Origin of the sequence: Glaciihabitans sp. GrIS 2.15 (genome assembly GCF_035984695.1) — a bacterium.
GTDB lineage: Bacteria > Actinomycetota > Actinomycetes > Actinomycetales > Microbacteriaceae > Lacisediminihabitans.
Window position 1 is genome coordinate 1 of record NZ_JAXCHU010000005.1, and the last position, 56,940, is coordinate 56,940.

Consider the following 56,940-nt stretch of genomic DNA (forward strand, 5'->3'; position numbering starts at 1 on the left):
CACAATCCAGCCATTCTGGAACGCCTGATAACACGCACCGTCCTTCAACGTGCACGACTTCGCCTGCGTCGACGCACCCAACCACCCAGAACTAACCATCGTGCCGAGCCACGGATCAGTGGACGACGTCAACGCCGCCGCCCCACCCGTAACCGTGATCACCCCACCCTGGAAAGCCTGCGTGTAATTCCCGGTCGTCGGATCCGCCGACGGCTTAGCGCTCGGGAACCCGAGGATGTTGTACTCCCGACCGTACGCACCCCACGTCTGGAGAACAGAGGTCGGAACCGCGAACACCCCCACCGGAGACTGCACAATCCAGCCATTCTGGAACGCCTGATAACACGCACCGTCCTTCAACGTGCACGACTTCGCCTGCGTCGACGCACCCAACCACCCAGAACTAAGCATCGTGCCGAGCCACGGATCAGTGGACGACGTCAACGCCGCCGCCCCACCCGTAACCGTGATCACCCCACCCTGGAAAGCCTGCGTGTAATTGCCTGCGGTCGGATCTGCGGACGGCGAGCCGGAGGGAAGGCCGAGGATATTGAATTCGCGGCCCCACGCTTTCCAAACGTTGAGTACGGCTGTAGGAACGAAGTTGGTTGCCGCCGGGGACTGGACGATCCACCCCCCCTGAAACTCCTGCCGACAAGCGTTCCCGCCCATGTCGTTGCACAGCAAACCGGACGTCGTTGGCTGTCCGATCGGACCAAACTCGCGCCCCCATTGCGACCAAGTCTCTCGAACGGTCTTCGTTACAACATACGAGCCCGAGCCCGTAACAGTGACGATCCAGCCGCCTTGAAACTCCTGTCGGCAGCCATTCGCCATGTTGTCGCAGCGGTATTCGCCGATCGGGTAGCCTAAGGTGCCGAGTTCGCGTCCATACCATCCCCAGATCTGGAGATAGTCGGAATGCACGCCGGCCGCAGCGGTGCTGTAGCTTCCCGCAACCAGGCCTCCCTGGTATGACTGGACGCATCCGCTGTCCGGGCTGTTGCAGATCATCGGCCCAGTGACGTATCCCAGCCACGAACTGTTAGCGGCGTAATAGTCCCGAAAATAGACTCCCACAGGGAATCCTCGCACCGACCCGAACCAGTCGACGTAGTAGTTGTAGAAGTTTCGGTTGCCGTATGTGGAACAGGCGTTGCCGAGACCGTACCCCGCGTTGAGGGCTACCTGGTTCGGTGTGTACGGGGTGTAGATATACAGCGCGTGGGTTGCCTGGTTGCTGATGTACACGGGAAGGGTTCCGCAGCCGGCGTCGGGGTTGAAAAGCACGTCCGTCGTTTGGCCCACCGGATAGCGGAGGTCGAGCCTCGAGGTGTATGCGGTGCCCGCCCCCGTGCCCGGCGGCTGGGTGTAGCGCTTGAGTAGGTAGGCGGCATAGTGCACTTGGTTGAAGAAACCGTAGTAATTGCTGTCGCAGGCGGCGGTGTCCGGACATGCGGCTCCCATCGCCGAGCGATACGCCGCAGCGCTCGGCGCGGTCTTAGTGACCAGCCCCTGCTCCTTCTGCAGCATGACCAGAAGCACCTTTGGACTCACTCCGCACAGCTGCCCGACCCGCGCGAGGATCGTCGCAGCAGACTCGTCGGTACGGCCGTCGTACTGCCCACACATCGGCGTTCCAGCGATCGTGTAGGTCGTCTCGCGATAGTCCTTCAGGCAGGTGTATCCCGAAGCGCAGCCCGAGACCTTGGAATTCAGGAAGTCCTGAATCTGGCTGTCGCTCATCGCGGTACCGTCCCAGAACAACGCATCGTCGATGATGTTGCCCGCGGCGAACTGGCTAACATCAGCCGCCTGCGCCGGGGCGCTCTCGTGGAGCGTCACGCCCTGGAGGACCCCGACCCCCAGGAGCGTTCCGCAAACAATGGCGACACATCGCCGCCACCCCAATGCTCGGCGGGCGCTCATCCGCTCATAGTAGCGCGAGAGGGGATGATTGCAAGCGCCCAAGGCCGTTCGGGGGGTGTCAGGCGAAGAATCGGTCAGGTTCTCGGATCGCCGATTCAAGTGTGACACGAGGCTCGAAACCCCACAGTGAGCGGATGTGGGAGATATCCGAAATGCTGAAAGACACGAGTTCCGGCTCGCCGGAGGCTTCGTAGACGGCTTGCGGACAGAGCTTGAGAAGCGCGTGATTGGTTGTCCCGAGCCCCGTGCCAACGTTGAGAATGCCTGAGTGCGCACCGGGCGCCCCAAGCCCTAGCGCGAACGCGCGAGCGACGTCAGAGGCGTGAATGTAGTCGCGCACAAAGTCCGCGGTGTCGTGAACCAGCGGCGGTGTCCCCTGGCCCCACACCAGTCGGTTCACCAGCGAGCTCGAAAACCCGGCTCCGTAGACGTTGAAGATGCGGAGTGAGATCGCCGAAAAGCCACCAGGTACCGCTGCCTCGGCGAGCACTGCTTCCGACCGGAGCTTCAGCGCCGCGTACGGCGAATCGCCGACCACGGCATCGGTCTCGCTCCGCGGGCTAGGCGACGAGGTACCGTAAACCGCTGCGCTCGAGGCGAAGATGACCCGCTGGACTCCGTATCGTGCGCACTCCGCGGCGAAAGCACGCAGCGAGTCGACGTCGCAGTCGACCCGAGCCGCGACGTCGCCCGCGCCATCGAGCCCCGGTCGGGCGAGGTAGACGACAGCCGAGGGACGCACCCGGTCCAGAACCTGCCGCACCTGAGGGGTATCGGTCGCATCGAGGCGGGCAGAGCCGTCGGCGGCAGCATCGGAACGGGAGGTACGTGTCACTTCCTGCCCCCGCGCCGTCAACTCACCCGCCACCGCCCGCCCGAGCGGACCGGAGGCACCGACGAGTAGAACTCTCGACGTCATTGGATCGCAGAGAACCCGAAGCGACGCATCTCTGCGGTGAGGTCCTCGTCACTGATGGAGTAGTCGCGACTGCGGGTGAGCAGCCCCTCAACCCATTCGAGAGTCTCGCCGGGATCGCGCATCCGCGCCTCATTCACGATAAATATCTTTGGATGCGTCGTCGAATCGACGGTATTTGTGGCGTAACTGAGTTCTTCGAACATTTTCTCCCCCGGACGCAGGCCCACGATATCTATCCCCAAGCTCGGGTTCACCGCATCGATGAGACCCTGAGCAAGGTCGTAAACGCGAATCGGTTCGCCCATGTCCAGTACGAAGAGATCACCCTGCGTTCCCCGCGTCGCCGTCTGGATTACCAACTGGCTCGCCTCGTCGATTGTCATGAAGTATCGGGTCACCTCGGGATCGGTGACGGTGAGGTTCCTCCGCTGGAGCAGCTGGCGACGGAAGGTCTGCATCACGCTGCCCTCGCTCTCCAGCACGTTCCCGAACCGGACGGCAGTGAATAGGGTGGAGGTGTCCGGCCCAGAGAGATCCTGCAAGAGCAGTTCGCCGATCCGCTTCGTGGCGCCCATCACGTTGGTCGGATTGACGGCCTTGTCGGTGGAGACGTAGACGACCCGGTCGACGCCGGACTCCTTCGCCTGCTTCACCATGTTCAACGTGCCCCACACATTGTTGTTGAACGCCTCGACGGGGTTGTCCTGCATCAGCGGGACATGCTTGTACGCGGCCACGTGGAACAGTATCTCCGGGCGATGCTTCTCCATCAGCTGGGCGATCCGCTGCTCGGACTGGACGTCGCCGATCTCCAGCCGGAAGTTGGGGATGTCCGCCAGAGACTGCCCCAGCCGGAACATCCCGCTTTCCGACCGGTCGACGCACACCACGATCTCCGGCTCGAGCATGTGCAGCTGGGCGACGAGCCTCGAACCGATCGAACCGGCGGCCCCGGTCACCATGATCCGCCGCCCCGCGATCGCGGATCGCGCGTCGAGCATGTCATGTTTAACCGGCGCTCGGCCGACCATGTCGAGAACGTCAATGTCCGTCAAGTCGCCCACAGACACTCGCTCCCGCGAGACCATCCGATAGGTCCGAGGGATGATTGCCAGCTCAACCTTCGGACGGGGCACGTCTGTGACGAACTTGCGCAACACATCTGCGGGCGCTGACGGGATCGCGAAGTACACGACGTCGATCGAGTCCCGTTCGCACACAGTTGCAACGTCGGCGAGTGGTCCCAGAATGCGTGGTCCGATAATGGCGTCGTCAAGGAATCCGACGACCAAATCTCCTGCTGCTTCGACCTCGGTTGCGAGGCTGATGCCGGCCGTCCCACTCCCGGCAATGAGCACCCGCTTTAGCGGGTCACGCGTGGGCTGGTCTTCAGACATATTGTTCCGTTTCGCGTCAGTCGCGGTTGAGAAAACACAAGGTGCTCTGGAAAATGCACCATGCAACACTATTTTCTGTCGGATGCATGTTGCGCACCAGGTTGAAATCGCAACCACAGGTCGGCGCCCCAATCGCATCATGCGATCAGAGGGAGCCCCCTACTCCCGGCAAAGCTGAAAAAGGGAGTCAGGATGCTCTTGCGGCCGAGTTCGAAGCGGTCGAAGTGCTCCTCGCCGCCAAGATAGTCTAGATCGCGCGAAGTCCGCGGCGGAAGGAATCACTCGATCGTGACCGATCCAACCCACGCCGTGAGCGACCACGAAGTCACATTATCGGTCGCGGTCAATTCGCACGCAGAAGGCCGACTTCTGCGTCCGACTCTGCGAAGCGTCGCGGCAGCCCTGACTAAACTCGCGTCAACTGGCGTGTCCTGCGAACTGATCATTGTCCTCGACAACGCGACTTCGGAGACCAGAGCTGAGGCCCACCATTGGCGCGACGGCCCTCGGCTAGCGTTGCCCATACGAGTCGTGGAGGCCGTTAACGGCGACGCCGGCGAAAGCCGCAACAGCGCAACAAGGGAGGCGAGGGGTCGCTATCTCGCGTTCTGCGACGGCGATGATATCGTCACGAGTAACTACTTCGCTGCAAGCCTGAAGATGCTCGCCGAGGCGGGCGGACCAATGATTGTCCATCCAGAGACAGTCGTGAGTTTCGGTGAGCGGGCGCTCATCTGGCACGTCGAATCGGGCGATTCCGTTGACTATCGCCACCTGCTCAGGGGCAATGTCTGGCCATCGTCTTCGGTTTCACAGCGCGAAACCTATCTAAATTACCCCTATGCGCCGCTGCCTCGTGAGGACGGGTTCGGGCCAGAAGACTGGCTGTGGAACATCGAGACTGCGATTGCGGGTATCCCGCATCGCACTGCTCCCGGGACCATCTTCTTTTATCGCGTGCGGGCCAGTGGGGGAGTGAACAACGGGCACAAGCACTCGATCCTCCCCCGTTTTGATCTCGACGGTCTGATACTTGCGATGCCTAGGCGTTCCGCGCCAGTAGCGCAGCCCCAGAGCGCCCCCGGCCGATCTAGCGCTTACCTCATGTTTCGTCGAGTTGTACGCACGATCGCCTGGCCGCTCAGCGTCGGCCTGAAGCAGAGAATTCGCAATGTGATCGACTTTGCCCTACCGCGTACCCTGCCCAGTTTGCAACCCTCGGCGGTGAAAGCGCCACCGTTTGATTTACTCAAAGAAGCAGCTTGGTTTGAGCCCGCCATCTCATGGCCTGTGTCACAGTTTGGAGCACTGGACAAGTGGGAGACCGTCGAAGACGGGTATGGCGACCTGCTTGTCGGCATCGTGAACGAATTGAAAGGGTCATCACGCGCGATAGTGACAGTGCCGTGGGTCGGAATTGGTGGTGCAGACCTCGTGTCGCTCAACTACGCACGGGCGCTCTCAGTTGACGCACGGTTCAATGGGGAGGTTTCGATGCTCGCCACGTACTTGGAGAAACGGACACACCGCGACCTTGTGCCAGAAGGCGTGAATTTTGTCCAAGTGCCGGCCGAATTTCTTCAAATATCGCCAGCCCTGGAGCGGAGATTGCTCGCACAAGCCCTAATTCTTGCGGCCCCAGAGCTCGTGATTTCTGTCAACTGCTTCCACGTCACCAATTCGATGCAGCTGTATGGCAGGCAAATGGCGTCAACCACTCGCATTTATTTGACGCTGTTCGCTTGGGACAGCATCGATGGCTTCCCCACAAACCCCATCACTGATGATGGCCAGCGGGGCTTTCTCGACAGCATCGGTGGAGTGCTTGCCGACAACACTGTGACGGCGGCAACGGTGCAGGAAGTGCTCGCTCTCACCGACGACGAAGTGCGCGTGCATCACCAACCCGCAGTCGATCGGGTCCATCCTCTGCCAAGCCCAACTGCTGCGGACACCGACGCTTTATTCAGTGTTGACAAGCCGTTCAGGGTGCTCTGGCCGCACCGTCTAGATAGAGAAAAGAGGCCAGATGCGCTGGTGGCCATCGCAAACCTTCTTGACGCCGAAGGGCTCCCAGTTCAGATAGATGTGTTTGGACAGCAAGTGCTGTCCAACGGTGGGACCTTACTCGTTCGGAGACTCGAAGCTGCAGGCGTCCGCTACAAAGGCCCCTACTCCGATGGTCTTGCATCCCTTCCCACACACGAGTACCACGCCTTAATTTTGACTTCGGAGTCGGAAGGGTTGCCTCTGGTGCTCGTCCAGTCGATGCTTCTCGGTCTTCCGGTCATAGCGACGGCAGTTGGCGGAGTAACCGATCTCGTCAAGGAGGGCGCCACGGGGTTGCTTGTTGGGCATCCTGATGATGCCGAGGCATTTGTAAAAGCAATTCGTGTGCTGATGGGGTCACTCAGTAATCGCCGTCGGATTATTTCTGCCGCGTACAGCACCGCGGCTGAGCAGCATGACTGGCACTCCTTTACTCGGCTGGTCGACGCGCTCTGATCCTGCTATGCACTGCCGAACCGCAGTCTCCGCCCTCGACGTGACAGAATTCTGGTCACAACGCTCTGACGCCACCTGGCGCCCCTTTTGAACATTTCAGGACGGCCATGACCCATCAAACAAGTTATGTCGAGTTATCTGTCGTCGTTATCGCAAAGGGAATGGGCCGCACGCTTCGACCGACGATCCGCTCAGTTCTGCTGGCCGCTGAAAGCCTTCCCGATATCAACGCAGTCGAAATTGTTCTTGTCCATGATGCCGCCGATTCGCTCTCAAATTCTGAGGCGCTCCACTGGGTGAAGTCCACCCCGAGCATCAGTATCCGAATCGTGTCAGGCCGCTACGACAGCGACGGCCAAGCACGCAACGCTGGATTTTCATCAGCGCGCGGACTATTTGCCGCAATGGTCGACGGCGGCCATGTCATCTCGCCAAACTGGCTGGCCGCGGCGACTACTGCCGCACAGCGTGACACGACCAAAATTGTCCACCCCGCGATCGCAGTGTCGTTCGGGGACGCCAATTACGTGCGGACCTCACATTCGTCTTCTGCAGATGTTTCGATAGAAAATTTGCTGGATTACAGCCCGTGGCCGTCTACAGCTTTGGCCTTGCGCGACACCTTCCTTTCGACCCCGTACCGTTCATTGCCGCACTCCGCCGGATTTGGTCCAGACGATTGGATGTGGAATATAGACACAATTATCGTCGGCGCCCAGCACGTGAGTGTCCCGGAAACGGTGGTATTTGAGCGAATACGGCGGACTAACGGCATGGATCACCCGCACGATCGCAGCGTCTTACCTTTCTTCGACGTGGCAGGACTACGTCGCGCGTTGTCGGGTGACAGATCAGCGCAGATCTCCAACTCCGCAACGTCGGCAGCGCCGGCAACTCCGGACGCGGTGAGAGTGCCCCTGATCAAGCGTGTCGTTAGGCGTCTGATTCGATTGCTCCCGGCGACGACACAGGCGCGCATTTCCGTTACGCCGCAGTACGCTCCCGAAGTGATTCCATTACGAGCTACCCCAGCAATCGCCGAGACTTTGAAGGCCGTCACCAAACTGGACCCAGCTATCTCGTGGATTGCCACCCACTTTGAGGAGGTTCCTGAGTGGAAGCATACCGAGGACAATCTAGGCCAGATAGTGAACCAAGCTCTTCTGATACTCGGTAATGGTGCTGACGCGATAGTTGCAGTCCCGTGGCTCGGGGTCGGAGGCGGCGACCTTGTCGCTCGGAACTATGCAAAGGCTCTTCAGGAGGGCGATCTGTATCGCAATCGGGTGACAATCCTTGCCACAGCGGACTTCGAGAAGACACTGCCGTCGATGATCCCCGATTCCGTTCCTCTGGTACACATGCCTGAGACGTTTCGTGTTACCCCTCCGCAATGGCGACAGCGGATTATGACCCAATTGCTCGTACTGGCAAGTCCGGAGATAGTCATCTCCGTGAACTGCTTCCATGTGAGTGATGCCCTCCACGCTTTCCCAAGCCAGATCACGGCACGAACTCGCGTCTATCTGGCACTCTTCGCTTTTTGGGAGGTGGGGGACGGCTACCCCTCACACTCCGTCGCCGAGGAGGGGTTGCGGGTAGGACTCGACAGCACCGCTGGAATCATCACCGACAACTCGGTGACTGCACGGCTCGTTACTGACATCATGGCCATCGAACCGGCGCGATTGTTCGTTCACCATCAGCCGGCGATCGACAAAACACCCGACCTCGATCGATCGGGCCATGCCTTCACTGATGAAGACTTTTCTGTCGAGCACCCTTTCCGATTAGTTTGGCCGCATCGCTTAGATATCGAGAAACGACCGCGAACACTGGTCCTGATTGCCCGCGAGGCAATGCTGCGGGGGCTGCCGGTCGTGTTCGACGTGTGGGGGCAAGAGGTGGTAGCTAGTTCTCGCTCAACCCTCATGGACGACCTGAGCGAGGCAGGCGTGCGCTATCGCGGGCCGTATACGGGAGGACTAGCGGTGTTGCCAACGAATGAGTACCACGCGCTTCTGCTCACCTCGGAGACAGAGGGACTTCCGCTCGTCCTAGTCCAATCGCTGCTCCTGGGGCTACCGGTTATCGCGTCGAACGTCGGCGGCGTCTCCGATCTTGTCTCAGACAATCTGACGGGGCTCCTTGTAGCCGGACCAGACGATATCGCAGGTTTTGTTGACGCCATTGAAAAGCTTCTGCAAAGCAGACCAGTGCGGCGCCGGCTTATCGAGCAGGGATACCAGAGGGCATGTGAGCGTCATTCATGGGAACGCTTTCGTCAATCGGTGGAGGATATCTCCGGCTAATTTAGCGTCAGCCGACATTCACCAATTGGGCTAGGTATTCGCCGTAGCCGCTCTTGAATAGTGGTTTTGCGAGGGTGCGTACCTGGGCGTCGTCGATCCATCCCGCGCGCCAGGCGATCTCCTCAATACAACCAATTTTGAAGCCCTGGCGGTCTTCGATCACACGCACGTACTCCGATGCTTTCATCATCGACTCGAACGTGCCCGTGTCGAGCCACGCCGTACCGCGATCAAGGACATTCACTTTGAGGGCCCTCAGCTTGAGGTATTCGTCGTTGACGGTGGAGATCTCAAGTTCGCCGCGTGCGCTCGGCTCGATGGACTTGGCAATCTCAATCACACGGTTGTCGTAGAAGTAGAGACCCGGAATCGCGTAGTTGCTCTTCGGGTTCTCCGGTTTCTCTTCGATGGAGATGGCCTGTAGGTTGTCATCGAACTCCACCACACCATAGGACCGCGGGTTGGATACATGGTAAGCGAAGATGAGAGCGCCATCGACTTCGGTGTTCGTGCGCAGATTCGAGCCGAGGCCAGCGCCGTGGAAGATGTTATCCCCGAGAACCAGGGCCACAGAGTCTGTGCCGATAAAGTTTTCGCCGATCAAAAATGCCTGGGCGAGACCATCCGGGGACTCCTGAACCGCGTATTCCAAGCGGATACCGAGGTCGCTGCCATCCCCCAGGAGGGCGCGAAACTGCTCGTTGTACTCTGGTGTCGTGATGATGAGGATCTCGCGTATACCTGCCATCATCAACGTCGAAAGCGGGTAGTAGATCATGGGCTTGTCGTAGATCGGCATGAGCTGCTTCGAGATGCCGCGGGTAATCGGCCAGAGGCGCGTTCCGCTGCCGCCGGCGAGGATGATTCCACGCATGTCTCAGGCGCCCTTCTGGTTGAGCGAGTCGTAGAAGGCCCGCGCATCTGTCCAGCTGGGGAGCAGCCCCTGCTGCACGGCCTGCGAGAGGGATGGCGCGGCGGTGTCCTTCGGCGAGAGAAGCAGGTCCGTGATCTCGGCGGGGAAGACCAGGCCGATAGCAGGATCGATCGGGTCGATGCTGTGCTCGCGGCTCGCATCGTAGGTGTCACTCACCAGATAGCTCACCGTCGCGTCCTCGGTCAGAGCGACGAAGGCATGGCCTAGGCCCTCCCCGAGATAGATGGCACGGCGGTCGATACAGTCCAGCAATACGGAGTCCCATTGTCCGAATGTCGGCGAACCGATGCGAACGTCAACGACGAAGTCGAGAACGGCGCCATGTGCGACCGTCACGTACTTCGCCTGCCCTGGCGGGATGTCGGCGAAATGGATGCCGCGAACCACTCCTTTTTTTGACACAGAAGTGTTCGCTTGGCGTAGGTCGAGTGAGTGGCCGATCGCCTCTTCGAGAAGGTCGTGCCGATACCACTCCAGGAACACACCACGGTCATCTCCCCGTTGAAGAGGGGTGATTTCGTAGGAGTTAGGAATCGACAGTTCGCGGATTTGCACGTGCTAGATCCTATCGGAGGAGATGCGTTAGCCCGCCGGGCCCGAGCCTATTCGCCGGCGTGGAGCGAATCGATATACGCCTTGATCGTCGGCTCGGCGGCGCCCACCACGTTCAACTCTCCGTGATTGAGCCAGGCGACGTGATCGCACATTGTCTGGACGGTCTGCATCGAGTGGCTCACCAAGATCACGGTCTTTCCCTGCTCCTTGAAGTCGACAAATTTCTGGAAGCATTTGTCCTGGAAGTCCTGGTCACCAACCGCTAGCACTTCATCCACCACAAGGATGTCCGGATCGACATTGATTGCGATCGCGAACCCGAGCCGCACGTACATACCCGACGAGTAGTTCTTTACGGGCTGATCAATGAACTGTTCGACTCCCGAGAAATCGACGATCTCGTCGAATTTGCGGGTGACATCCTTCTTCGACATCCCGAGGATCGACCCATTCAGGAAGATATTCTCACGACCGGAGAGCTCGGCGTGGAAACCACTGCCCACCTCGAGCATTGCGGCGATTCTACCGAAATGCGATATCGATCCCTCATTCGGATAATAAATGTTTGCGAGGCACTTGAGCAGGGTGGACTTGCCGGATCCGTTGCTGCCGATCAACCCAAACGTGGAGCCGACTGGCACATCGAAAGTAACGTCCCGGAGAGCAAGAAAATCCTCATGCACAGAAGTACGACCGCGCATGATCGCGGACTTGAGGCTCTGGTTGCGCTCGTGATACATCCGGAAGCTCTTGGTGACGTGATCCACTTTCACCGCGACGTCGCTCACAGCGCCTCTGCCAGATTTCGTTCATTTCTGCGGAAGACCAACAGTCCTACGCCAAGGGCGGCCAGCGCCCAACACACACACACCAGCCACTCGACGCCAGAGGGAAAACGGTTGTCGTAGATCAGCTCGCGGAAGAGGGTCACAAAATGTTCCATCGGATTCAAGGTATAGATGTCAAGCACGGTCACCTGAGTTCCCGCAAGCCCCCCCGTCTTTTTTGATGCGGATTCAACGAGAGAAATGGGATAGATGATCGGAGTTAAGTACATCCAGAACTGGAGGACGATGCTGAGAAGGTATTGAGTATCGCGGAAATAAACATTGGAAATCGCCAAGATAAGGCCGACCCCGGCCGCGAAAATTGCCAGTAGCACCATAGCCACCATGACAAGAGGAATCCAGGGCAACACGAACCCACCCGCAATGGAAATTGCAATGATCAGCACGATCATCTCGAAACCCCAGTTGTAGGCAGACGAGCCAACGGTCGACAGCGGAAGCACCACGCGGCTGAACGAGACCTTCTGAATAAGGTTTGAATTCTCAACTAGAGAGCCAGCCCCTGAGCTGGCAACGCTCGCGAAGAAGGTCCAGGGCAACAGGCCGCAGAGCAGCCAGAGCGCGAACACATCGAGGCCACTCGGATCCCCGGGCGAGGGCTTTATGCGAAAGAGAAGTCCGAACACCAGCGTGTACACGAGCATGAGCGCCAGGGGATTGGCGAGCGACCAGAGCTGGCCAAAAACAGTGCGCTTGTACTTGCCGCGCACCTCACGCGAGGTGAGATTGAAGAGAAGCTCTCTCGAGCCCCACACTTCCTGCAGGTATTTCATTCATCCTCGTTGGGTTCACTTGGCTCACGAATCGAGCCGTGAATCTCAAAACAATCTAGCCTAGAACTAGGATTACCTTCCGATGGCACTCTCTCCGCAGCTCCCGCGCACGCCCGTGGTGGCCGTCGCGACGGTGAGCTTCGGATCTGGTGACGTGTTGGAGGGATTCCTCGCTTCGGTGTCGGCTTCGAGCGGGAATCCGGTGTGTGTCGTGGTTGCTGACAACGGCGCACGCGACACCGTTGTCGCACGGATGACCAGCGCGTCCTCAGCAGACTACCTACCTCTCGATCGCAATCGGGGTTACGGCGGCGCGATGAACGCGGCGATCCGCTCCCTGCCCTCCGACGTGGAATGGGTGTTGGTGAGCAACCCGGATGTGGTGCTCTCGGCAGGCGCGCTCGATGCTCTCGTCGCTGCCGGCAATTCGGATCCCCGTATCGGCGCGGTAGGGCCGGCAATCATGACCGATGGCGAGGTCTATCCGTCAGCACGCGCAGTTCCATCGCTTCGCACCGGGATCGGGCACGCGCTGTTCGCGAACATCTGGCTTGGCAATCCCTGGACGCGCGCGTATCGCCGCGATTCCAGCCGCGAGCCAGTGCGGCGGGACGCAGGCTGGCTCTCCGGGGCCTGCGTACTCGTGCGCAAGAGCGCGTTCGACCAACTCGGCGGTTTCGATGACGGCTACTTCATGTACTTCGAAGACGTCGACCTTGGATACCGGCTCGGCAAAGCCGGTTATCGCAACGTCTACGAGCCGACCGCCGTAGTTGTGCACACCGGTGCCCATTCCACGAGCGATCACTCCGCGCGGATGATTGCCGTCCACCACCAGAGCGCTCGCCGATTCCTCACCCGGAGGTACTCGGGCTGGTACCTCTGGCCTGTGAGAGTCGTACTAATCATCGGACTTGACCTGAGATCGGCCATCCTGAGCCGCCGTGCAACCCATCACTAGACCCATCACGACTGTGCCTAGGAGGCAGCAACTCCCATGAAAATACTCGTCACCGGCGGCGCCGGTTTCATCGGCTCGAACTTCGTTCGCCGCACCCTTCAGGACGCCTATGCGGGCCTCGAGGGTTCCGAGGTGGTGGTACTCGATGCCCTTACCTACTCCGGCAATCTCGAGAATCTCGCTCCGGTCGCCGACTCTCCCCGCTATCAGTTCGTGCACGGGGATATCCGCGATTTGGGCCTGCTCGACACGCTGCTGCCGCGCGTGGATGCGGTGGTGCACTTCGCCGCAGAATCGCACGTCGATCGCTCGGTGCGCGACTCTGGCATCTTCGTAGAGACCAACGTGGTCGGCACCCAGCGGCTGCTCGACGCCGCCCTGCGCGCCGACCTCAAACGCTTCGTGCACGTCTCGACCGATGAGGTCTACGGATCCATCGCGGAGGGGTCCTGGGACGAGTCGCGGCCGCTCGAGCCCAACTCGCCGTATTCGGCGTCGAAGGCCGGCAGTGACCTGCTCGCGCGCAGCTACTTCCGCACCCACGGCCTCAACCTGTCGATCACCCGCTGCTCGAACAACTACGGCCCGTACCACTTCCCCGAAAAAGTCATCCCGCTCTTTGTCACGAACCTCATCGACGACAAGCATGTTCCGCTCTATGGCGAGGGCAACAACATCCGGGACTGGCTGCACGTGGATGACCACTGCCGCGGCATCGCGATGGTGCTCGTGGGCGGCCGTGCTGGCGAGATCTACAACATCGGCGGCGGCACCGAGCTCACCAACACAGAGCTCACGCAACTGCTGCTGGATGCCACGGGCAAGGACTGGTCGTACGTCGACCGGGTCACCGACCGCCTCGGCCATGACCTGCGCTACAGCGTCGACATCGGCAAGATCCAGGCCGAGCTCGGGTACGAACCGCAGGTGCCGTTCGAGCAGGGACTCGCGGATGTCGTGCAGTGGTACCGCGATAACCGTGCCTGGTGGGAGCCGCTGAAGGAGCGTGCGGCGCTGTGATTTCGCCGCTGTAGCCATTGTGCTACGACCGGCTACACTGGCTCCATGAGCTCGATCGCTGCGCGAGAACTCCGCAACCACACCGCGGATGTGATCGAGCGTGCTCGCAAGGGTGAGGAGATCACAATTACGGTGAACGGGGTTCCCTCGGCACGATTGACCGCTCTTCCTGCAGCCAAGAAGGCCTACCTGACCAAGGCCGAATTCCTTGCCCTTCGGCCCAAGACGTCCGACTTGACGCTTGCGCGCGATATCGCCGCCCTCACGGGACACACCACCGACGATCTCGGCCCGATTCTGTGACTACGGTCGAGGGGCTTCTTGACACCAGCGTCATCGTTGCCATGGAGATGCTTCGACCCCTCGACGAAGCGCTCCTTCCCGAACGGCACTTCATCAGCGTCATCACGCTCGCAGAATTGCGGGCCGGGGTGCTTGCGGCATCGGATACCGAGACGCTGTCGAGGCGCCGCCGCTCTCTTGACGCCTACTCGACAACCGACGCTCTGGTTGCAGGCGACGTGGCAGCTGAGGAATGGGCGCGCCTTCTCTATCGGCTAGTCCAGGCGGGTCGCCGCGTAAATGTCAACGATCTCTGGATTGCCTCGATCGCCCTAGCGAATGATTTGCCGGTCGTGACTCACGATCAGGATTTCGACCCGCTGGTGGACCTCGGCGGCCCTGTCGTCATCTACGTGTAGGAGAAGAAACCGATGACCAGTTACCTCATCACCGGAGCCGCCGGCATGCTCGGCCAGGACCTCCAGCACGCCCTGTCCGGGCGTGACTTCACCGCGCTCAGCCGCGCCGACCTCGACGTCACCAACCTCGACGCGGTGCGCGCGGCGGTCTCCGGTCACGACGTGGTGATCAATGCATCCGCTTATACAAAGGTGGATGACGCCGAGAGTAACGAGGCGGATGCTTTCGCCGTCAATGCCACGGGTGCGCAGAATCTCGCCATTGCGGCATCCGAGTCCGGAGCCAAGCTCGTGCAGGTGTCCACCGACTACGTGTTCGACGGGTTGGCGACCTCGCCTTACGACGAGGCGACTCCGTTGAATCCGATCTCCGCCTATGGACGCAGTAAGGCCGAGGGCGAACGGCTCACCCTCGAAGCGAACCCCGATGGCACGTACATCGTGCGTACCGCCTGGCTCTACGGCGCAGGAGGCCCCAACTTCGTCAAGACCATGCTGCGGCTCGCGCAGAGCCACGACACCGTGAGCGTCGTGACTGACCAGCTCGGGCAGCCGACGTGGACCGGGGATCTCGCTCGCCAGATCGTCGAACTGCTCGATGCGGATGCCGCCCCCGGCATCTATCACGCCACCAACTCCGGCGAAGCCAGCTGGTTCGACTTCACCCGGGAGATCTTCCAAGTCGTTGGCCTCGATCCTTCGCACGTCAAGGAGACGACGAGCGCTCAGTTCGTTCGCCCCGCGCCGCGCCCGGACTACTCGGTTCTCGGACACGAGGCCTGGGGCCGTGCGGGTATCTCGCCCATGCGAAACTGGCGAGCGGCCCTTTCGGCGGCGTATTCGGCGGGCGCACTGCAGGTCGATCCGCCCGCCTTGACCTGACCCCCATTCGCGGGGTCTCCGGCGCGCTGGTAATGTCGTTTCTGGGGAATCGGCAATTCCCGACAACTTCATTGGAGCGACATGACGACCCTGCGCGTGATCGTGGACCAGATCGTCGCGCCGATCCCGGGCGGCATCGGTCGCTACACCGAAGAGCTCACCCGCGAGCTGATTCGCACGGCGCCGAGGGGGTGCGACGTCGCCGGTATCGTCTCATCATCGCCCGAAGCGGACTATGAGTTGATCGAAATGGTCCTCCCCGGTCTCGACGGCCTCTTCAAGAGCGCACTGGCACGTCGCGAGCTCGAGCTCGCCTGGCAGCACGGCTTCACCCGCCTTCCCGGAAGCGGCATGGTGCACGCCACCGGGCTGTTCGCGCCGCTGTTCAAACATGATCGAGTCAATACTGTTGGCGAACAGATCGCGGTGACGATCCACGACGTCATCCCGTGGACCAATCCGGATGCACTGTCCACCCGTCGACTCGGCTGGTATAAGGCCATGGCGAAGCGAGCATACAAATATGCGGATGCCGTGGTCGCGCCGACGCACGCTGTCGCCTCCCAGCTCTCTGAAATCCACGACTTCGGAGACCGGGTTCGGGTGATCGGCGGAGCCGTGAGTTCCAAGCTCACCCTGCCGGTGGATCCGGATGCCCGTGCGGAGCGGCTCGACCTCCCGGAGCGATTCATCCTGAGCGTTGGTACCCTCCAGCCCCACAAGGGGATAGCCCCGCTCATCCAGGCGATGGCGCGTCCGCAGCTCAACGGCTACACCCTGCTCATCGCCGGTCCTGAGGGATCGCAGGGCCTCGATGTCGTCGGAATAGCGGCTGCCGCCGGACTCACCGAGGGCCGGGTGTGCGCGCTCGGTTACCTTGCCGACGCGGATCTGGCCGTCGCGCTGGACCGCGCTTCGGTCTTCGTCTTCCCGAGCCTCGCGGAGGGCTTCGGGTTGCCCGTGATCGAGGCCTTCAACTTCGGCACCCCCGTAGTGCACTCCGACGACCCTGCCGTACTCGAAGTGTCGGCCGGGGCCGGCCTAGCTGTCGCCCGCAATCCAGCGGAATCCTATGCCGAGCGGCTGGCCGAGGCGATCGGCACAGTGCTCGTCGATCCCGCGCTCGCCGAGCGCATGGGATTCGCCGGCCGGGACCGCGCGCGCACGTTCAGCTGGACGGACTCCGCCGAGAAGGTCTGGCAGTTGCATGCTGACCTGTAGGTTTCGCTCTCGACCGGCAGCGTTACGGGGCGGGGGTCGCCGCCAGCGGGGTCGTCGCGGCCTTCACCGCGGCGTGGAGCTTCTCGTAGTCCGGCTTGTTCTGATTGAAGGTCGACGGCACCAATTCCAGATGCGTGACCGAAAGTTTCCGCGCCTTATTGCCGAGGTCGACGAATCCAGGCAGTGCTGCTGATGGCATGTCGGTCTTCACCACCTGCGCCCCAGCCTTGGCGATGTCCTGGAACTTCGTCAAAACGATCGAGGGCTGGAACTGCTTGAGCATCGCCTCCTGCACGACTCGTTGCCGCGCCATCCGCTCATAGTCACTGCCCTTGTAGCGCGACCGCCCGTACCAGAGCGCGAGATAGCCGTCCATGTGCTGGGGACCGGCCTCGAAAGTGCCATAGGGCTCCGTGGCGGTGACCGGCCCGTAGGCAAGCTTCGCCGGTACGTCGATCGTCACTCCACCGAGCGCGTCGATCAACTCGGAGAAGCCCTGCATATCGATGAGTCCGTAGTACTGGATTGAGAGGCCGGTGACGCCCTCGGCCGCATCCTTCAGCGCCTCGATACCGGGCGAGCTCCCCTTTGATGCCGCAGTGGGGTAAAGCGACTTGTGCTCCTCCCCGTAGGTGTAGAGGTAGTCGAGGAGGCACTGGTCGCCGCAGTTGTAGCCCTGAGGGAACGGACCGTAGAGCGGCGATCCCTTCGCGAACTGGATATGCTCCATGTTGCGCGGGATGCCGATGATTGTCGTGGCGCCGGTCGTCGCGTCAATACTCGCGACCGAGGTGCTGTCGGGGCGCAATCCGGTGCGATCCGGGCCTGCGTCACCGCCGACCAGCAGGAAATTGTATCGCCCGTTCACCGGAGCGGCCACCTCGCTTCCGGCGAAGATCGAGGTCACCGCGTTCCGGGCACTGCCCGCGCTAACGGCTCCGTAGCCGGCGGCACCCGCCGTGACGGCGAGCGCGAGGATCGACAGGGCCGCGATCGCGGGGCGCATCGCGGGGGCCGTGGCGATGAGCCGAGTGAGGCGCAGGGTGTCGAGGGTGAGCAGGATCCAGAGCACCGTGTATGCCGCCAACACGACCTGGATCACCGTCAGCCCGATCGGGTTGGTCACGATGCTGAGGATCACGGTGTGTGCGAAGAACCAGACGAGAATACCCACGAGACCGAGGCCCCAGAGCAGGAAGGTCGCTCCGACTCCGAAGCGCCCGAGCCGCCGATTGCCCGCAAGGATCTGGGCGGATCCGGGGATGAGCAGGTTGAGACCCACGAGCCACCACGCCCGCTTGGTCATGGTGGGGGTCGACCTCAGATCCGGAGTGCGGATCGGGCTGGTCGCGGTCATCACGCTCACAGGCTCGACCTCAGCGCGACATTCTTCGCTGCGACGGTGTCTTCGAGGGCGCGCGCGAACTCCGCGAGCGCAGTGTCGAGTACGGGATCGGAGATTGCGAGCATCCGGATCGCGAGGAGTCCGGCGTTGCGTGCGCCCCCGATCGACACGGTGGCGACCGGAACCCCGGCTGGCATCTGCACGATAGACAGCAGGGAGTCCAGCCCGTCGAGCTGTGCGAGCGCCACCGGCACGCCGATCACCGGGAGGGTTGTGACGGCGGCGAGCATTCCGGGCAGGTGGGCTGCCCCACCGGCCCCGGCGATGATGACGCGGATGCCCCGGCCCGCGGCATCCCGGCCGAAGGAAATCATCTTCTCCGGGGTGCGATGCGCGGACACGACCTCGACCTCGTGCAGCACGCCGAATTCCGCGAGTACGGCAGCGGCCTCTTTCATGACAGTCCAGTCTGAGTCCGAGCCCATGACGACGGCCACGCTGGGCAGCACAGAAGCAGGGGACTCGGGCATAGCGACCAGCCTAAAGGTCAGTTCTGGTAATGCTCCGCAGCGGCACGCGCCTGAAACACCACCTCGTCGAGGTCGTCGCCGCCGGCCGTGACATGGCCGACCTTGCGCCCCGGGCGAGGCGACTTTCCGTAGTTGTGCAGCTTCACGGAGGGCTCATCCGAAAAGGCGTTCGGGTAGCGCTCGTCGAGGTCGCCGACCGCCGGCCCACCGAGGATGTTGACCATCACCGACCACTGGTCCCGGCATCCGGTCGCCCCGAGAGGCAGGTCGAGCACGGCACGAAGGTGCTGCTCGAACTGGCTGGTGGTGGAGCCATCGATGGTCCAGTGCCCCGTGTTGTGCGGACGCATGGCGAGTTCATTCACGAGCAGTCGCTCATCCGTTGTCTCGAAAAGCTCCACGGCGAGCACACCGGTGACCCCGAGATTCTCGGCGATCGAGCGCGCGATCTCCTCCGCGACATCCGCGAGCCGCCCGCGGGAGGATGGCGCAGGCGCAATCACTTCGGAACACACTCCATCACTCTGGATGCTCTCGACCACCGGCCAGCAGGCGATCTCCCCGGAGGGGCGGCGGGCAACCGACTGGGCGAGCTCACGGCGGAAGTCCACCAGCTCTTCGGCGAGCAGCGGATGCCCGAGCGCGAGCCAATCCGAGGCCTCGGCCGCAGCGCGCACCACCCGCACCCCCTTGCCGTCGTAGCCGCCAGTGGCGGTCTTCACCACGGCCCGGCCGCCGTGGTCGGCGAGAAAAAGGGCGAGTTGCTGCTCGGTCTCGATGCGGGCCCAGTCGGGAACCGGAAGCCCGAGCGCTGAGAGCCGCTCCCGCATCAGGAGCTTGTTCTGCGCGTAGAGCAGGGCGTCGGGGCCGGGTCGAACGGCGACGCCGGCCCGGACGAGGCCCGCGAGCACCTCCTGCGGCACGTGTTCGTGATCGAAGGTCACGACATCAACCGACTGCGCGAACGGAAGCACATCGGAGACATCGCGGAAGTCGCCGAGTGTCGTCACCGCCAGCGATGCTGATTCGCCCGCGGTCTCGGCGAAGACGCTCAGCTCGATGCCGAGGTTCACCGCCGCGGGGATCATCATGCGCGCAAGCTGTCCGCCACCGATCACACCTACCCGAAGAGTCACGCTGCCAGCCTACTTTCGGAAAAGGACGAGGGCATCCGGTTATGCTTCACGAGGCCAATATCCGAACCGTAAGGGAGTGCCGTGCTCTCCCGCCTCATTGCCCTCGCTCGGCTGCTGTACGAGAAGCTGCTGCGGTACGTTCTCAAGTTCGGCGTCGTTGGCCTCGCCGGCTATTTCGTGGATGTCGGTCTATTCAATGCGCTTCGCCTCGGCGCCTTCGGAGGCGGTCACTTCTTCCAGGGGCCGATCGGTGCCAAGATCGTCTCTGCCGGCATTGCGACGGGCGTGACCTGGTTCGGGAACAGGTACTGGACTTTCCGCGAACACCGCCGCAAAAACTATTTGCTCGAGCTCGCCGAATTCAGCGCGGTCTCGGTGGGTGGCATCCTCATCGGACTTGCCTGCCTCTGGGTGTCGCATTACCTACTCGGCTTCACCTCACTTCTCGCCGACAACATCTCCTCGAATCTTGTTGGGCTCGTTCTCGGCACGTCCTTCCGCTTCCTGCTCTACCGATTCTGGGTCTACGGACACCACCGGGCCGACGGCCTCACGGCACGCGAGCACAGGGCCGAGGCGGCGCGGATGACGATCTTTGAAGACGAGCAGAGCGCGAACGAAGCCGCCTCGAACTGAGGTTAGCGCTGCCCCCAGGCAGTCGTCTCGTCGCTGTTCGCCGGGGATCGTCCTGTGCGGGATGCCTCGGCCTGGCGCCGCGCGGCGATCGGGTTGAGGCTCTTCTCCATGAGGTCGTGAAGCGCCGCCTGAACGAGATCTGCGCCGGGGACATCCCGCAGGAGGACCGGATGGTCGAGGCCGGTGTTGATCAGGATATTGCCGCTCTGGAAGATGCTCTGTAGCCCGTTCTGACGCACCGTCACGTCATACCCTCGGCTGTGCAGAAGTTCCTGCCGAATGCGCACGAAGAACCCGGTGCGCAGGATGATGCGCCGCGTCGTGATCACGTAGCGCTTGCCGAGCCACGCCACCAGGGGCAACAGACAGAGCAACACGATCAGGAGCGCGGCGCCCGCGAGCAGGGCGATGTTCTGCCACGGCTCCGAAAAACTGCCTTCGAAATAGCCCACTGTGCCGGCGACCGCCATGAGTGCGACGCTCGGCCAGAACAGCGCACGGCCGTGTGGCCGCAGTCGGGCTACCACCTGCTCCGTGTCCGGTGTGTCGCTCATCACCTATTCATACCGCAGATGGGTCACGTCCCCGGCGGCGACAGCCACAACCCGGCCATCCGACGATTTCTTCACCGATAGCCGCCCGCTGCCGTCGATACCGATCGCCGCACCCAGAAGCTCATCCCCACCGGGGAGTAACACCCGCACCTGGCTGCCGAGCGTGCTGCAGAGAGCACGCAGCTGCCCACCGATTCCGCTCGACTCCGGATCGGCGCCGAACCGCAGGAAGTCGGCAGAGAGCCGGCCGAGCTCGATGAGATAGCCGGCGAGCGCGCGGTCGGCGAGGTCGGCATCCAGCCCGATCGGATCGTTCAGGGCCAAGGATGTTGACGTCAGCGTCGGCAGCTCGGCGAGAGGGATCGTGAGGTTGAGCCCGGCCCCCAGCACGACAGCGCGGCCGCTCGGCAGGAGTTCAGCGAGAAGACCCGACACCTTTCGCCCATCGATCTGCACGTCATTCGGCCACTTGAGTCGCACGGAGTGGCTCGGCACAAGCGGGGCGATCGCCTGTGTCATGGCGATCCCGGCGATGAGCGGCAACCACCCGTAGTGGTCGATTTCGAGCGGCTCTCCGGCAGGAAGGCACGGCCGCAGGAGCACCGAGATCGCGAGCGTCTGGCCCGGAGGCGCCATCCAGACCCGGCCGAGGCGACCGCGCCCCTCCGTCTGGCTGCCGGTCACGACCACAGAGAAGTCCGGCCAATTTCCGGCATCAGCACCGGATGCCCGAGCCACGAGCTCGGTGTTGGTCGAGCCGCACTCCTCGAGGATCTCGAGACGGGCGGCCACTGCGGCGCTCAGGGGAAGCTGCATTCCCCAAGGGTACGGGCACCGGCCCAGCATCCTGTCGGGATACCCCGCACCGCATGAAGCCCGTTCGCGGAGGCACGCCGCGGGGCGGGCACCCGGGTTCGCTTACCGAACCGCTCGAGCTTTGTAGGTATTCGCCACCGGAGCGCGCTGAACCTCGACGGTAAAGTGAAGGCGTGACTGCTGATACGAACGCCACGAATGACATGCACACGACCGCGGGAAAGCTCGCCGATCTGAAAGCCCGTTACCACGAGGCGGTCACCGCAAGCGGTGAGGCCGCGATCGAGAAGCAGCACTCCAAGGGTAAGAAGACCGCCCGCGAGCGTATCGAACAGCTGCTCGATCACGGGTCTTTCGTCGAACTCGATGAATTCGTTCGCCACCGAACGCATGCCTTCGGAATGGAAAAGAAGCGACCCTACGGTGACGCTGTCGTCACCGGTACCGGAACCATCCACGGTCGCCAGGTCGCGGTCTACAGCCAGGACTTCACGATCTTCGGGGGCTCGCTTGGCGAGGTCGCGGGGGAGAAGATCATCAAAGTCATGGATCTCGCCCTGAAGACCGGTGTTCCGATCATCGGCATGCTCGACTCCGGCGGGGCTCGTATCCAGGAGGGCGTCGTGGCGCTCGGCAAGTACGGCGAGATCTTCCGCCGCAACACTGCAGCCTCCGGCGTCATCCCGCAGATCTCGATCATCATGGGACCGGCAGCGGGCGGTGCCGTCTACTCTCCTGCCCTCACGGACTTCGTGATCATGGTCGATAAGACCAGCCAGATGTTCGTGACCGGCCCCGACGTGATCAAGACCGTGACCGGCGAAGACGTTGGCATGGAAGAACTCGGCGGGGCATTCACCCACAACAGCCGTTCCGGCGTCGCGCACTGGCTCGCCGCCGATGAGGATGACGCTCTCGACTATGCGCGCACCCTGCTCAGCTTTCTTCCCGACAACAATCTGGCCGAGCATCCGGTCTATGAAAGTCACGTCGAACTCGAAACGACGGATGCCGACCGCAAGCTCAACACGGTGATTCCGGACAGCCCGAACCAGCCCTACGACATGAAAACGATCATCGAACACATCGTGGACAACGGTGATTTTCTCGAGACTCAGCCACTTTTCGCGCCGAACATCGTGGTGGGTTTCGGCCGGGTCGAGGGCAGGGCCGTTGGCGTCGTGGCGAACCAGCCGAATGCGATGGCCGGGACGCTCAACATCGAGGCCGGAGAGAAAGCCAGTCGGTTCGTGCGCTTCTGCGACGCGTTCTCGATCCCGATCCTGACCCTTGTGGATGTGCCGGGCTACCTGCCCGGAACCGACCAGGAGTGGACCGGCGTCATCCGGCGGGGGGCAAAGCTGCTCTACGCCTACGCCGAGGCGACAGTGCCACTGGTCACCGTCATCACTCGCAAGGCCTACGGCGGCGCCTACATCGTGATGGGCTCAAAGCAGCTCGGCGCCGACCTGAACTACGCCTGGCCAACGGCGGAGATCGCAGTCATGGGCGGGCAGGGCGCCGTCAACATCCTGTATCGCAACGAGATCAAAGCGGCGGAAGCTGCAGGGGAGGATGTCGCGGCAGTACGTAGCCGCCTCGCCAATGAATACACCTACAACGTCGCATCCCCGTTTCTCGCGGCAGAACGCGGGGAACTCGACGGCGTGATTGAGCCCGCCGCGACCCGGGTCGTGGTCGTGAAGGCCCTGAGAGCCCTCCGGACGAAGCGGGCAAGCCTTCCGCCAAAGAAGCATGGGAACATCCCGCTGTGACACTTCAGCGCCCCGCGGGCGATCCCATGGAGCACTCCTCCTCCTCTGCGGGGACCGAGTTCGAGGTCGTCGCAGGGTGTCCAACACCGGCGGAGCTTGCAGCGATCACCGCGGTCATCACCTCAATGATCGAGGATCTCGAAGACGACCAGCGCGCCGAGGGACCGATCGTGAGCGCCTGGCAGCGAAGCCAGCGCAGCATCCGAACGCCGATGCATCCGGGCGCGGGAGCCTGGCGTTCGTTCTCCGGGTAGCCTGCTACCGAAAATCACCCCCGAATGGGTGTGATGCTTCGATTTCGTGCGAACCCGCTTCCGATCGCTGCGGAATCAGTGCTGGGGGCTCCAGTGACAGAGCAATTGCTTAGGATTATGCGAAATGTACCCCAGAATCCGCAGGTGGTTTGGACAATATATCGCAGCTAGGGGGTATCCGATTGGTCGAACGGTGCAAAACTGTCCCCCGAATGTCCTCCGAAGTGTCGACTTTGCTCGCATACCCTCCCGAGGCATCATTATCTTGCTAGGTGTCGCTCTTTGAGTTACACCGCCAGCCATGGACCGACTAGGGTAAGCGGGTTCATGGCATGGGGGCGGGTCAGGGCAGTATTCGGGTTATTGCCCTGACCCGGAGCTTTAAACGGGATCGGCCTTCGGGGGCCGGTCCCGTTTTCCATGCCGGGGCATTTTCGTGACGCGCGTGCTAGCGGAACGGTCTTAGGGCAACCGTCCCGGCGAAAGGACCTCTTCCGCACGGGGAATTTCGAGCCAGAGGTCGACCCGATCCTCCTCATCATCGATGCCGTGGCTCCCGAGCGCGCTGGAATGGCCGTCATCGAACGAGGACAGCCCGACAACGGTCACGGCGATCTCGGATCCCTCAGGAACCGTGCGCGCGATGAGCTTGCCCGTCTGGGTATCGCGGATCGCGTCGGCGAGGCGGTTGAGAACCCGGTCGAGGTCGTCCTCCCCGAGATCATCGATTCCGCCCTCGTCGAGCAGGGTGACGGTCGTGCCGTGGCGACGCGCGATCATGATCTGCTCCCGAACGCGATCGTTCAGAAGCTTGCGCCCTCGGATTTCATCTCGGATCGCGCCTTCAAGGTAGAGGCACTCCAGCCGCTGGGCGTCGGTGAGCTCTCCCTTTACCGCAACGATTTGCCGGAGCATGGGAAGAGACATGCGGCTGGTCTGCCCGAGTCGGAACTGCCGCTCAGAGACATGCGCCTCTTGGGCGGCACGCCATTCCACGGCTTCACGCTCGGCGAGCGCATACTGCCGCGTGTCCCGCCCCGCTTTCGCGAGCGAGAGCGACAGCGCGTGCGAAACTGCCACCCAACCGACGCTGCCGATCACTCCATAGGCCACGAGACCTCCGGGGCCGGCCCAGGCAACGGTCTGCACGACGAGCGCTGCCGTGCCGATCCAGGCGAAGGTATGGCGGCGGCGGGTAGAGGTGATGACCATCAGCGTGCCGATCGCCGCCGTGTGCCAGGCAGCGTAGGTGCCCTGTGCCTCAGTCTGGTCGAACTGGCTGGTCACGAGCAGGGGCACGACCACTGCGACGGCCATGTTGAAGGCGGCGATCCAGGTAGGCATCCTCTGGGTGCGCGATTGCAGGAGGCTGAGCACGGTTGCCAGCGCAAACAGAACCATTGCCGCGATATATGGCTCCTTGTGGCGCGGCACATCGATCGACACGACAGCGAGAACGAGGTGGTAGGCCGAGAAGACGGCGGCGAGCGCGACTATGAGCACACGCGGCACGGAGACGATCACAGCGGCTGACCTTCCCTGGTGGGTGCGGTGCTCGACGACACCGTGTCGACGGCCGTCGGATCGGGATCCGGAGCCAGCGCCCGGGGCCAGGTGATCCAGATGACGGCTCCGCGATCGATGCCGGCATCCACCTCCACCGAGCCTCCAGCGTTGGCGACGCGCTCGATGATCGAGACCCGAAGACCGAGGCGTTCGCTCGGCACGGTATCGAACGCGAATCCTGCGCCGTCATCACCGATACCGATGCGGATGCCTCCGCCCTCTGCACCCTCAACAACGAGCCAGCGGTGCACATCGTCGCCAGTGCCCGCGTGCTGCAGGCTGTTGATCATCGCCTGCATCGTGGCCGAATACACCGCTTCGGAGCACTGGAGGGGGATGCTGCCCGAGCCAACGCGTCGGGTGCGCAGCTCGAACGGGCCGGAGAGGGTCGTCGTGGCATCCGCGATTCGGCGGGCGAGCTGTGTGAGGGCGACGGTGGCATCATCGTCGGGAGACGCGGCCGCGGCATCTTTTAGATGGCCCATCGCGTTGAGTGACATGCGAGTTGCCAGGTCTTTTGCCTCAGGGGTGAACGACCGGGCGGCCGACAGTAGCGTGGTGAGTACGCTGTCGTGAACGATCGAGTCCACATGCACGCGCTCGACCTCCGTGGCATGCTGTCGAACAGCGTGGGCGTAGCGGTCGAGGGCTGTACCCTGCGCAGAGTCGACCGAGGCCGCTGCCTGCCGAAGCAGCGTGATGAGAATCAGCACAGCACCGCCGAGGATAACGGCGTAGGCGATATCGAAGGATGCTGACTGCCAGGTCGCGCCGCCGCCGCCCGGGGTTATGCGAACCAGCCCGTAAACCACCGGTGCGACGATGAGATAGGCGGTGGCCTGCCAAGTGGAGAATGCGATCGCAGCGGTCGACGTCGCCACGGTGCAGAGCAACCACAACCAGGGACGCTCAGTTGCGACCGCAAGCGGCTCGAGCACGACAAGTGGCCAGCCGATGAGAGCAGCGAGATACGCGAACGAAACGTAGGCGTTCACCACCCGCACCCAGCGCTTCGCGAAGGAGGCCACGAGAGTTGCAAGGATGCCGCCGTAGATGCCCGCGCCGAAAACGATTGCCCAGACGGTCTGGGCAGCTGGTATTTGCTGGAGCATGGCTGGCACGGCCTGAAGGCCGAACAGCGAGCCGAAGATGGCCACCGAACGAGACACTACCGTCTCGATCTGCGGTCGACTGATCGGATTATGGGGTTGCCGGGCCAGCGATCCGGGCGAGGGCAAACCTCCCTTAGCGGCCATCACCAACATCTGGGTCGAGACCCGGCAAGATTCCATCTTCGACGGCCCGTCGAAGCAGGTCGACCTTGGTCGGCGCTGGGCGCCCCACTTCCACGTACTTGACGCGGATGCGATCCAGGTACTCCCGGGCGGTGGAATAGCCGATCCCCAACTGCTGGGCGGCCAGCTTCAGAGGGAGGCCGGAGGCGTAAAGGTGAAGGATCTCGCGCTCGCGACGACCGAGCTGGGCCTTCGCGAAATCGCGGTCCGCGTCGATAGCGGTCGCCCACTCGAGGTTGTTGAGCACCTCGCCGCGTGCGACAGTCTCGACGGCAGACATCACGGTCTTGGTCGCGGACGACTTGGGGATAACTCCGGCCGCTCCGGCGGCGAGCGCCTCACGAACGGAGGCCACCCGGTCGGCGATGGAGTGGATCAGTACGGCCGAGCCGGTGGCCTGCACTCGCTTGACATTTTCAGTGACGGTTGAGCCATCTCCGAGGGAGAGGTCGAGCACCACCACGTCGTTCTCGCGCCCGTCAAGGTTGTCGACAAACTCCTGCACCGATGCTGCGGCGAGGATGAAAGTGAAGCCAGCGTCGATACACGCAGCCTTCAACCCGAGTCGCACTGATTCGTGGTCGTCTACAACCGACACCCGCACCGTTCGCTGGTGCATTGCGGGTGTGGATTCCTCTGCTGTGGTCTGCGCCATCGTCGATCCTGTCTGCCCCCGTGGTGCTGAAAATCATTATTTCCCCCGGAGCCCATGGTACTGGCAGCTCGCCTTCCCCTGCGCTTGAGCCGCGCAGGAAAGCGCGTGTGCCGAAAATTTAGCCGAGTGGTACGTTGCACTCCACCGCTGCAAACGTATGCGGCGGAAGCGGGAAGCTACACCTTCGTGAGGGTCGCGACCGCTTCGACATGATGGGTGTTCGGGAAGAGATCGAAGGCCCGGAGCCTCGTGAGCACGTAGCCCCCCTCGGCAAACAGTGCGACATCCCTGGCCAGGGCAACCGGGTCGCACGCAACGTAGACGACCTGGACCGGATCGAGGGTAAGCAACTCGCTGACGACGCCCTTGCCCGCTCCCGCTCGTGGAGGATCGAGAATCACCGTTCCCGCTCCGAGGCGGGCGCGCTCGCTCGGGCTCGCAGTGGATCGCAACTGGCGCAGGAAGTTGTCGACGCGGGCGGTGACGGCGGCGGCCCCCACCCATTCCGAGAGATTGCCGGCCGCGTGATCGGTCGCGAGCGGGTCGCTCTCCACCGTGGTGATTCGGAGGTGGTTGCCGAAGCGGTCCCCGACGGCGGCGGCGAGGAGCCCGACCCCGCCGTAGAGGTCAAGGTTCGCGGCTCGCGGATCGAACAGGCTCGCGTCAATCGCCTCCTGCACGGCGAGAGTGAGGATCTCCGCGGCATGTCGGTGCACCTGCCAGAAACCGCGCGCATCCAGGCGGAACTCACGGTCACCGACCCGCTCGACGATGCGCTGCGCCTTCGGTCGCTCGGCTTTCTCCCCCTTACCCCGTTCACGGCTGGGCTTCGGGGTGTTGCCGGTGAGCACAAAGGCATTCCCCACGCTCGGCACCACCACGTCCACATGATCGAATCCGGGGAACTTCTCGTCGAGAGGAGTGATCGCGGCGACCTCCGGAGCCACCAGCGGCAGGTCAGTGACCGCCACGACGTGGTGCGAACGGGCGGCATACGGGCCAGGCATACCATCGGCCGCGACATGCAGTCTGAGGCGGGTGCGCCATCCGGTGCCGTCGGCGTTGCCACGGATCGCATCGACGGTGACGTCAGTTTCGATTCCGGCCATGCGGCCGAGCGAATCAGCGAGCACCTGGCGTTTGAGCTCACGCTGGTGGGCGATCTCAATATGGCCGAACTCGGCACCGCCCGCACGCTCCTCCGGGGTGCGATCGAGGGATGCTGCGGACCAGATGTGGGGCTGGCGGTGCTCGGACGGCGTCAACACGCTCAGCGTCTCGGCCCGCCAGAACGACTTCTTCGAGTCATCCGTGATTCTCACCAGCACGCGCTCACCGGGAATCGCATCGCTCACGAAGATCACGCGACCGTCGTGCCTGGCCACTGAGACACCCCCGTGGGCTACGTTGGTTACGTCTACCTCAACCTCTGTGCCCAGCAATTCACCCATCCCTCGAGCTTGCCACAGGAGGCGCTGTGCCCCACTCACCCCTGCCCGACTCACCCCGGCCCGACTCACCAGTGCGCCTGTACCTCGCCTCCACCTCGCCCGCCCGACTTGCCACCCTGCGGGCCGCGGGAATCGAGCCTGTTGTGCTGCCGTCTTTTGTCGACGAGGATGCCGCGGTCGAGGCCGCAGGCCCACTCACCCCGATCGAGATGGTGCTTCTGCTTGCCCGGCTCAAGGCATCCGCGGTGCTCGGTCCGCACATTGACGGAATCGTGCTTGGCGGAGACTCCGTCTTCGAGCTCGATGGAATCGTCTACGGCAAGCCGCACCTTCCCGAGGTAGCTCGTGAGCGCTGGATTTTGCAGCGCGGCCGCACCGGACATCTCCACTCCGGCCACTGGCTCATCGACCACCGCGGTGGGACCGCTCGAGGAGCCGTCGGGGATGTCGCGACAGCCGGCGTCACCTTCGCCTCCGACATCTCAGACCACGAGATCGACTCCTACATCGCCACCGGCGAGCCGCTGGAGGTGGCCGGAGCCTTCACGATCGACAGTCTCGGGGCCCCGTTCATTACTGCGGTCGACGGTGATCCGCACGCCGTCGTCGGCCTGTCACTCTCGACCCTGCGGTCACTGCTGCTGAAGTTCGAGGTGCGGTGGCCGTCGCTGTGGAACCGATGAACTTACCCTCGACGTTGTGGAACCCATCACCGACTCGCTGGTGATTTTTGTAGCCCAGCACCAAAGAGTGCCCGCCGCGGCCCCATATGCTAAAGGACTATGCCCCGCATCACGAAGGTCCTGGTCGCCAATCGCGGCGAAATCGCCGTCCGAGTCATCCGGGCCGCAAAGGACTCGGGAATCACCTCCGTGGCCGTCTACGCCGACCAGGATCGCGATGCCCGTCACGTGAAGCTTGCGGATGAGGCCTACGCCCTCGACGGGGCCACGAGCGCCGATACTTATCTGCGCATCGACAAGGTGCTGTCGATCGCCCGGCGGTCCGGAGCGGATGCCGTACATCCAGGCTACGGATTCCTAGCCGAGAACGCGGAGTTCGCCCGCGCGATCATCGGTGCCGGACTCACCTGGATCGGCCCATCACCCGACGCGATCGAGAAACTCGGCGACAAGGTCTCCGCACGGCACATCGCCGAGAAGGTGGGGGCACCCCTCGCGCCCGGAACTCTCAACCCGGTATCCGGCGCTAAGGAAGTACTCGACTTCGTGGACATCCACGGTCTTCCGGTCGCGATCAAAGCCGCGTTCGGTGGTGGCGGCCGCGGCCTCAAGGTCGCACGCACTCGCGAGGAGATCCCCGAGCTGTTCGAGTCAGCGACCCGGGAGGCCATCGCCGCCTTCGGTCGAGGAGAATGCTTCGTCGAGAAGTATCTCGACCAGCCCCGACACGTGGAGACGCAGTGTCTCGCCGATTCATTCGGCAAGGTCGTGGTGATCTCCACTCGGGACTGCTCCCTCCAGCGCCGGCACCAGAAACTGGTAGAGGAGGCGCCCGCACCCTTCCTCACCGACGAGCAGAACGCGCTGCTCTATTCGGCATCGAAGGCCATCCTCCAGGAGGTCGGCTATCTCGGTGCCGGTACCTGCGAGTTTCTGGTCGCGAAGGACGGATCTATCTCGTTCCTCGAGGTGAATACGCGCCTGCAGGTGGAGCATCCCGTATCGGAGGAAGTGACCGGAATCGACCTCGTGCGCGAACAGTTCCGGCTCGCCGAAGGCGGTGCGCTCGATTACGACGATCCTTCTCCCGAGGGGCATTCGTTCGAGTTCCGCATCAATGGTGAAGACCCGGGGCGCAACTTCTTCCCGGCTCCCGGACCCGTGCACGCGCTGCGTTTTCCCGGAGGGCCTGGCGTGCGTGTGGACAGCGGCGTCACCACCGGGGACGTGATCAGCGGTGCCTTCGACTCCCTGCTCGCGAAGCTGATTGTCACCGGATCCAGCCGCGAGGATGCCCTCGAACGCTCCCGCCGCGCCCTCGACGAATTCGAGATCGCCGGCCTGCCGACCGTGCTGCCGTTCCACCGCAAGATCGTGCGCGACCCGGCCTTCACCTCGTCGCCGTTCTCGATCTACACCCGCTGGATCGAGACCGACTTCGTCAACGACATCGAGCCCTGGAGCGGGTCCCTCGCCGACACTGCTTCAGCTCCCGCGCGACAGACCATCGTGGTGGAGGTCGACGGCAAGCGCATCGAGGTGTCGCTTCCGGCGCGCCTTGCCGCGGCATCCGGGGGCTCATCCGCAACACTCGGCGCTGCTCCCCAGCGCCGCGGGGGTGCCGGGGCCGTCGTCACTGCCACCGGCGACTCGGTGAAGGCGCCGATGCAGGCCACCATCGTGAAGCTCGCCGTCACCGAGGGTGACTCTGTGGTCAAGGGCGACCTCATCCTGGTGCTCGAGGCGATGAAGATGGAGCAGCCCATCGCCGCCCATAAAGACGGCATGATCGCCAATGTGAATGTCGGCGTGGGCGAGACCGTCTCCTCGGGCTACCTGTTGCTCGACATCACGAGCTGACGCTCCCTCCGCCCTTCCCGCCAACCATCTCCCGTTTTTACGATCATCCCCCTGTTTCGACCGGTAGGTGGTCGTAAAAATGGGAGGGGATGCAGCATCAGCGAACTCCGGCCGCATTCAGCAGCTGCCGAAGGCGCTTCGGGGATAGTGCCACCTCCCACGTCCAGCGACTCATCCCGCGGCCTGCTGCGCGGAGGTCATCCTCCCGCGCTTTCTCGTCGAGCAACGCTCGCTCAGGACTTCGGCCACGAAGGAACTCGGGATCGGTGTACTTGAAGCGACCGTCGAACTCGCCGATGTGCGCGAACTGCGGCCACCAGAAGTCGACGACGTACCAGCGACCGCTCGCCCCCTGCAGTTCGACCTGCAACTGCGGGGCCGGCACCCCGGCGATGGACATCGAGACTCGACTGATCGACTCGCCCGGTCGGTCAGCACGACCGTCGGCAAATTCGGCAGCCCTCCGCGCTTTCGCCTGACCGTGCGTCAGCGGGATGCGTGGAACCTCCAGCAAGAGGTGTTCACGCGTGAGGAGCGTTCGCGGTACCCCTGGAATCGGGTGGAAGGTGCGCCTCAACGCAGCATCGAGCGTGGTGACGCCTTCCATAAAAGGGTTCGTCGCTGCGACATCCATCGCGGTACGCGCCAGATCCGTAACCCGGATACCGTCGAGTCGCAGCAGGTGTCGCGGCACGCCGACTGGATGCCTGACGAGCTTGGAATTGACCCGTCCTGCGCCCCCTTCCCTCTCCAAAATGTGAACCCGAGTAGGCCAGGCATCAACGCGCGGGAGTCGCCAGAGACATGCCGCCGATTCGTGGGATACGACGATGTCGCGGTCGATCGCGAGGCCTACCGCCTCGATTCGCAGTCGGTATTGGGCATCTTGATCGAGCGACATCCACAGGTTGGATTCGGTATAGATTCCCGGAAATAGTCGAACGAGCTCGCCCCGCCGTGTTCGGGCGAGAAGCACCGCCTTGTCGGTTGCGGCGATCTGCTCGCGCGAGAAGAGAAGAGGGCTACGCCACTCGGCTTCGATGAAAATGGTCATCCCGCGAGCCTGGCTGCGGTGTCGGCCTCCCGTGGGGTGCGCACCCATTTCGTGCACAACATCCTCGGTGCGGTGGTGGTGAAGGAGTAGACGCGCCGACCACCTCCCGTTTTTGCGACCACCGCCGACCGCGCACAGGGCGGTGGTCGCAAAAACGGGAGGTGGTAGCGGGTCAGGAGGGCCGGGGTTAGTTGACGATGTGCATCGCCCGGGCGGCATCCGTGATGCTGTCGGAGAGCGAGGGATAGACAGCGAAGGCGCGGGCGACCTGGTCGACGGTCAGGCGGTGCTCGACGGCGATCGCGATCGGCAGGATGAGTTCGGATGCCCGAGGCGCGACGATCACGCCACCGATGACCGTTCCCGACCCGGTACGGGCGAACAGTTTGACGAAGCCGTCCTTGATACCCATCATCTTCGCGCGCGGGTTCGACGCCAAGGGGAGCTTGTAGATCACTCCCTGCGTGATGCCATCTTCGATCTGCTTTTGCGACCAGCCGACCGTCGCGATCTCCGGCTGCGTGAAGATGTTCGAGGTGACGTTTCGCAACTCGGTGGGATTCACGGCATCGCCCATCGCGTGGAAGACGGCCGTGCGGCCCTGCATGGACGCGACGGATGCCAGGGGCAGGAAGTCCGAGCAGTCACCGGCGGCATAGATGGAGGGCATCGAGGTGCGTGCCACCCTGTTTACCCGGATATGGCCGGAGTCGGTGAGCTGCACGCCCGCTTCCTCGAGCCCGATGCCAGCGGTATTCGGAACCGAGCCGACCGCCATCAGGCAATGGCTTCCTCCGACGGTGCGACCGTCCGAGAGCGTCGCGATCACACCATCCGCGGTGCGCACGACCGAATCGGCGCGGGACTTGGAGAGCACGGTCATGCCATTGCGCTTGAAGACGTCTTCGATCACTCGCGCAGCGTCGGCATCCTCCCCCGGCAGCACCTGGTCGCGGGAGGAGATCAGGGTGACCTTGGAGCCAAGCGCGGTGAAGGCCGAGGCGAATTCGGCGCCGGTCACACCGGATCCGACGACGATGAGGTGCTCTGGCGTCTCTTTGAGCGTATACAGCTGCGTCCAGGTGAAGATACGTTCGCCGTCGGGCACCGCCGAGGGGAGGATGCGCGGACTCGCGCCGACCGACACGACGATGGTGTCGGCGTTGATCTCGTCGAAGTCCGTGCTGGTCCTGCCCTTACTGGTTGACACGACGACACGGTTGGGTCCGTCCAGTCGGCCATCGCCCTGGATGACGGTTACCCCGGCCTTGATGAGCTGGGACTTCATATCTTCGGACTGCTGGCGGGCCAGGCGCATCAGTCGCTGATTGACCGCCGCAAGGTTGACCGCGACCTCTGGGCGCACCGGTCGGCCAGAATCACCGCGGAGGAAAAACTGCACCCCGAGGTCGGCAGCCTCGCCGATGGCGTTCGCGGCTTCGGCTGTGGCGATGAGGGTCTTGGAGGGAACCACGTCGGTGAGCACAGCCGAGCCGCCAACCCCGACGCGCTCGACCACGGTGACCTCGGCTCCCATCTGGGCTCCGGTGAGCGCCGCTTCGTAGCCACCGGGGCCGCCCCCGACGACAGCGATACGTTGCTTGCGCTCAAATTCATAGGACATACCTCTATTCTCCCGCAGGGAACAGTGGCACCACGACTCAAAGGCGCGGGGAATGGCCTCAACGGGGGTGGCTTTCCCGGTGTGACGCTCGACACACACAGCAGTGCGGAGGCGGCGCGGTGCAGCATCCCCGCGCGATGCGGAGAACCCTGTTCCCATCCATCACAGGGTAGGCGAAGTGGCCGGCTGAGGTCGGCTCTCCCATAGGCTGGGCGGATGCCGAATCCTCTCGACGACAACGCTGCCGACCCATTCGAAATCGCTGCCATCGCGGCGGCTGAGATCGCCGAGCGCACCGGTGTCACCCATCACGACATCGCCCTGACACTCGGCAGCGGTTGGGGTAAGGCGGCCGATCTCATCGGGGAGACCACCGCCACTATTCCGGCGGCGGAAGTCACGGGTTTCAGCACACCCGCGCTCGAAGGGCACGTCGGTACTCTGCGCTCGATTCGGCTCGCCGATGGCAGGAATGCGCTCGTCATCGGAGCTCGAACCCACTACTACGAGAACCACGGGGTGCGGCGTGTCGTGCACAGCGTGCGCACGGCGGCCGCCACTGGTGCGACGACCATGATCCTCACAAACGGGGCGGGCGGCATCCGGGAGACCTGGAAGCCAGGCACACCGGTGCTCATCAGCGACCACATCAACCTCACGGCGGACTCTCCGCTCGAGGGTGCGACCTTTATCGACCTCACGGACCTCTACAGTGCCCGCCTGCGGGCGATAGCGAAGCGCGTCGATCCGACTCTCGACGAGGGCGTTTACACCCAGTTTCGCGGACCGCATTACGAGACCCCGGCGGAGGTGCAGATGGCCAAGGCCATCGGCGGCCATATCGTGGGTATGTCCACCGCCCTTGAAGCAATCGCCGCGCGACAGGCCGGCATGGAGATCCTCGGACTCTCATTGATCACCAATCTCGCTGCGGGCATCCAGAAGACCCCATTGAGCCACGCCGAAGTGCTCGAGGCGGGTCGGGATGCCGAACCGGTGATTTCGGCTCTGTTGGCGCGGATTGTGCAGGAGTTGTCGTGAACGTCATCGACGTCGCTCGGGCCTGGCGCGACCAGGATCCGGATGACGAGACCCGCGCCGAACTCGACCACCTGATTGCGGATGCCGAGGCCGACTCCACGCAAGCCCTCAACGAACTTCACGATCGCTTCGATACCCGCCTCGAATTCGGCACGGCCGGCCTCCGCGGGCGCACCGAGGCGGGCTCCAATCGGATGAATCGGGTGCTCGTGGCGCAGGCGGCGGCAGGGTTCGCGGCCTTTCTCCTCTCCCGAACGTCCCTCAACGGCGCGCCGAGCGTCGTCATCGGCTACGACGGCCGCAAGAACTCGCGGGTTTTCGCCGTCGATACCGCCGAACTGATGGCCGGAGCCGGTGTGCGTGCGGTGCTCCTGCCGCGATTGTTGCCGACTCCCGTGCTGGCATTCGCCGTGCGAGAGCTGAAGCTGAGCGCCGGAGTCATGGTGACGGCGAGTCACAACCCTGCCAAGGACAACGGGTACAAGGTCTACCTCGGCGATGCGGACGAGGGGTCCCAGATCGTTCCCCCGCTCGACCACGAGATCGCGGCCCACATCCTCGCCGTGGCCACCAACCAGAGCGTGCTGCAGCTGCGCCGATCGATGGACTACGAGATCGCGGGCGAGCACGTAATCGATGAGTACGTTCGCCGCACTGCCGCGCTCGCGACACATCCGAAGTCTGCACTTCGCTATGTCTATACCGCCATGCATGGCGTGGGTTGGGAGACCGCACACCGGGTGTTTGTCGAGGCGGGGTTCGGCGAGCCGACCGTCGTCGCCCTCCAGATCGAGCCGGACGCAGCATTCCCCACCGTGGCCTTCCCCAACCCGGAAGAGCCGGGGGCACTTGACCTCGCCTTCGACACGGCCATCACCGCCGACGCGGAACTCGTGATCGCGAACGATCCGGATGCGGACCGCCTTGCCATCGGCATCCCCGATGTCGACGGCGACTGGCACCGTCTCAGCGGCAACCAGGTTGGCGCGCTACTCGGCTGGCGAGCGGCCGAGCGGCTCGCCGCTGCCGGCACTCCCGGCACTCTCGCGGCCTCCATCGTCTCCTCCCCCGCTCTCGCGGAGGTCGCCCGCCACTACGGTCTGGCTTACGTCGACACGCTCACCGGGTTCAAATGGGTTTCCCGCGTGCCTGGCCTGTCCTACGGCTACGAGGAAGCGCTCGGGTACCTTGTCGATCCGGCGAAGGTTCGCGATAAGGACGGCATCTCCGCGGCCGTCGAATTCCTGGGCCTCGTCGCCGACCTGAAGGCCGCGGGCCGAACAGTCACCGACCATCTTGCCGACTTCGCGGGAAGGTTCGGTGCATTCGCCTCCGCCCAGATATCGATCCGGGTGACGGATCTCAGCGAAATTCCGCGTCTAATGGACACTCTGAGACAGTCGCCACCCGAGAGGATCGGCGCTGCGGCAGTGCGCCGGATAGACGATTTTGCCGAGGGCTTCGGGGGACTTCCCGCCAGCGACATCCTGCGCCTCTGGCTTGAGGATGGATCACGGGTGATCGTGCGCCCCAGCGGAACCGAGCCGAAGATAAAGGTCTACATCGACGCCTCGAGTGTCGAGGGAACCCCGGCCCGTCGCCAGGCAGTCGCCCAGGCGACCGTCGATCGCCTGGAAGCGGGTATGCGCGCGATCTTCGCCTGATGGCGCTCTAGCCGAGCGCCGCTTCGAGCTTTCGCGCAAGTTCCTCGGTGTCGAAGTAGTTCTCGATCACGATCACGTCGGCGTTTGTCGGTCCGATCGCGTCGACGAATTCGGCAGAGGTGAGGATGACCTGGGCATCTGCCGCGTCGGAGCTGAGGCTCGAGAGGTGAGCGGCCGTGACATCCGCTTCAAGTTCGAGTCGCTTGAGCACTCGCTCCGCATTGACCTTCAGGATGCCCGAACTGCCGATGCCGGAACCGCAGATGGCGACGATCTTCATGAAGCGTTTCCCAGGATTTCCTGTATCTCTGCCACACTCGCCGCTGTCGTGAGACGCGAGATCGCACTCGAGTCGTTGAAGACATTCGCGAGTTCGGCGACGGTCTCGAGGTGGGTTTCAGCCGACTTGATGGCGAGGCCGAGCACCACACTCACCGGGTCATTATGCGGATGACCGAACACCACGGGCGTCGCAAGGGTCACGACCGCGAGACCGTCAGCGAGCACATCCGGACCGGGTCGCGCGTGCGCCAGAGCAAGCCCAGGGGCGATCACGACGTAGGGTCCGTGCTCATCGATCATACGGATCATCTCGTCGGAATAGCCCGGAAGGGTTGCACCGGATTCGAAGAGGGCACGCCCCGCCAGTCGCACGGCGGCACGCCAATCATCGGCCTCGGCACCGACGATGATCGCCGACTCGGCGAGGGTGGGTAGTGGCATCAGGCTCGCTCGAATCCAGCGCTGATCTGATCAGCCAGCCCCTCACGCTCTTCGAAGGGGAGGAAGCTCGATCCGGCAGCGTTCAGCTGAAACACTTCGAGGTCGGTCAGGTCGTAGTCGAAGGTCTCGGCAAGCAGGGCGAGTTCACGACTGAGAGAGGTGCGGCTCATGAGGCGGTTGTCGGTGTTTACCGTTACGCGGAAGCCGAGCTGATAGAGCAGGTCAAAGGGGTGATCGATCAGTTCGTCACCCCACTGCGCGATGGCCCCGGTCTGCAGGTTCGAGGAGGGACTCAGCTCAAGCGCGATCTCCCGATCCTTGACCCATTGCGACAGGCGGCCGAGTTCCACGTAGGTGTTTTCATCATCTGAGCGGTCAACGGTGATGTCCTCGGCGAGTCGCACACCGTGACCGAGACGCAGCGCGCGACCGTCGAACAGGGCTCCGCGGATGCTCTCGAGCCCGTCGGCCTCCCCGGCGTGCACCGTCGTGGGGAGGTAGTGCCTGGCGAGGTAGTCGAATGCCTCACGGTGACTGCCCGCGGGGAATCCGGCCTCGGCCCCCGCGATGTCGAAGCCGACGACGCCATTGTTGCGGTGACGGACGGCCAGTTCGGCGATTTCGAGCCCGCGCTCGGCGTGCCGCATGGCCGTTACGAGTTGGCCGATCCGGATGCTTCGACCCGCCTGCTTCACGGATTCGATGCCCTCTTCGATACCTTCCTGCACAGCCTCGACGGTCTCATCGAGTGAGAGCCCGCGCGAGACGTGCTGTTCCGGAGCCCAGCGGATCTCGCCGTAGATCACGCCGTCGGCATCGAGGTCCTCAACGAACTCGCGCGCGACGCGGGTGAGCCCTTCCGTGGTCTGCATCACCGAAGTGGTGATGTCGAAGGTCTTCAGGTACTCGACGAGCGAGCCGGAGTCCGACTTCTCAGCGAACCAGTCGCCGAGGGCTGCGGCATCCGTCTTCGCTCCATTCGTTTGGGGAAGCGCGAAACCGATCTCGTCAGCGAGTTCGATGATCGTCTGCGGTCGAAGTCCGCCGTCGAGGTGGTCGTGGAGGGAGACCTTGGGAAGGGCGGTGATGTTCGCCCCACCGCCGGGCATGAAGAAGTCTGAGGGGGTCATGCCCCAAATCTATCGGGTGACACCGGCCACTAACCTGACGGAATGGCGAACAAGATCATTCTGGATTGCGACCCCGGCCACGACGATGCGATTGCACTGATCCTGGCTCACGGCAATCCCGAGATCGAGCTCGTTGCGGTGACGACCGTGCACGGCAACCAGACCATCGAAAAGGTGACCCGCAACGCGCTGGCAGTCGCGCGAATCGCCGGAATCGCTGGCGTACCGTTCGCCGCCGGTGCCCATCGGCCGCTCGTGCGCACTGCCGAGGTGGCCGATTCGATCCATGGTGAATCGGGGCTCGATGGGCCGGTTCTGCCGTCACCGTCGTTCGACGCCGATCCCCGACACGCCGTCGATCTCATCATCGACACAATCCTGTCTTCTCCTCCCGGGACGATCACGCTGGTGCCAACCGGCGCGCTCACCAACATCGCCCTCGCCGTGCGCAAAGAACCACGTATCGCATCGCTCGTGAAGGAGGTCGTGCTCATGGGCGGCGGCTATCACGGCGGCAACTGGAGTGCGGCGGCCGAGTTCAATATCGTGATCGATCCAGAGGCGGCCCACATCGTCTTCAACGAGAACTGGAAGCTCACAATGGTGGGGCTGGATGTCACCCACCAGGCACTCGCGACTCCCGATGTCGTCGCCGCCATCGCCGCCGTCGGCACGGGTCCGGCGCGATTCGTGGTCGAACTCCTGGACTTCTTCGGGCACACCTATCGGGATGTCCAGGGCTTCGAACATCCGCCTGTGCACGATCCCTGCGCGGTTGCCCTCGTGATCGACCCGAGCGTGATGACCGTCGTCAAGGTACCCCTGAACATCGAGCTCACCGGCACGTTGACGCTCGGCATGACCGTGGCCGACTTCCGATCCGCGCCCCCCGACGACTGCACCACCCACGCCGCCACAAACCTCGACCATGCAAAGTTCTGGGCGCTGATAGTGGATGCGCTCACCCGGATCGGCGAGCCGCCGCAGTAACCGCGCCCGTCGCCCCCGTCCCCCGTCACCCCCGTCGCCCGTCCCCCCGCGTCACCATCTCCCGTTTTTACTACCACCCCCCTGTGTCGACAGGTGGGTGGTCGTAAAAACGGGAGATGGTTGGGTTTAGCGGGGTGGGGAGCGGCGAAAGGCGAGCACGACGAGCCCGCCAAGCGCAACTGCGCCAAGGATGCGGCGGAAGGGGTTCACTCCCCGAGCGATCTCATCGGCGCCCCAGACGAGGAGGGCGAGCACCGCCACGACGCCGACACCGGTGCGCACCTTCGATGGGGGCAGCAACACTCCGACGAGAGTCGCCCCGGAGAAGATCTTCTGCTCGAGATTGGCGGACTGGCCGATGGTGATCCTTCCGGTCTCCCGGCTGCGGAACATCCAGTTCATTCGATCCTTATTGCGTGACATCAGGCCCCAATCCGTTCGGCGATGAGCGGACCACCGGTGACGATCTCATCGCCCGCATCACCAACACGGTACGCGCCTTCCAATGCTTCGAGTGCTCGGGCGAATCGTTCGGGCTCGTCGGCGCTCAGGGTGAAGAGCGGCTGGCCTGCCGTGACGATGTCCCCCGGTTTCGCGTGGAGGTCGATACCAGCAGCGTGCTGCACCGGATCCTGCTTGCGCGCCCGCCCCGCCCCGAGCCGCCAGGCTGCGATGCCGAACGGCAGCGCCTGCTGCTCCACGAGCACGCCGTCGCGGAGGGCGGTGACCACGTGAGTCTCCCGCGCCACCGGCAGCGCGGCGGTCGGGTCCCCGCCCTGGGCGCGGATCATGCGGTTCCAACTATCCATAGCCCGCCCGTCTGCGAGGGCGGCTTCGACATCCGCGTCCGGCTGGCCGGCGTGACGGAGCATCTCGCGAGCGAGGGCGACGGTGAGGGCGACGACATCTGACGGGCCGCCGCCCGCGAGCACTTCCACGGACTCGCGCACCTCATTGGCATTGCCGATGGCCAAGCCGAGCGGCACGTTCATGTTGGTGAGGAGAGCGGATGTCGCAACTCCGGCATCCTCACCGAGAGCGACCATCGTCTGGGCGAGTTCGCGCGACTGGGCGATGTCCTTCAGGAAGGCGCCAGAGCCGAACTTGACATCGAGCACGAGCGCGGATGTGCCCTCCGCGATTTTCTTGGACATGATCGAGGAGGCGATCAGGGGAATCGACTCCACCGTGCCGGTGATGTCGCGGAGGGCATAGAGCTTGCCATCGGCGGGGGCGAGCCCGGAGCCGGCCGCGCAGATCACCGCGCCAACGTCGTCGAGGATGGCCCGCATCCGCTCGCTGGAGATGTCGGCCTCCCAGCCGGAAATCGACTCGAGCTTATCGAGGGTGCCGCCGGTGTGGCCGAGTCCTCGTCCGGAGAGCTGAGGAACGGCGACGCCGAAGGAGGCGACGAGCGGGGCGAGCGGCAGCGTGATTTTATCGCCGACGCCTCCGGTGGAGTGCTTATCGGTGGTCCTTTTGGCGAGACCCGAGAAATCCATCGTCTCCCCGGAAGCGATCATCGCGAGGGTCAGGTCGCGGATCTCTCGCCGCTCCATGCCGTTGAGGAAGATCGCCATCGCCATTGCCGCCATCTGCTCCTCGGCGACATACCCGCGGGTGTAGGCATCGACGAGCCAGCCGATCTGTTCGGTCGTGAGCACGCCGTGATCGCGCTTGGAGTGGATGAGGTCGATGACGTCGAACGCTTCGATGGCTATGGTGTCGCTCCATTCTTTTCATACTCGGCAAGCTGGCGCGGGCCGAAGGCATCCGGAATCACTTCGTCGATCGTCTTGACGCCCGAGACGGTTTCGAGAAGCATGCCGGGAGCGGAATGTTCATAGAGCAGCTGGCGGCAGCGCCCACACGGCATGAGGATGTTGCCGCGTCCGTCGACACAGGTGAAGGCAACGAGCCGTCCGCCGCCGGTCATGTGCAGCGAGGAGACGAGAGCACATTCGGCGCAGAGCGTCAGGCCATAGGAGGCATTCTCCACGTTCGCTCCGGAGATGATCCGCCCGTCGTCGACAATGGCGGCCGCGCCAACCGGAAACTTCGAATACGGTGCGTAGGCGTGAGTATTCGCCTCGTTCGCGATCGCGCGCAGCGCCTCCCAGTCGATGTCCATCACTTGATGTACGGCCTGCCAGAGGCCGCGGGAGCTCGTACCCTGCCGACCAGTCCGGCCACGGCGAAGATCGTCACGACATAGGGAAGCATCAGCATGAACTCGCTCGGTACCGGCGATCCGATGACACCAAGGACATTTTGCAGGTTCGTCGCGAACCCGAACAAAAGCGCCGCCATGGTCGCGCGGAGGGGATCCCAGCGACCGAAAATTACCGCAGCGAGGGCGATGAATCCGGCTCCGTTGGTCATTTCTTTGTTGAACGCCCCCACCACGACGAGCGTGTAGTAGGCGCCGCCCATTCCGGCGATGGCGCCCGCCAGCGAGACATTCCAGAATCGCGTGCGGTTGACGTTGATGCCGACCGTGTCAGCGGCCTGCGGGTGCTCCCCGGACGACCGCAGCCGCAGTCCCCACTTGGTGTGGAAAAGCCCGAAATACACCAACGCCACCGTCACGTACATGATGTAACTGATGACGGTCTGCTGGAACAGCACCGGCCCGATGATTGGAATCTGACTCAGCACCGGGATGTTCACCCGGGGAAACTGAATCGGCGAGTTCAAGACCTGAGAGTTCGGGCTCAACAGGGTGGAGTAGAGAAAGCTCGTGAGGCCCTGCACGAGCACGTTCAGGACCACTCCGACGATGATCTGGTCGACGAAGTACTTGATCGAAAACGCGGCGAGGACGAACGAGACCAGCATGCCGGCCACCATCGCCGCCAGCAGTCCGACAACGGGTTGGCGAGTGATGGACGACACGATGGCTGCGACGAATGCTCCGGCCAGGAGCTGCCCCTCGATGGCAATGTTGACGACCCCGACGCGCTCGGAAATGACGCCGCTGAGGGCACCGAAGATCAGTGGTGTAGCGAGCCCGACCGTTCCGATGAGAAGGCCCGGAATCGGCACCGTCCCGCCCGACGCCGCCCAGGCCAGGAAGCCAAACATGAAGAGGATGGCGTAGATCACGATCACCCAGATCGGCACCCGGCGGCTCTGCCGCACCAGGATGGCCGCGGTGGCGGCGATCAGGATGAGCAGTATCGACACCACGACGCCGGTGGCGCGCGTCGGCACCTGCAGCTCGGGCAGTGGGAAGAAATCCTGCGAAGTTGACAGCCGGAAGGTACTGATGCCCGTGCCGGTCCTCGTAACGAGAGCGAACAAAATGACCGCTATGACCGCGAAGATCCCCAGCGCAATGGGTGCCTTCCAGCTCTTCACCACGGCGGTGGCAAGGGCGACGACCGACGTACCGGGTGCGCCGTGGGAGGAACCGACGTTGCTCGTTACCGCTGTCATTTGGTCACCACCGCTTTCTTGCCCTGAACCGCGGATGCTCTCGGCCTGAGCTTCACTCGCGGTTGAGGTAACCGAAATACGGCTCGAATGAGCGGCGGTGCCGCAATGAACAATACGATCAACGATTGCACCACCAGGATGATGTCGATGGGAATTCCCTCCACCGCCTGCATCGTGAACCCGCCCGCTTTGAGGGCACCAAACAGGATGGCCGCCCAGAAGACGCCCCAGGGCCGAGAGCGCCCGAGCAACGCGACGGTGATGGCATCGAATCCGAGCCCGGCGTCGATGCCCGAGGTGAATCCGGAGGTAATCACGCCCTGCACCTGGTTTGCGCCGGCCATTCCGATGAGCGCCCCGGAGATCAGCATGACGAAGACATAGGTGTTCTTGACATTGATGCCAGCCACCCTGGCCGCGTTCGGGTTTTCGCCCACCGCACGGAAGCGGAATCCGAGGCTCGAACGATTGAGCAGCCACCACACGGCGAGGGTCGCGGCGATCACGAGAAGAAACCCGATGGTCAGGTTGTACTGCGGACCGAGCAGTCGCGGAAAGATCGCGTTCGGGTGCATTCCCGGCGACTTGGGATTATTGGATCCCGGCGCCTGCAAGAGCCCCTTCGTACTGAGCAGGTAACTGATCAGGTAGAAGGCAACGTAGTTGAGCATGATCGTGACGATCACCTCGTGAGCGCCGGTTCGCGCCTTGAGGATGCCGGCGAGCCCACTCCAGAGCGCTCCGGCGAGGATGCCGGCAGCAAGCGCAAGAACCAGATGGATGCCGGGTGGCAGGTCGAAAGCGAAGCCAACCCACCCGGCCGCGGCGGCACCGAACAGCATCTGGCCTCGCCCACCGATGTTGAACATGCCCGCTCGAAAACCAACCGCAACACCGAGGCCCGCCGCGACCAGAGGAGTGGCGAAGCTCAACGTCTCGGTCAGCGGCCGAATACCATCGACGAAGTCGGGGCGAGAGAAGTTGTAGACGGAACCCTGGATCAGCGAACCGTAGGCGCCAGAGACCGCCTGCCAGATCGCCGAGAAGGTGTCGGCGGGTCGAGAGAAGAAGTAGCCGGATGCCGCGCGCACCGTTGGGTCGGTCAGCGCGATCAAGATCGCGCCAGCCACCATCGCGAGCACAACGGCGAGAATAGAGATGACCGCACTGCCGGAAACAATCTCTCGCAGAGCTCCGCTGAATCGGGAGTCGGTCTCCGGCTCGCTCTCGTCCGGCCCGGTCATCGTGTTGCCCGGCTGAAGAGCTGGATCATCCACTGTGGCCTGGCTGTTTCCAGGGGCCTTTTCGACGCTCACGCCGCGACCTCCTTCGAGACTGTTGGCTTCGGTGTCGGTGGGACGGAAAGCCCTGCCGGCACCTCCCCCGCCATCATCAAACCGAGCACCTCACGCGGGGTGTCTCCCGGTACTATTCCGACGATGCCCCCCCGGTACATGACGGCGATGCGGTCGGCGAGAGCGACGACTTCATCGAGTTCGGTTGAGACCACAACGACGGGAATTCCGGAATCCCGCGTCGCAATGATGCGCTTATGAACGAATTCGATGGATCCCACATCCAGCCCACGCGTGGGTTGCGCTGCCACGAAAAGGCGCAGGTCGCGGCTGAGTTCGCGAGCGAGAACGACTTTCTGCTGGTTACCACCGGAGAGCTGACTGGCTCGGGAGGCAATACCCTGTGCTCGAATGTCGAATTCCTTCAGCTTATTTTCGGCGAACTCAACGAGGTAACCCAGCTGCAAGCTTCCCGCTCTGGTGAACGGCTTTCCCACCGAGCGATCGAGCATCAGGTTCTCGGCGACGGTGAACTCGCCGACCAGCCCATCCTCCTGGCGATCCTCTGGCACAAAACCGACCCCGGCTTCGAGCACCCGTCGTACGCTGTGGCCGAGAAGTGGCTTGCCATCGAGCGTGATGTCGCCGGTGACGTGATCCTGCAGGCCCATGATTGCTTCGGTGAGTTCGGTCTGGCCATTGCCCTGCACTCCGGCGATGGCGAGAACTTCCCCGGACTTCACCTCGAAGCTCACATCGTTGACGACGAGCTGGGAGTGATGATCGACGACGGAGAGATGGCTAATGACGAGTGCGGCCACCCCCGGCTTCTCCGCATTCTTTTCGAGAGTGAGGTCGACCGGTCGACCAACCATGAGAGACGCCAACTCAGCATTGGTGGCAGTGGGAGACGCTTCGGCAACGACCTTACCCAGACGGATGACCGTGATCCGGTCAGCCACCTCGCGGACTTCCCGCAGCTTGTGAGTGATGAAAACAATGGAGGTTCCCGATGCCTTGAGCTGTTTCATGATCGACATGAGCTCGTCGGTTTCCTGGGGCGTGAGCACAGCGGTTGGCTCATCGAAAACGAGCACTTGCGCATCGCGCGACAACGCCTTGATGATCTCGACCCGCTGCTGGATACCGACCGGGAGATCTTCGACCAGCGCATCCGGGTCGACCTGGAAGCCGAATTGGGCCGAAATCCGGTTGACCTCCGCGCGTGCCGCCTTCAGGTTGAGTCGCCCGCCGAAGGTGGTCTGCTCGTGCCCGAGCATCACATTCTCGGCGACCGTGAACACCGGAATGAGCATGAAGTGCTGGTGCACCATACCGATGCCGGCGGCCATCGCATCACCGGGGCCGGCGAAATGCTGCACAGCATCGTCGAGCAAAATCTGTCCCTCGTCGGCCTGGTAGAGACCGTAGAGCACGTTCATGAGGGTTGACTTGCCCGCGCCGTTTTCACCGAGCAGACAGTGAATCTCGCCCGGCTCTACCGTGAGACTGATGTGGTCGTTAGCGACGAGTGCGCCAAAGCGCTTCGTAATGCCACGAAGTTCGAGCTTCATGATTCACAATCTATCCGGCGCCGTCGCACGGATGGGAAAGACGAATGGAAATGAGTCGGGGAGGCCAGCGACGCTGGTCTCCCCGACTATCGAAGTGGTGCTTTTCAGAACATTGTCCGAACGCTTCTTCGCCTACTTGGGGGTGGAGGGAGACTCGACCTTGATTTTGCCGCTCACGATATCGGCCTTGATGGCGTCGAGTTCCTTTTTGAGACCGGAGTCGACCTTCGACTCGAACTTGTGGAACGGTGCCATACTGACGCCGCCGTTTTCCAGCGTTCCCACATAGGGCGTGGCATCGAACTTGCCGGCAGAAGCAGAAGCGACGATATCGGCGATGTCTCCACTCATGTTCTTCATGATCGACGAGAAGTAGAGGTCGTCGTACTTCGGGAAGGTCACGAAGACATCCGCATCCGCCCCGATCAGGGCAATCGGCTTGCCGGAGCTGACGATGGCTGCGCCCGCGCTCTGGAAGATCGGCCCGCCGACCGGAAGGATGACATCGGCGTTCTGATCAATCAGGGTCTGAGCGGCGTTCTGAGCCTCGGTGCCGGCAGCAAAACCGCCGGTGAAGGCTCCGTTCTGCGCCTTGACATCCCAGCCAAGCACCTTGACGTTCTTGTTCTTCTGCTTATTGAAGTACGCCGCACCGTCAGCGTAGCCATCCATGAAAATGGTGACCGGCGGAATCTTTACTCCGCCGAAGGTGCCGATGACGCCGGTCTTGCTGTAGCTCGCTGCCGCGTAACCGACCAGGAATGCCGCTTGCGCGGTGTCGGAAAGCACTGGCTTCACATTCGGGAGGGTCAGCGTTGAAAAATCAGCGTTGGAGAGCGCGGAGTCAACCAGTGCGAAGTTCACCTTGGGGTTCGCTTTGGCCGCGTCCCTGGTGGCGTTGGCCAGGTTGAATCCAACGGTCACGATCAGGTTGCAACCCTGGCCCACCATCTGGGCGAGGTTCGGTACGTAGTCATTTTCGGTGACCGACTGCACATGGGCCTCTTTAACACCCAGCTTCTTGGCTGCACTCTGCAGGCCCTCGAGGCCAAGTTGATTGAACGACTTGTCATCGAACCCGCCCTGGTCAGAGACCATGCAGGGCTTGAAATTGGACGCCGCGGCGCTGTTTTTCGTGGTTGGTGCTGGCGCCGATGCGCAACCGGCGAGCAGCGCCGCAACTCCGATTGTGGCAAGGCCGCCCAACAGTCGGCTGCGAGAAGTGAGTCTCAAGGTGTCCTCCAAGATGCTGCCCAGCGGAAAACGCTGGGGCTTAGTGGTGTACACGTTAGCGAACGATGGGAATCTCGGATGGCCTCACGGCACGGCCGTGGCCGAACCGTCACCTAGCGGCGATAGCTCTGAAATGTTCAGGAAATGTAAGACTGCCCCCGTGGTCCGGCGAAAGGATCAGAAGTGCGCCGAGCGCGATGCCAGGACCGGGAAGCGTCACCAGAAACACCACCGTTCGCTGCTCGGCAGCACGCGGGTCAGCTAGAGAACGTCGCTTCGACCCGACAGTTTGAGGGCATCGACGACAGACTTCACCCGCTGCGCGTTGGCGCTGGTGGTGACCAGGAGAGCGTCCGGCGTATCGACCACGACGATATCGGTGACGCCGATGAGGGAGATCAGGCGGCCGGTCTGGCTGATGACCACCCCGCTCGAGGCATCCGCGAGCACCCGGGCATTCTCGCCGAGGATCGCGAGGTCGGATTTGCGGCCTCCGGAGTGAAGTTTGGCGATTGCGGCGAAGTCGCCGACATCGTCCCAGTCGAAATCGCCGGGGATGACGACGAGGCGTCCCGCTGCAGCCGCCGGTTCGGCGACGGTGTAATCGATTGCAATCTTCTTGAGCTCAGGCCACACCCTGTCGACCACGGCTCCGCGGCGCGGGGTATCCCAGGCTTCCGCGAGTTCCTCGAGCCCGGCGAGTAGTTCTGGCTCGGTCTCGCCGAGTTGCCGGAGCAGCACATCGGCGCGGGAGATGAACATGCCGCCGTTCCACAGGTAGTTGCCGTCCTCGAGATAGGACTGCGCGGTGGCCAGGTCGGGTTTCTCGACGAAACTGTCTCCGCTCACGGCACGCGGGGCATCAGGGATCTCGAGGGCGGCTCCGCAGTGGATGTAGCCGAAGCCGATTGCCGCATCCGTTGGAGTGATTCCAATCGTCGCGATGTAGCCCGCCCGTGCCGCCGCGACCGCCTCGACAACCGCCCGGCGAAAGCCGCGCTGGTCGGAGATCACGTGGTCGGCGGCGAAAGAACCGATGATGACATCCGGCTCGCGCCGAACGAGGATGGCTGCGGCCAGTCCGATCGCGGCCGATGAATCCTTCGGCTCGCTTTCAAGCACCACATTCGGATCGATGAGGTCGGGAAGCTGGGCCTCTACCGCGGTACGATGGGCGCGGCCGGTGACCACCATGATGCGGTCCGGGCCCGAAATCGGCGCGAGTCGATCCCAGGTGGCGCGAAGCAGGGTGCTTCCCGACCCGGTGAGATCGTGAAGAAACTTCGGCGCGTCGGCACGAGAGAGCGGCCAGAGACGCGAGCCGATGCCGCCGGCCGGGATGACGCAGTAGAAGCGGTCAAGCGGTTCAGTCGGTATGGCCATGACGCTCACACTATCCGGAGGCGCAGCCCGCGCGGAGGTGCGGTTCATCCGGAAGGCGCGGTCGCTGGAGAATTCGGTCGCCCGCAGCGCACACCGCTGTTTGCCTCACTGGCTGTGAAGTCACTCGCTATCGAGACACTGTGGCCGCCGTTTGGCAGCAAGCTCCCGATCGTCAGGAATAGAGTAGAAGACGTTCGCTTAGTACACATTTGACGTGCCCCATCGTCGGGGCTGACCGATGCCAAGGAGGGTTGCTCGTGCCAGAGAAGTCGGCGGGGGCCCTGGCTGCACCCATGCCAGACAAGAAATTTCCGCTACCAAGGATCTCCGCTCCGCGGGTTCCTCGAGGAACGCTGTACCGCGGTCGGGAAGGCATGTGGTCGTGGGTGTTGCATCGCATCACCGGAGTCGCGATTTTCTTCTTCCTACTCGTGCACATTCTCGACACATCGCTCGTGCGACTCAGCCCGCAGGCATACAACGCGGTCATCGACCAATACAAGACGCCGATCATGGGGCTCGGTGAGGCTGCCCTTGTCGCAGCAATCGGATTTCACGCCCTGAACGGCCTCCGCATCATCCTCATCGATTTCTGGAGCGTCGGCACCAAGCACCAGCGCCTGATGTTCTGGATTGTTATCGGCCTGTGGGTCGTACTGATGGCGGGCTTCCTGCCCCGGCAGCTCATTCACATCTTCGGAGGGGCGTGATCATGACCGCAACGATCGAGAGCCCGCGTTCGGCGCGCACCCAACAGCATTCACGCTTCAATTTTGAGAAATGGGGCTGGATCTACATGCGTGCAAGTGGCGTCGTGTTGATCGTGCTTATTTTCGGACACCTCTTCGTCAACCTCGTCGCGGGAGCGGGAGTCAAGGCCATCGACTTCGGCTTCGTCGGCGGCAAGCTGTCACAGCCGTTCTGGCAGATCTGGGACACCCTGCTGCTCTGGCTCGCCCTCATCCATGGCGCAAATGGTATGCGCACCATCGTGAACGACTACGCGGCCAACCCCCTCGTTCGTCGCATATTCAAGGGCGCCCTCCTCGCGTCTGCCGTATTACTGATCCTGCTGGGAACTCTTGTGATTTACACCTTCGACCCATGTCCTGCGGGCTCGCCCGCCGAGTTGCTCCCGTCGTTCTGCGCGGCGAAGTAAGGCTGAACAGATAATGGCCGAAGACACCACCACAACCGACGCGCCCGGCACCTCCTCAATCATTGATGGCGTGCACCACCACCAGTTCGATATCGTCATCGTTGGCGCTGGCGGAGCCGGAATGCGGGCGGCCATCGAGGCCGGACCGCATGCGAACACCGCGGTTATCTCGAAGCTGTATCCCACGCGCTCACACACCGGTGCGGCGCAGGGGGGGATGGCGGCGGCACTCGCCAACGTCGAGGAAGACAACTGGGAGTGGCACACCTACGACACCGTCAAGGGTGGCGACTATCTCGTTGACCAGGACGCGGCCGAGATCCTCGCCAAAGAGGCCATCGATGCCGTTCTCGATCTCGAGAACATGGGACTCCCCTTCAATCGCACGCCAGAGGGCAAAATCGACCAGCGCCGTTTCGGCGGTCACACCCGGGAACATGGCAAGGCACCGGTACGTCGCGCCTGTTACGCCGCTGACCGCACCGGTCACATGATCCTGCAGACGCTGTTTCAAAACTGCGTCAGGCTCGGCATCAACTTCTTCAACGAGTTCTATGTGCTCGATCTGCTGATGACGGAGGTCACGGACGCGTTCGGCACCACCACGGAGCGCCCCTCCGGCGTTGTCGCCTATGAGCTCGCCACTGGAGAGCTGCATGTCTTCCAAGCCAAGGCGATCATCTTCGCCACCGGTGGATTCGGCAAGATCTACAAGACAACCTCGAACGCCCACACCCTCACCGGTGACGGCGTCGGGATCATCTGGCGCAAGGGCCTTCCGCTCGAGGACATGGAGTTCTACCAGTTCCATCCCACCGGGCTTGCCGGGCTCGGCATCCTGCTCTCGGAAGCAGCGCGTGGAGAAGGCGCGATCCTTCGCAACGCCAGCGGCGAGCGGTTCATGGAGAGATACACTCCGACACTGAAGGACCTCGCTCCGCGAGACATCGTGTCGAGGTCGATGGCTACCGAGATCAGAGAGGGCAGGGGTGCTGGTCCGAACAAGGACTACCTCTACCTCGACATCACCCACCTCGAACCGGCGGTCATCGACGAGAAGCTTCCGGACATTACCGAGTTCGCTCGCACCTATCTTGGCGTTGAGCCCTACACCGAGCCGGTTCCCGTGTTGCCGACCGCGCACTACGCCATGGGTGGGATCCCCACCAATGTGAACGCGGAGGTCTTGCGAAGCAACACCGAAGTAGTTCCGGGGCTGTATGCCGCCGGCGAGTGCGCCTGCGTAAGCGTGCACGGGTCAAACCGCCTCGGCACCAACTCGTTGCTCGACATCAATGTGTTCGGCAAGCGCAGCGGCAAGAGCGCCGTCGCCTATGTGAAGACAGCTGAATTCGTGCCACTTCCCGACAACCCGGCAGCTGGAGTTCGCCAGCTCCTCGACCTGGTGCGCAGCGGGGACGGCTCGGAGAATATCGCCGCCATCCGCAAGGAGCTGCAGGACTCGATGGATCGGAACGCACAGATCTTCCGCACCGACGAGTCTCTCGCCGAAGTGACGGAACTCATCGAGCGGCTGCGCGCGCGCTATAAGAACATCGCCCTGCGTGACAAGGGGAAGCGGTTCAACACCGACCTGCTCGAGGCTGTTGAGCTCGGCTTTTTGCTCGACCTCGCCGAGGTGGTCGTCTACTCTGCTCGCTCGCGCAAGGAGAGCCGAGGCGGTCATATGCGCGAGGACTACCCGGATCGGGATGACACGAACTTCCTGGTGCACACGATGGCCTACCTGGTCGGCGACCCCGAGTCCGCCGATGCCGGAGAACATATCAAGCTCGGTTGGAAGCCGGTTGTGATAACCAACTATCCGCCGATGGAAAGAAAGTACTGATTCATGAGCAATGCAGTCTTGGAAAATCGCCCGTCGGTGCCGGAAGAGATTCCGACATTCACCGCGACCCTGATGATCCGCCGCTTCGACCCGGAAATTGATTCCGAGCCGCGCTGGGAGAACTTCGACGTGGTGATGGGCGGCACCGATCGCGTGCTTGACGCCCTGCACAAGATCAAGTGGGAACAGGATGGCTCGCTGACCTTTCGTCGCTCGTGCGCGCACGGCGTGTGCGGCTCAGACGCGATGCGAATCAACGGTCGGAACCGTCTCGCCTGCAAGACACTGCTCAAAGACCTCGACCTGTCGAAGCCGATCACTGTCGAGGCCATCAAGGGACTCCCGCTCGAAAAAGATCTGATCGTCAACATGGATCCGTTCTTCGAGAGCTTCAAGGCGGTGCAGCCATTCCTGATCGCGTCTTCGAAACCGGATAAAGAGCGACTTCAAAGCCCGGTGGAGCGCGCTCGCTTCGACGACACCACAAAATGCATCCTTTGTGCGGCCTGCACCTCGAGCTGCCCGGTGTTCTGGACTGACGGCCAGTACTTCGGACCGGCCGCGATCGTGAATGCGCACCGATTCATCTTCGACTCACGGGACGAGGGATCGCAGGTTCGGCTCGACATCCTGAACGACAAGGAGGGAGTGTGGCGCTGCCGCACGACCTTCAACTGCACCGAGGCGTGCCCCCGCGGCATCCAGGTGACCCAGGCGATCGCCGAGGTCAAGGCGGCCATTCTGAGCGGCAAACCGTAGCACCATTTTTGACCGAAGAAATCGCCGACTGCCCACCCGAAGGGCAGTCGGCGATTTGCATTCTCAGCGGTGCTATCAGTCCCCCGCCAACCCTCCCTAACCCTCTGCATCTGGGAGGTGGGAAGAGAACCCCTTCTCTTCTTAGTAGAAGAGACCGCTCAAGCGTGCAACTATGACGCGGGTTTGCCAAAATATTTTGCGGGGAAGGCGAGCTCAGCCCGCGAGCACCTCAAGGCTTAGGCCCAGGCTGTTCGAAAGGACCCTCAAGGGCACGCCGAGAGTGATGCCGAGTGGGCTCACCACGGTCTGTTTCAGCTGAAGCCTGACCGCGGATGCCGGCGGTGCGGTCACCTGGATAGCCCAGGTGCCCAGGGGCGACACCGTTGTCGTGGCATACACGACGCCGACCGCCTGAAGCGTGATTGTCGCACCGGGGATTGCCGTGCCCGTCAGATCGAGGGCACTCGATACCCCGAGGGGAGCCGTCCGCGCGGCAACGGCGACCGGACCAACGGTAATTCCGGGGATGAGTGAGTTCACCGGATTCGCGAGGTCTTTCACCACTGAATCGACGACGGTTCCAACCTCGGAGACGCTGCTGTTGACCGCGGAACCGAGCGCGCCCGGAGCCGACACGAGACTGTCGGTCGATGCGTCGGGCGTTGACCCCGGGGTATCCGCGGCCGTGTTGGCGATTGTGGTCGGCATAGTGGCTGATGTCACCCCGCTGTCGTAGGGCTGTGCGATCGATGTCGACACCGGTGCCGGCGTCACCGGCGAGGCGTTACTCGCCGCGAGCCCTCCGGAGACGGCAATGGCGACCGCGAGCGTGCCGATGAGCGGCGCAGCAATCGAGCTGGAGGTAAGTGCCGCCACCACTGTCGGTGTGGCGACCACGGACGCCGCGAAAGCGGGCGGCAGAGCGGGCGCGATTGTCGCAGCAACGGCGGATGTCGGCAGGCTGAGTGATGCAAGGAGACCGCCACCGGCGATACCGCCGAGCAGCAGCGGGAGCAGAACGAGCGCGAGGTGCGAGCCCACCTCGTCCACCTCCTCGCTGATGATCGAGCAGCGCGCACAGGTGGCGAGGTGATCGTTGACGCGGGTGCGTTCCCGCGCCGTGAGGCCGTTGCGGGCGAAATCACCGAAGCGGGCGATCGCCCATTGGCACTCCCCCGAGGCTGTGGCGTCGGAGACGTGCGCCTGCAGCCAGGCCTTCCGCAAACCCTCGCGGGCACGGTACGAAAGCGCGGCAACGCCGTTGGCGGTGAGTCCGAGGATCGGGGCGACCTCGTGCGGATCCATTCCCTCCACCTCGGTGTACCAGAGAACCGACTGCCAGCGCTCGGGCAGAGCCCGGAATGCCCGCACGGTGAGGGTGCGGTCGAGTGCGATGGTTGCCGGGTCCTCGGCGGCCATCGGGTCTTCGAACTCTCTGATGTCATCTACGTTGACATCACGACGGTCGCCACCCCATCGACTCGCGAGATTGCGGATCGTCGTGTAGAGATACGGGCGGAAAGCGCCATCGGGGCCGCCACCGGCGAGGACCCGCTGGTAGATGCGTGCGTAAGCCTCCGACACGAGGTCGTCGGCTTCGATGGACGAGGTGTATTGTCGGGCCACTCGCAGCCCGGATTGGGCATGACGCTGCCACAGCTGAGCGAAGGCACCCCGATCACCGGCGCGTGCCAGAACTACGAGTGATTCATCCGAAGACACCGCGTCCGGATTTCCACGCTCTTCCGCGTGCTTGTACTTCATGGCCGATCCCCATTTCGTCCCAGAGGGGTCATCCGATTCATCATCGAAAAACTCCCCGGTCCCACCAGTATGAACTGCGGATGCCGCGATGGCGAGTAAACGCCGGGTCCCCTTGCGTCTGCGTTCCTCTCCTCACGCGGCACCTTCGAGAATCAGGCGGATGCCGCGGCCCGCGCCCCTGCCGCCGTGCGCGCACCAAGGGCCGCGGCGGCCCTGTCCCGCGCCTGCTCAAGGGTGACCGTTGCGAGCTCGGCACGCACGTCGGCGAGCGCCGCCGGAGTCATACTCAGCGTGGTCGCCCCGAGACCGACGAGCACCACGGCGAGCTGGGGATCCGCCGCAGCCTCACCACAGATTCCGACCGACTTGCCACTCGCGGCCCCGGCGTCGCCGATGAGCTTGACGAGGCGCAACACAGCGGGATGCCAAGGGTCCTGGAAGTGCGCGACCGATCCCAGCATCCGGTCCGCGGCGAGGGTGTACTGCGTGAGGTCGTTGGTGCCGACGCTCACGAAGTCGGCACTCTCGAGCACCTGGTCGGCCAGCACGGCGAGGGACGGAACCTCAGCCATTACACCGACGATCTTCAGCCCGAGCTCCTTCCCGAGGGCGACGAAGTACTCGGTCTCCTCGGAGTCGGACACCATAGGGGCCATCACCCAGAGCTCGGCCTCCGTCTCGGCTTCGGAGAGCACGAGGGCGGTGAGCTGGTCGCGCAGGATCGGCTCGCGGAGGCGAAGAGCACGCAGGCCGCGAAGCCCGAGAGCGGGGTTCTCTTCATGGGCGTCGTTGAGGAAGCTGAGCGGCTTGTCGGCGCCAGCATCGAGCGCCCGCACCACGACCTTCTTGCCCGGGAAGTGGGAAAGCAACTCGGTGTACTGCACCCGCTGCTCCTCGACGGTCGGCGCGGACTTCGAATCGAGGAACAGGAACTCCGTGCGGAAGAGGCCGACCCCCTCAGCGCCGAGCTCGACCGCAGCAGCAGCATCCTTCGGGGAGCCGAGGTTGGCGAGCAGCGGCACCTTGGTACCGTCGGCGAGTACGCCGTCGGTGATCGGAGCGGCCGCCGCTGAAGCACGCTCCGCGATGCGCTGCCGCGCATCGGAAACCTCGGAGTCGTTCGGCGCTACGCGCACGCTTCCGGTGGCGGCATCCGCGATGACGACGGTGCCGTCGGTGAGGTCAAGCGCCCCCGCCACCCCGACGATCGCCGGAATTGACTTGGACCGGGCGAGGATGGCCGTGTGGCTGGTGGGTCCGCCGTCACGGGTAATGAGGCCGAGCACCTTGTCGAGGTCGAGGAGCGCGGTATCGGCCGGAGCGAGGTCGGACGCCACAAGAATGAACGGGCTGTCGGAGGTGGGTACACCGGGCGCCGGAACGCCGCGAAGATGGGCAATGATGCGCTGGGAAACGTCGCCGAGGTCGGTGGCACGTTCGGCCATGAGACCCCCCATGCCGACGAGCATGTCCTGGAAGATACCGAAGGCCTCGAAGACGGCGCGCTCGCCGGTCTTACCCGACTCGATGCGCGCGGTGACATCATCGACGAGAGTCGGGTCCTGCGCCATCAGGGAAGCTGCTTCCAGCACGTCTCGTGCGGCGCCGCCGGCCGTCTCGCCGCGAGCGAGGAGTTCGCCAGCAACGGTTGACAGCGCGGAGGTGACCGTCGCGAGCTCCGCCGCCGCATCCACACTCCGCGGGGAATCCGTGGGTTCGGGCAGGGGATCCGGCATCCTCAGGATTGGGCCGACGGCCACTCCGCGTCCCACGCCGATACCGTGCAGATCCATGCGTTCCTCTTCCTCGAGCCGGTGCCGTTCCCTCAAAACTCTACCGGCGTGTTGGTTAGGCTTAAGTGGTCGAAGGGAACGGATGCTCAGGTCATTGCAGAGGCTCATTGCGCGGGTCATGAAGCTCCGGCCGGTACGGGTCTTCCTGCGCTATTCCGAGAAGAACGGCCCGATCCTCGCCGGCGGTCTCAGCCTCACGGCCCTCTACAGTGTCTTCGCCGGACTCTATGTGGGATTCGCTCTGCTCGGACTGTCGATCGAATCGAATCCGGACCTGAAGGATGCGGTGGTCAGCACCCTCTCCAGCTCGGTCCCCGGCCTGATCGACTCCGGTCACGGCAGCGGCGGTGCGATTAATCTCGACGCCCTGTTCAAGTCCCGGGTGCTCGGCTGGAGCAGCATCATCGCCGCCGCGGCGCTTCTCGTGACCGCGCTCAGCTGGTTCGCCTCCGCCCGATCGGCCGTGCGTGCCGTCTTCGATCTCGCACCGGACACGACCTTCTTCCTCCTTCTCAAGCTGCGGGATCTCGGCCTGGTCGTCGCCTTTGCCGCCGTCACCGTAGCCTCAGCCGCGATCTCCGTATTCTCCACCAGCGCGCTGACCTCGCTCTTCGACCTGCTTCACATCGACAACCGTTCGGCCTTCGCCAAGGCAATCGGGCACGTCATCGGTCTCGTCATCGTGCTGGTAATCGATACCCTCGTGCTCGCCACGCTGTACCGCGTGCTGCTCGCGGTGCGAATACCCTGGCAACGCCTGCTCACCGGCTCCCTGCTCGGTGGCCTGGCCCTCGGCATCCTCAAGGTGCTCGGGGCCACGATTGTGGGGGGCGCCGGCAAGAATCCGCTGCTGGCGTCGTTTGCCGTCATCCTCGGGCTGCTCGTCTGGTTCGGACTTGTCTGCCAGGTGATCCTGATCGCCGCGACCTGGATCTCCGTCGACATGGCCGACCA

At 63.2% G+C, this 56,940-nt stretch carries 52 protein-coding genes (1 of these 52 only partly in view); 21 read left to right on the forward strand and 31 right to left on the reverse strand.

What is annotated here, in order from left to right; genetic code table 11:
- From RCH11_RS08410 to RCH11_RS08420, 3 genes are all read right to left on the reverse strand, one after another.
- The coding region (locus RCH11_RS08410; protein WP_442789022.1) for an LGFP repeat-containing protein at nucleotides 1-1,929 on the reverse strand (1,929 nt) is incomplete at its 3' end.
- Between the two features lie 58 nt (nucleotides 1,930-1,987).
- On the reverse strand, nucleotides 1,988-2,848 hold the full coding sequence (locus RCH11_RS08415) for an NAD-dependent epimerase/dehydratase family protein (protein WP_327056554.1): 861 nt from the start codon (nucleotides 2,846-2,848) through the stop codon (nucleotides 1,988-1,990).
- Nucleotides 2,845-4,245, reverse strand: a complete 1,401-nt coding sequence (locus RCH11_RS08420) for a polysaccharide biosynthesis protein (RefSeq protein ID WP_327056555.1) — start codon at nucleotides 4,243-4,245, stop codon at nucleotides 2,845-2,847. The genes RCH11_RS08415 and RCH11_RS08420 overlap by 4 nt, the downstream gene beginning before the upstream one ends.
- A gap of 288 nt (nucleotides 4,246-4,533) precedes the next feature.
- On the opposite strand from RCH11_RS08420, the gene RCH11_RS08425 reads away from it, so the two are divergent.
- Complete coding sequence (locus tag RCH11_RS08425; protein ID WP_327056556.1) at nucleotides 4,534-6,750, forward strand: glycosyltransferase; 2,217 nt, start codon at nucleotides 4,534-4,536, stop codon at nucleotides 6,748-6,750.
- Between the two features lie 107 nt (nucleotides 6,751-6,857).
- Entirely contained in the window at nucleotides 6,858-9,062 is a 2,205-nt protein-coding gene (locus tag RCH11_RS08430; RefSeq protein ID WP_327056557.1) for a glycosyltransferase, read from the forward strand.
- Nucleotides 9,063-9,069: 7 nt separating this feature from the next.
- Here RCH11_RS08430 and rfbA read toward each other — a convergent pair whose 3' ends face one another.
- From rfbA to RCH11_RS08450, 4 genes are read right to left on the reverse strand one after another with little or no spacing between them, the layout of a single operon-like run.
- On the reverse strand, nucleotides 9,070-9,936 hold the full coding sequence (gene rfbA, locus RCH11_RS08435; protein WP_327056558.1) for a glucose-1-phosphate thymidylyltransferase RfbA: 867 nt from the start codon (nucleotides 9,934-9,936) through the stop codon (nucleotides 9,070-9,072).
- Nucleotides 9,937-9,939: 3 nt separating this feature from the next.
- Nucleotides 9,940-10,551, reverse strand: a complete 612-nt coding sequence (locus tag RCH11_RS08440) for a dTDP-4-dehydrorhamnose 3,5-epimerase family protein (RefSeq protein WP_327056559.1) — start codon at nucleotides 10,549-10,551, stop codon at nucleotides 9,940-9,942.
- 47 nt (nucleotides 10,552-10,598) lie between these two features.
- Nucleotides 10,599-11,339 carry an ABC transporter ATP-binding protein gene (locus tag RCH11_RS08445; RefSeq protein WP_327056560.1) on the reverse strand — a complete coding sequence of 247 codons (741 nt, stop codon included), beginning with the start codon at nucleotides 11,337-11,339 and terminating at the stop codon, nucleotides 10,599-10,601.
- Nucleotides 11,336-12,172 (reverse strand): ABC transporter permease, encoded by an 837-nt coding sequence (locus RCH11_RS08450; protein ID WP_327056561.1) that lies wholly within the window; start codon nucleotides 12,170-12,172, stop codon nucleotides 11,336-11,338. The genes RCH11_RS08445 and RCH11_RS08450 overlap by 4 nt, the downstream gene beginning before the upstream one ends.
- An 82-nt stretch (nucleotides 12,173-12,254) precedes the next feature.
- On the opposite strand from RCH11_RS08450, the gene RCH11_RS08455 reads away from it, so the two are divergent.
- The 6 genes from RCH11_RS08455 (at nucleotide 12,255) to RCH11_RS08480 (ending at nucleotide 16,957) form a co-directional block, all read left to right on the forward strand.
- The gene (locus tag RCH11_RS08455; protein ID WP_327056562.1) at nucleotides 12,255-13,133 is read left to right on the forward strand and encodes a glycosyltransferase family 2 protein; all 879 of its coding nucleotides are present in this window, start codon (nucleotides 12,255-12,257) and stop codon (nucleotides 13,131-13,133) included.
- A 36-nt stretch (nucleotides 13,134-13,169) separates the two neighbouring features.
- Complete coding sequence (gene rfbB / locus RCH11_RS08460; RefSeq protein ID WP_327056563.1) at nucleotides 13,170-14,153, forward strand: dTDP-glucose 4,6-dehydratase; 984 nt, start codon at nucleotides 13,170-13,172, stop codon at nucleotides 14,151-14,153.
- A 45-nt stretch (nucleotides 14,154-14,198) separates the two neighbouring features.
- Nucleotides 14,199-14,456: a type II toxin-antitoxin system Phd/YefM family antitoxin gene (locus tag RCH11_RS08465; RefSeq protein ID WP_327056564.1), complete on the forward strand. Its 258-nt coding sequence runs from the start codon at nucleotides 14,199-14,201 to the stop codon at nucleotides 14,454-14,456.
- Nucleotides 14,453-14,854: a PIN domain-containing protein gene (locus RCH11_RS08470; protein WP_327056565.1), complete on the forward strand. Its 402-nt coding sequence runs from the start codon at nucleotides 14,453-14,455 to the stop codon at nucleotides 14,852-14,854. Before RCH11_RS08465 ends, RCH11_RS08470 begins: the two co-directional genes overlap by 4 nt.
- A 12-nt stretch (nucleotides 14,855-14,866) precedes the next feature.
- A complete protein-coding gene (gene rfbD / locus RCH11_RS08475; protein ID WP_327056566.1) occupies nucleotides 14,867-15,736 on the forward strand; it encodes a dTDP-4-dehydrorhamnose reductase in 870 nt (289 codons plus the stop codon).
- Between the two features lie 81 nt (nucleotides 15,737-15,817).
- Nucleotides 15,818-16,957: a glycosyltransferase family 4 protein gene (locus RCH11_RS08480; protein WP_327056567.1), complete on the forward strand. Its 1,140-nt coding sequence runs from the start codon at nucleotides 15,818-15,820 to the stop codon at nucleotides 16,955-16,957.
- Nucleotides 16,958-16,979: 22 nt separating this feature from the next.
- Here the strand turns inward: RCH11_RS08480 and RCH11_RS08485 are convergent, their stop codons facing one another.
- From RCH11_RS08485 to RCH11_RS08495, 3 genes are read right to left on the reverse strand one after another with little or no spacing between them, the layout of a single operon-like run.
- Entirely contained in the window at nucleotides 16,980-18,314 is a 1,335-nt protein-coding gene (locus RCH11_RS08485; protein ID WP_327056792.1) for an LCP family protein, read from the reverse strand.
- A gap of 5 nt (nucleotides 18,315-18,319) precedes the next feature.
- Nucleotides 18,320-18,832 carry a 5-(carboxyamino)imidazole ribonucleotide mutase gene (purE, locus tag RCH11_RS08490; RefSeq protein ID WP_327056568.1) on the reverse strand — a complete coding sequence of 171 codons (513 nt, stop codon included), beginning with the start codon at nucleotides 18,830-18,832 and terminating at the stop codon, nucleotides 18,320-18,322.
- 17 nt (nucleotides 18,833-18,849) lie between these two features.
- Entirely contained in the window at nucleotides 18,850-19,968 is a 1,119-nt protein-coding gene (locus RCH11_RS08495) for a 5-(carboxyamino)imidazole ribonucleotide synthase (RefSeq protein ID WP_327056569.1), read from the reverse strand.
- Nucleotides 19,969-20,049: 81 nt separating this feature from the next.
- Between RCH11_RS08495 and RCH11_RS08500 the strand changes: the two genes are divergently transcribed.
- Complete coding sequence (locus RCH11_RS08500; RefSeq protein ID WP_327056570.1) at nucleotides 20,050-20,604, forward strand: GtrA family protein; 555 nt, start codon at nucleotides 20,050-20,052, stop codon at nucleotides 20,602-20,604.
- Nucleotides 20,605-20,606: 2 nt separating this feature from the next.
- On the opposite strand, the gene RCH11_RS08505 is transcribed toward RCH11_RS08500, so the two are convergent.
- Together RCH11_RS08505 and RCH11_RS08510 are read right to left on the reverse strand one after the other, a co-directional pair.
- The gene (locus RCH11_RS08505) at nucleotides 20,607-21,158 is read right to left on the reverse strand and encodes a PH domain-containing protein (RefSeq protein ID WP_327056571.1); all 552 of its coding nucleotides are present in this window, start codon (nucleotides 21,156-21,158) and stop codon (nucleotides 20,607-20,609) included.
- Nucleotides 21,159-21,161: 3 nt separating this feature from the next.
- The gene (locus RCH11_RS08510) at nucleotides 21,162-21,974 is read right to left on the reverse strand and encodes a biotin--[acetyl-CoA-carboxylase] ligase (RefSeq protein WP_327056572.1); all 813 of its coding nucleotides are present in this window, start codon (nucleotides 21,972-21,974) and stop codon (nucleotides 21,162-21,164) included.
- Nucleotides 21,975-22,177: 203 nt separating this feature from the next.
- On the opposite strand from RCH11_RS08510, the gene RCH11_RS08515 reads away from it, so the two are divergent.
- Both RCH11_RS08515 and RCH11_RS08520 read left to right on the forward strand, forming a co-directional pair.
- Nucleotides 22,178-23,749 carry an acyl-CoA carboxylase subunit beta gene (locus tag RCH11_RS08515; protein WP_327056793.1) on the forward strand — a complete coding sequence of 524 codons (1,572 nt, stop codon included), beginning with the start codon at nucleotides 22,178-22,180 and terminating at the stop codon, nucleotides 23,747-23,749.
- Nucleotides 23,746-24,003 carry an acyl-CoA carboxylase subunit epsilon gene (locus RCH11_RS08520; RefSeq protein WP_327056573.1) on the forward strand — a complete coding sequence of 86 codons (258 nt, stop codon included), beginning with the start codon at nucleotides 23,746-23,748 and terminating at the stop codon, nucleotides 24,001-24,003. The genes RCH11_RS08515 and RCH11_RS08520 overlap by 4 nt, the downstream gene beginning before the upstream one ends.
- A gap of 462 nt (nucleotides 24,004-24,465) precedes the next feature.
- Here the strand turns inward: RCH11_RS08520 and RCH11_RS08525 are convergent, their stop codons facing one another.
- From RCH11_RS08525 to RCH11_RS08540, 4 genes are all read right to left on the reverse strand, one after another.
- Complete coding sequence (locus RCH11_RS08525; RefSeq protein WP_327056574.1) at nucleotides 24,466-25,527, reverse strand: hypothetical protein; 1,062 nt, start codon at nucleotides 25,525-25,527, stop codon at nucleotides 24,466-24,468.
- Nucleotides 25,524-26,726 carry a hypothetical protein gene (locus RCH11_RS08530; RefSeq protein WP_327056575.1) on the reverse strand — a complete coding sequence of 401 codons (1,203 nt, stop codon included), beginning with the start codon at nucleotides 26,724-26,726 and terminating at the stop codon, nucleotides 25,524-25,526. Before RCH11_RS08530 ends, RCH11_RS08525 begins: the two co-directional genes overlap by 4 nt.
- An 88-nt stretch (nucleotides 26,727-26,814) precedes the next feature.
- Nucleotides 26,815-27,519 carry a response regulator transcription factor gene (locus tag RCH11_RS08535; protein ID WP_327056576.1) on the reverse strand — a complete coding sequence of 235 codons (705 nt, stop codon included), beginning with the start codon at nucleotides 27,517-27,519 and terminating at the stop codon, nucleotides 26,815-26,817.
- Nucleotides 27,520-27,695: 176 nt separating this feature from the next.
- Complete coding sequence (locus RCH11_RS08540; RefSeq protein ID WP_327056577.1) at nucleotides 27,696-28,970, reverse strand: class I SAM-dependent RNA methyltransferase; 1,275 nt, start codon at nucleotides 28,968-28,970, stop codon at nucleotides 27,696-27,698.
- A gap of 71 nt (nucleotides 28,971-29,041) precedes the next feature.
- Here RCH11_RS08540 and RCH11_RS08545 point away from each other — a divergent pair, with 71 nt between their 5' ends.
- Nucleotides 29,042-29,653, forward strand: a complete 612-nt coding sequence (locus RCH11_RS08545) for a Maf family protein (RefSeq protein ID WP_327056794.1) — start codon at nucleotides 29,042-29,044, stop codon at nucleotides 29,651-29,653.
- A gap of 99 nt (nucleotides 29,654-29,752) precedes the next feature.
- Nucleotides 29,753-31,513, forward strand: coding sequence for an acetyl/propionyl/methylcrotonyl-CoA carboxylase subunit alpha (locus tag RCH11_RS08550; protein WP_327056578.1), 1,761 nt, complete (start codon nucleotides 29,753-29,755; stop codon nucleotides 31,511-31,513).
- 97 nt (nucleotides 31,514-31,610) lie between these two features.
- Here the strand turns inward: RCH11_RS08550 and RCH11_RS08555 are convergent, their stop codons facing one another.
- Both RCH11_RS08555 and RCH11_RS08560 read right to left on the reverse strand, forming a co-directional pair.
- On the reverse strand, nucleotides 31,611-32,567 hold the full coding sequence (locus tag RCH11_RS08555) for a hypothetical protein (RefSeq protein ID WP_327056579.1): 957 nt from the start codon (nucleotides 32,565-32,567) through the stop codon (nucleotides 31,611-31,613).
- 187 nt (nucleotides 32,568-32,754) lie between these two features.
- On the reverse strand, nucleotides 32,755-34,191 hold the full coding sequence (locus RCH11_RS08560; protein ID WP_327056580.1) for an NAD(P)H-quinone dehydrogenase: 1,437 nt from the start codon (nucleotides 34,189-34,191) through the stop codon (nucleotides 32,755-32,757).
- Nucleotides 34,192-34,407: 216 nt separating this feature from the next.
- On the opposite strand from RCH11_RS08560, the gene RCH11_RS08565 reads away from it, so the two are divergent.
- Together RCH11_RS08565 and RCH11_RS08570 are read left to right on the forward strand one after the other, a co-directional pair.
- Nucleotides 34,408-35,232, forward strand: coding sequence for a purine-nucleoside phosphorylase (locus RCH11_RS08565; RefSeq protein WP_327056581.1), 825 nt, complete (start codon nucleotides 34,408-34,410; stop codon nucleotides 35,230-35,232).
- Nucleotides 35,229-36,896: a phospho-sugar mutase gene (locus tag RCH11_RS08570; RefSeq protein WP_327056582.1), complete on the forward strand. Its 1,668-nt coding sequence runs from the start codon at nucleotides 35,229-35,231 to the stop codon at nucleotides 36,894-36,896. Before RCH11_RS08565 ends, RCH11_RS08570 begins: the two co-directional genes overlap by 4 nt.
- Nucleotides 36,897-36,903: 7 nt before the next feature.
- Here RCH11_RS08570 and RCH11_RS08575 read toward each other — a convergent pair whose 3' ends face one another.
- Genes RCH11_RS08575 through RCH11_RS08585 form a run of 3 tightly spaced genes read right to left on the reverse strand, consistent with a single transcriptional unit; the run spans nucleotide 36,904 to nucleotide 38,749 of the window.
- On the reverse strand, nucleotides 36,904-37,176 hold the full coding sequence (locus RCH11_RS08575) for a PTS sugar transporter subunit IIB (RefSeq protein WP_327056583.1): 273 nt from the start codon (nucleotides 37,174-37,176) through the stop codon (nucleotides 36,904-36,906).
- The gene (locus RCH11_RS08580; protein WP_327056584.1) at nucleotides 37,173-37,619 is read right to left on the reverse strand and encodes a PTS sugar transporter subunit IIA; all 447 of its coding nucleotides are present in this window, start codon (nucleotides 37,617-37,619) and stop codon (nucleotides 37,173-37,175) included. The genes RCH11_RS08575 and RCH11_RS08580 overlap by 4 nt, the downstream gene beginning before the upstream one ends.
- Entirely contained in the window at nucleotides 37,619-38,749 is a 1,131-nt protein-coding gene (locus tag RCH11_RS08585; RefSeq protein ID WP_327056585.1) for an adenosine deaminase, read from the reverse strand. The genes RCH11_RS08580 and RCH11_RS08585 overlap by 1 nt, the downstream gene beginning before the upstream one ends.
- A 42-nt stretch (nucleotides 38,750-38,791) precedes the next feature.
- Here RCH11_RS08585 and uriH point away from each other — a divergent pair, with 42 nt between their 5' ends.
- Entirely contained in the window at nucleotides 38,792-39,739 is a 948-nt protein-coding gene (uriH, locus tag RCH11_RS08590) for a uridine-preferring nucleoside hydrolase UriH (protein ID WP_327056586.1), read from the forward strand.
- A gap of 126 nt (nucleotides 39,740-39,865) precedes the next feature.
- Here the strand turns inward: uriH and RCH11_RS08595 are convergent, their stop codons facing one another.
- The 8 genes from RCH11_RS08595 to RCH11_RS08630 form a co-directional block, all read right to left on the reverse strand.
- Nucleotides 39,866-40,162, reverse strand: a complete 297-nt coding sequence (locus RCH11_RS08595; RefSeq protein WP_327056587.1) for a hypothetical protein — start codon at nucleotides 40,160-40,162, stop codon at nucleotides 39,866-39,868.
- A complete protein-coding gene (locus tag RCH11_RS08600) occupies nucleotides 40,162-41,460 on the reverse strand; it encodes a thymidine phosphorylase (protein WP_327056795.1) in 1,299 nt (432 codons plus the stop codon). The genes RCH11_RS08595 and RCH11_RS08600 overlap by 1 nt, the downstream gene beginning before the upstream one ends.
- Nucleotides 41,457-41,870, reverse strand: a complete 414-nt coding sequence (locus tag RCH11_RS08605) for a cytidine deaminase (protein WP_327056588.1) — start codon at nucleotides 41,868-41,870, stop codon at nucleotides 41,457-41,459. Before RCH11_RS08605 ends, RCH11_RS08600 begins: the two co-directional genes overlap by 4 nt.
- Entirely contained in the window at nucleotides 41,870-43,177 is a 1,308-nt protein-coding gene (locus RCH11_RS08610) for an ABC transporter permease (RefSeq protein WP_327056589.1), read from the reverse strand. Before RCH11_RS08610 ends, RCH11_RS08605 begins: the two co-directional genes overlap by 1 nt.
- Complete coding sequence (locus RCH11_RS08615; RefSeq protein ID WP_327056796.1) at nucleotides 43,174-44,421, reverse strand: ABC transporter permease; 1,248 nt, start codon at nucleotides 44,419-44,421, stop codon at nucleotides 43,174-43,176. Before RCH11_RS08615 ends, RCH11_RS08610 begins: the two co-directional genes overlap by 4 nt.
- 68 nt (nucleotides 44,422-44,489) lie before the next feature.
- A complete protein-coding gene (locus tag RCH11_RS08620) occupies nucleotides 44,490-46,046 on the reverse strand; it encodes an ABC transporter ATP-binding protein (RefSeq protein WP_327056590.1) in 1,557 nt (518 codons plus the stop codon).
- Nucleotides 46,047-46,178: 132 nt separating this feature from the next.
- Nucleotides 46,179-47,279 carry a BMP family lipoprotein gene (locus RCH11_RS08625; RefSeq protein WP_327056591.1) on the reverse strand — a complete coding sequence of 367 codons (1,101 nt, stop codon included), beginning with the start codon at nucleotides 47,277-47,279 and terminating at the stop codon, nucleotides 46,179-46,181.
- Nucleotides 47,280-47,540: 261 nt separating this feature from the next.
- Complete coding sequence (locus RCH11_RS08630) at nucleotides 47,541-48,662, reverse strand: mannose-1-phosphate guanylyltransferase (protein WP_327056592.1); 1,122 nt, start codon at nucleotides 48,660-48,662, stop codon at nucleotides 47,541-47,543.
- Nucleotides 48,663-48,955: 293 nt separating this feature from the next.
- Here RCH11_RS08630 and sdhC point away from each other — a divergent pair, with 293 nt between their 5' ends.
- Genes sdhC through RCH11_RS08650 form a run of 4 tightly spaced genes read left to right on the forward strand, consistent with a single transcriptional unit; the run spans nucleotide 48,956 to nucleotide 52,429 of the window.
- Nucleotides 48,956-49,372 (forward strand): succinate dehydrogenase, cytochrome b556 subunit, encoded by a 417-nt coding sequence (gene sdhC, locus RCH11_RS08635; RefSeq protein WP_327056593.1) that lies wholly within the window; start codon nucleotides 48,956-48,958, stop codon nucleotides 49,370-49,372.
- A 2-nt stretch (nucleotides 49,373-49,374) separates the two neighbouring features.
- Complete coding sequence (locus RCH11_RS08640) at nucleotides 49,375-49,821, forward strand: succinate dehydrogenase hydrophobic membrane anchor subunit (RefSeq protein WP_327056594.1); 447 nt, start codon at nucleotides 49,375-49,377, stop codon at nucleotides 49,819-49,821.
- Between the two features lie 13 nt (nucleotides 49,822-49,834).
- Nucleotides 49,835-51,670, forward strand: a complete 1,836-nt coding sequence (gene sdhA, locus RCH11_RS08645; RefSeq protein WP_327056595.1) for a succinate dehydrogenase flavoprotein subunit — start codon at nucleotides 49,835-49,837, stop codon at nucleotides 51,668-51,670.
- Nucleotides 51,671-51,673: 3 nt separating this feature from the next.
- Nucleotides 51,674-52,429: a succinate dehydrogenase iron-sulfur subunit gene (locus RCH11_RS08650; protein WP_327056596.1), complete on the forward strand. Its 756-nt coding sequence runs from the start codon at nucleotides 51,674-51,676 to the stop codon at nucleotides 52,427-52,429.
- A 213-nt stretch (nucleotides 52,430-52,642) separates the two neighbouring features.
- Here the strand turns inward: RCH11_RS08650 and RCH11_RS08655 are convergent, their stop codons facing one another.
- Nucleotides 52,643-54,193, reverse strand: coding sequence for a sigma-70 family RNA polymerase sigma factor (locus RCH11_RS08655; RefSeq protein WP_327056597.1), 1,551 nt, complete (start codon nucleotides 54,191-54,193; stop codon nucleotides 52,643-52,645).
- A gap of 152 nt (nucleotides 54,194-54,345) precedes the next feature.
- Nucleotides 54,346-55,986 carry a phosphoenolpyruvate--protein phosphotransferase gene (gene ptsP / locus RCH11_RS08660; protein WP_327056598.1) on the reverse strand — a complete coding sequence of 547 codons (1,641 nt, stop codon included), beginning with the start codon at nucleotides 55,984-55,986 and terminating at the stop codon, nucleotides 54,346-54,348.
- 82 nt (nucleotides 55,987-56,068) lie between these two features.
- On the opposite strand from ptsP, the gene RCH11_RS08665 reads away from it, so the two are divergent.
- A protein-coding gene (locus RCH11_RS08665; protein ID WP_327056599.1) for a YhjD/YihY/BrkB family envelope integrity protein crosses the window boundary here: on the forward strand, nucleotides 56,069-56,940 show its 5' portion. Its footprint extends 97 nt past the window's final position; the window shows 872 of its 969 coding nt (coding positions 1-872); the start codon lies at nucleotides 56,069-56,071; its stop codon lies off the right edge, out of view.

What these genes read in the sequence shown, in the direction of transcription:
- RCH11_RS08415 (WP_327056554.1), bottom strand. Translation starts at nt 2,848, where the DNA reads ATGACGTCGAGAGTTCTACTCGTCGGTGCCTCCGGTCCGCTCGGGCGG.
- RCH11_RS08420 (WP_327056555.1), bottom strand. Translation starts at nt 4,245, where the DNA reads ATGTCTGAAGACCAGCCCACGCGTGACCCGCTAAAGCGGGTGCTCATT.
- RCH11_RS08430 (WP_327056557.1), top strand. Translation starts at nt 6,858, where the DNA reads ATGACCCATCAAACAAGTTATGTCGAGTTATCTGTCGTCGTTATCGCA.
- rfbA (WP_327056558.1), bottom strand. Translation starts at nt 9,936, where the DNA reads ATGCGTGGAATCATCCTCGCCGGCGGCAGCGGAACGCGCCTCTGGCCG.
- RCH11_RS08450 (WP_327056561.1), bottom strand. Translation starts at nt 12,172, where the DNA reads ATGAAATACCTGCAGGAAGTGTGGGGCTCGAGAGAGCTTCTCTTCAAT.
- RCH11_RS08455 (WP_327056562.1), top strand. Translation starts at nt 12,255, where the DNA reads ATGGCACTCTCTCCGCAGCTCCCGCGCACGCCCGTGGTGGCCGTCGCG.
- rfbB (WP_327056563.1), top strand. Translation starts at nt 13,170, where the DNA reads ATGAAAATACTCGTCACCGGCGGCGCCGGTTTCATCGGCTCGAACTTC.
- RCH11_RS08465 (WP_327056564.1), top strand. Translation starts at nt 14,199, where the DNA reads ATGAGCTCGATCGCTGCGCGAGAACTCCGCAACCACACCGCGGATGTG.
- rfbD (WP_327056566.1), top strand. Translation starts at nt 14,867, where the DNA reads ATGACCAGTTACCTCATCACCGGAGCCGCCGGCATGCTCGGCCAGGAC.
- RCH11_RS08480 (WP_327056567.1), top strand. Translation starts at nt 15,818, where the DNA reads ATGACGACCCTGCGCGTGATCGTGGACCAGATCGTCGCGCCGATCCCG.
- RCH11_RS08485 (WP_327056792.1), bottom strand. Translation starts at nt 18,314, where the DNA reads ATGACCGCGACCAGCCCGATCCGCACTCCGGATCTGAGGTCGACCCCC.
- purE (WP_327056568.1), bottom strand. Translation starts at nt 18,832, where the DNA reads ATGCCCGAGTCCCCTGCTTCTGTGCTGCCCAGCGTGGCCGTCGTCATG.
- RCH11_RS08505 (WP_327056571.1), bottom strand. Translation starts at nt 21,158, where the DNA reads ATGAGCGACACACCGGACACGGAGCAGGTGGTAGCCCGACTGCGGCCA.
- RCH11_RS08510 (WP_327056572.1), bottom strand. Translation starts at nt 21,974, where the DNA reads ATGCAGCTTCCCCTGAGCGCCGCAGTGGCCGCCCGTCTCGAGATCCTC.
- RCH11_RS08515 (WP_327056793.1), top strand. Translation starts at nt 22,178, where the DNA reads ATGCACACGACCGCGGGAAAGCTCGCCGATCTGAAAGCCCGTTACCAC.
- RCH11_RS08535 (WP_327056576.1), bottom strand. Translation starts at nt 27,519, where the DNA reads ATGGCGCAGACCACAGCAGAGGAATCCACACCCGCAATGCACCAGCGA.
- RCH11_RS08540 (WP_327056577.1), bottom strand. Translation starts at nt 28,970, where the DNA reads ATGGGTGAATTGCTGGGCACAGAGGTTGAGGTAGACGTAACCAACGTA.
- RCH11_RS08550 (WP_327056578.1), top strand. Translation starts at nt 29,753, where the DNA reads ATGCCCCGCATCACGAAGGTCCTGGTCGCCAATCGCGGCGAAATCGCC.
- RCH11_RS08555 (WP_327056579.1), bottom strand. Translation starts at nt 32,567, where the DNA reads ATGACCATTTTCATCGAAGCCGAGTGGCGTAGCCCTCTTCTCTTCTCG.
- RCH11_RS08560 (WP_327056580.1), bottom strand. Translation starts at nt 34,191, where the DNA reads ATGTCCTATGAATTTGAGCGCAAGCAACGTATCGCTGTCGTCGGGGGC.
- RCH11_RS08565 (WP_327056581.1), top strand. Translation starts at nt 34,408, where the DNA reads ATGCCGAATCCTCTCGACGACAACGCTGCCGACCCATTCGAAATCGCT.
- RCH11_RS08575 (WP_327056583.1), bottom strand. Translation starts at nt 37,176, where the DNA reads ATGAAGATCGTCGCCATCTGCGGTTCCGGCATCGGCAGTTCGGGCATC.
- RCH11_RS08580 (WP_327056584.1), bottom strand. Translation starts at nt 37,619, where the DNA reads ATGCCACTACCCACCCTCGCCGAGTCGGCGATCATCGTCGGTGCCGAG.
- RCH11_RS08585 (WP_327056585.1), bottom strand. Translation starts at nt 38,749, where the DNA reads ATGACCCCCTCAGACTTCTTCATGCCCGGCGGTGGGGCGAACATCACC.
- uriH (WP_327056586.1), top strand. Translation starts at nt 38,792, where the DNA reads ATGGCGAACAAGATCATTCTGGATTGCGACCCCGGCCACGACGATGCG.
- RCH11_RS08595 (WP_327056587.1), bottom strand. Translation starts at nt 40,162, where the DNA reads ATGTCACGCAATAAGGATCGAATGAACTGGATGTTCCGCAGCCGGGAG.
- RCH11_RS08605 (WP_327056588.1), bottom strand. Translation starts at nt 41,870, where the DNA reads ATGGACATCGACTGGGAGGCGCTGCGCGCGATCGCGAACGAGGCGAAT.
- RCH11_RS08610 (WP_327056589.1), bottom strand. Translation starts at nt 43,177, where the DNA reads ATGACAGCGGTAACGAGCAACGTCGGTTCCTCCCACGGCGCACCCGGT.
- RCH11_RS08615 (WP_327056796.1), bottom strand. Translation starts at nt 44,421, where the DNA reads ATGACCGGGCCGGACGAGAGCGAGCCGGAGACCGACTCCCGATTCAGC.
- RCH11_RS08620 (WP_327056590.1), bottom strand. Translation starts at nt 46,046, where the DNA reads ATGAAGCTCGAACTTCGTGGCATTACGAAGCGCTTTGGCGCACTCGTC.
- RCH11_RS08630 (WP_327056592.1), bottom strand. Translation starts at nt 48,662, where the DNA reads ATGGCCATACCGACTGAACCGCTTGACCGCTTCTACTGCGTCATCCCG.
- sdhC (WP_327056593.1), top strand. Translation starts at nt 48,956, where the DNA reads ATGCCAGACAAGAAATTTCCGCTACCAAGGATCTCCGCTCCGCGGGTT.
- RCH11_RS08640 (WP_327056594.1), top strand. Translation starts at nt 49,375, where the DNA reads ATGACCGCAACGATCGAGAGCCCGCGTTCGGCGCGCACCCAACAGCAT.
- sdhA (WP_327056595.1), top strand. Translation starts at nt 49,835, where the DNA reads ATGGCCGAAGACACCACCACAACCGACGCGCCCGGCACCTCCTCAATC.
- RCH11_RS08650 (WP_327056596.1), top strand. Translation starts at nt 51,674, where the DNA reads ATGAGCAATGCAGTCTTGGAAAATCGCCCGTCGGTGCCGGAAGAGATT.
- RCH11_RS08655 (WP_327056597.1), bottom strand. Translation starts at nt 54,193, where the DNA reads ATGAAGTACAAGCACGCGGAAGAGCGTGGAAATCCGGACGCGGTGTCT.
- ptsP (WP_327056598.1), bottom strand. Translation starts at nt 55,986, where the DNA reads ATGGATCTGCACGGTATCGGCGTGGGACGCGGAGTGGCCGTCGGCCCA.